51 protein-coding genes and 2 pseudogenes (1 of these 53 running past the window's edge) are annotated in these 57,671 nt (G+C 65.4%); 23 read left to right on the top strand and 30 right to left on the bottom strand.

What is annotated here, in order from left to right; translation table 11 throughout:
- Positions 1-380, top strand: a pseudogene (locus tag ABZ293_RS33455) (arylsulfatase); the annotation flags it as partial.
- Between the two features lie 421 nt (positions 381-801).
- Here the strand turns inward: ABZ293_RS33455 and ABZ293_RS33460 are convergent.
- Together ABZ293_RS33460 and ABZ293_RS33465 are read right to left on the bottom strand one after the other, a co-directional pair.
- Positions 802-2,316 carry an aldehyde dehydrogenase family protein gene (locus ABZ293_RS33460; protein ID WP_355187273.1) on the bottom strand — a complete coding sequence of 505 codons (1,515 nt, stop codon included), beginning with the start codon at positions 2,314-2,316 and terminating at the stop codon, positions 802-804.
- Positions 2,313-3,905 carry a GMC family oxidoreductase N-terminal domain-containing protein gene (locus ABZ293_RS33465; protein WP_355187275.1) on the bottom strand — a complete coding sequence of 531 codons (1,593 nt, stop codon included), beginning with the start codon at positions 3,903-3,905 and terminating at the stop codon, positions 2,313-2,315. Before ABZ293_RS33465 ends, ABZ293_RS33460 begins: the two co-directional genes overlap by 4 nt.
- A gap of 147 nt (positions 3,906-4,052) precedes the next feature.
- Here ABZ293_RS33465 and ABZ293_RS33470 point away from each other — a divergent pair, with 147 nt between their 5' ends.
- On the top strand, positions 4,053-5,078 hold the full coding sequence (locus tag ABZ293_RS33470; protein WP_355187277.1) for an AraC family transcriptional regulator: 1,026 nt from the start codon (positions 4,053-4,055) through the stop codon (positions 5,076-5,078).
- A gap of 436 nt (positions 5,079-5,514) precedes the next feature.
- On the opposite strand, the gene ABZ293_RS33475 is transcribed toward ABZ293_RS33470, so the two are convergent.
- Positions 5,515-6,090 carry a TetR/AcrR family transcriptional regulator gene (locus tag ABZ293_RS33475; RefSeq protein ID WP_355187279.1) on the bottom strand — a complete coding sequence of 192 codons (576 nt, stop codon included), beginning with the start codon at positions 6,088-6,090 and terminating at the stop codon, positions 5,515-5,517.
- 78 nt (positions 6,091-6,168) lie between these two features.
- Between ABZ293_RS33475 and ABZ293_RS33480 the strand changes: the two genes are divergently transcribed.
- Together ABZ293_RS33480 and ABZ293_RS33485 are read left to right on the top strand one after the other, a co-directional pair.
- Positions 6,169-6,783 (top strand): NAD(P)H-dependent oxidoreductase, encoded by a 615-nt coding sequence (locus tag ABZ293_RS33480; protein ID WP_355187281.1) that lies wholly within the window; start codon positions 6,169-6,171, stop codon positions 6,781-6,783.
- 484 nt (positions 6,784-7,267) lie between these two features.
- Positions 7,268-7,489 carry a hypothetical protein gene (locus ABZ293_RS33485; protein WP_355187282.1) on the top strand — a complete coding sequence of 74 codons (222 nt, stop codon included), beginning with the start codon at positions 7,268-7,270 and terminating at the stop codon, positions 7,487-7,489.
- A gap of 335 nt (positions 7,490-7,824) precedes the next feature.
- Here the strand turns inward: ABZ293_RS33485 and ABZ293_RS33490 are convergent, their stop codons facing one another.
- Positions 7,825-8,133: a hypothetical protein gene (locus tag ABZ293_RS33490; protein ID WP_355187283.1), complete on the bottom strand. Its 309-nt coding sequence runs from the start codon at positions 8,131-8,133 to the stop codon at positions 7,825-7,827.
- 1,098 nt (positions 8,134-9,231) lie between these two features.
- Positions 9,232-9,651, bottom strand: coding sequence for a hypothetical protein (locus tag ABZ293_RS33495; RefSeq protein WP_355187285.1), 420 nt, complete (start codon positions 9,649-9,651; stop codon positions 9,232-9,234).
- 525 nt (positions 9,652-10,176) lie between these two features.
- On the opposite strand from ABZ293_RS33495, the gene ABZ293_RS33500 reads away from it, so the two are divergent.
- Positions 10,177-13,398, top strand: a complete 3,222-nt coding sequence (locus ABZ293_RS33500; protein ID WP_355187412.1) for a protein kinase — start codon at positions 10,177-10,179, stop codon at positions 13,396-13,398.
- Positions 13,399-13,762: 364 nt separating this feature from the next.
- On the opposite strand, the pseudogene ABZ293_RS33505 reads toward ABZ293_RS33500, so the two are convergent.
- Positions 13,763-14,230 (bottom strand): annotated as a pseudogene (locus ABZ293_RS33505) (beta-ketoacyl synthase N-terminal-like domain-containing protein); the annotation flags it as partial.
- 510 nt (positions 14,231-14,740) lie between these two features.
- On the opposite strand from ABZ293_RS33505, the gene ABZ293_RS33510 reads away from it, so the two are divergent.
- Positions 14,741-15,223, top strand: coding sequence for a hypothetical protein (locus ABZ293_RS33510; RefSeq protein WP_355187287.1), 483 nt, complete (start codon positions 14,741-14,743; stop codon positions 15,221-15,223).
- Between the two features lie 274 nt (positions 15,224-15,497).
- Here the strand turns inward: ABZ293_RS33510 and ABZ293_RS33515 are convergent, their stop codons facing one another.
- On the bottom strand, positions 15,498-15,989 hold the full coding sequence (locus tag ABZ293_RS33515) for a hypothetical protein (RefSeq protein WP_355187289.1): 492 nt from the start codon (positions 15,987-15,989) through the stop codon (positions 15,498-15,500).
- A gap of 353 nt (positions 15,990-16,342) precedes the next feature.
- Between ABZ293_RS33515 and ABZ293_RS33520 the strand changes: the two genes are divergently transcribed.
- Complete coding sequence (locus ABZ293_RS33520; RefSeq protein WP_355187291.1) at positions 16,343-16,729, top strand: hypothetical protein; 387 nt, start codon at positions 16,343-16,345, stop codon at positions 16,727-16,729.
- Positions 16,730-17,021: 292 nt separating this feature from the next.
- Positions 17,022-17,432 (top strand): VOC family protein, encoded by a 411-nt coding sequence (locus ABZ293_RS33525; RefSeq protein WP_355187293.1) that lies wholly within the window; start codon positions 17,022-17,024, stop codon positions 17,430-17,432.
- Between the two features lie 157 nt (positions 17,433-17,589).
- Here the strand turns inward: ABZ293_RS33525 and ABZ293_RS33530 are convergent, their stop codons facing one another.
- On the bottom strand, positions 17,590-17,976 hold the full coding sequence (locus ABZ293_RS33530) for a hypothetical protein (protein ID WP_355187295.1): 387 nt from the start codon (positions 17,974-17,976) through the stop codon (positions 17,590-17,592).
- Positions 17,973-18,572 (bottom strand): MarR family transcriptional regulator, encoded by a 600-nt coding sequence (locus ABZ293_RS33535; protein WP_355187297.1) that lies wholly within the window; start codon positions 18,570-18,572, stop codon positions 17,973-17,975. The genes ABZ293_RS33530 and ABZ293_RS33535 overlap by 4 nt, the downstream gene beginning before the upstream one ends.
- 112 nt (positions 18,573-18,684) lie before the next feature.
- On the opposite strand from ABZ293_RS33535, the gene ABZ293_RS33540 reads away from it, so the two are divergent.
- Positions 18,685-19,119: an SRPBCC family protein gene (locus tag ABZ293_RS33540; protein WP_355187299.1), complete on the top strand. Its 435-nt coding sequence runs from the start codon at positions 18,685-18,687 to the stop codon at positions 19,117-19,119.
- Positions 19,120-19,267: 148 nt separating this feature from the next.
- On the opposite strand, the gene ABZ293_RS33545 is transcribed toward ABZ293_RS33540, so the two are convergent.
- The gene (locus ABZ293_RS33545; RefSeq protein WP_355187301.1) at positions 19,268-19,399 is read right to left on the bottom strand and encodes a hypothetical protein; all 132 of its coding nucleotides are present in this window, start codon (positions 19,397-19,399) and stop codon (positions 19,268-19,270) included.
- A gap of 225 nt (positions 19,400-19,624) precedes the next feature.
- On the opposite strand from ABZ293_RS33545, the gene ABZ293_RS33550 reads away from it, so the two are divergent.
- Together ABZ293_RS33550 and ABZ293_RS33555 are read left to right on the top strand one after the other, a co-directional pair.
- Positions 19,625-20,068 (top strand): hypothetical protein, encoded by a 444-nt coding sequence (locus tag ABZ293_RS33550; RefSeq protein WP_355187303.1) that lies wholly within the window; start codon positions 19,625-19,627, stop codon positions 20,066-20,068.
- A gap of 296 nt (positions 20,069-20,364) precedes the next feature.
- Entirely contained in the window at positions 20,365-20,805 is a 441-nt protein-coding gene (locus ABZ293_RS33555; protein ID WP_355187305.1) for a hypothetical protein, read from the top strand.
- A 1,136-nt stretch (positions 20,806-21,941) separates the two neighbouring features.
- Here ABZ293_RS33555 and ABZ293_RS33560 read toward each other — a convergent pair.
- The 5 genes from ABZ293_RS33560 to ABZ293_RS33580 all read right to left on the bottom strand — a co-directional run bounded on the left by ABZ293_RS33560 (position 21,942) and on the right by ABZ293_RS33580 (position 27,675).
- Complete coding sequence (locus tag ABZ293_RS33560; RefSeq protein ID WP_355187306.1) at positions 21,942-22,457, bottom strand: hypothetical protein; 516 nt, start codon at positions 22,455-22,457, stop codon at positions 21,942-21,944.
- Between the two features lie 586 nt (positions 22,458-23,043).
- Complete coding sequence (locus ABZ293_RS33565) at positions 23,044-24,228, bottom strand: ROK family protein (protein WP_355187308.1); 1,185 nt, start codon at positions 24,226-24,228, stop codon at positions 23,044-23,046.
- A 120-nt stretch (positions 24,229-24,348) separates the two neighbouring features.
- A complete protein-coding gene (gene xylA, locus ABZ293_RS33570) occupies positions 24,349-25,530 on the bottom strand; it encodes a xylose isomerase (protein WP_355187310.1) in 1,182 nt (393 codons plus the stop codon).
- Positions 25,531-25,939: 409 nt separating this feature from the next.
- The gene (locus ABZ293_RS33575; protein ID WP_355187312.1) at positions 25,940-26,797 is read right to left on the bottom strand and encodes a fumarylacetoacetate hydrolase family protein; all 858 of its coding nucleotides are present in this window, start codon (positions 26,795-26,797) and stop codon (positions 25,940-25,942) included.
- Positions 26,794-27,675, bottom strand: a complete 882-nt coding sequence (locus ABZ293_RS33580; protein WP_355187314.1) for an amidohydrolase family protein — start codon at positions 27,673-27,675, stop codon at positions 26,794-26,796. Before ABZ293_RS33580 ends, ABZ293_RS33575 begins: the two co-directional genes overlap by 4 nt.
- A 41-nt stretch (positions 27,676-27,716) precedes the next feature.
- On the opposite strand from ABZ293_RS33580, the gene ABZ293_RS33585 reads away from it, so the two are divergent.
- Positions 27,717-28,385: a FadR/GntR family transcriptional regulator gene (locus ABZ293_RS33585; protein WP_355187316.1), complete on the top strand. Its 669-nt coding sequence runs from the start codon at positions 27,717-27,719 to the stop codon at positions 28,383-28,385.
- A 22-nt stretch (positions 28,386-28,407) separates the two neighbouring features.
- Here the strand turns inward: ABZ293_RS33585 and ABZ293_RS33590 are convergent, their stop codons facing one another.
- The 5 genes from ABZ293_RS33590 to ABZ293_RS33610 form a co-directional block, all read right to left on the bottom strand.
- A complete protein-coding gene (locus tag ABZ293_RS33590; RefSeq protein WP_355187318.1) occupies positions 28,408-29,640 on the bottom strand; it encodes an aldo/keto reductase in 1,233 nt (410 codons plus the stop codon).
- 2 nt (positions 29,641-29,642) lie between these two features.
- Positions 29,643-30,668 (bottom strand): ABC transporter permease, encoded by a 1,026-nt coding sequence (locus ABZ293_RS33595; RefSeq protein WP_355187319.1) that lies wholly within the window; start codon positions 30,666-30,668, stop codon positions 29,643-29,645.
- Positions 30,665-32,143 (bottom strand): sugar ABC transporter ATP-binding protein, encoded by a 1,479-nt coding sequence (locus ABZ293_RS33600; RefSeq protein WP_355187321.1) that lies wholly within the window; start codon positions 32,141-32,143, stop codon positions 30,665-30,667. Before ABZ293_RS33600 ends, ABZ293_RS33595 begins: the two co-directional genes overlap by 4 nt.
- A gap of 73 nt (positions 32,144-32,216) precedes the next feature.
- Entirely contained in the window at positions 32,217-33,299 is a 1,083-nt protein-coding gene (locus tag ABZ293_RS33605; RefSeq protein ID WP_355187323.1) for a sugar ABC transporter substrate-binding protein, read from the bottom strand.
- Positions 33,296-34,648 (bottom strand): enolase C-terminal domain-like protein, encoded by a 1,353-nt coding sequence (locus ABZ293_RS33610; protein ID WP_355187325.1) that lies wholly within the window; start codon positions 34,646-34,648, stop codon positions 33,296-33,298. The genes ABZ293_RS33605 and ABZ293_RS33610 overlap by 4 nt, the downstream gene beginning before the upstream one ends.
- Before the next feature lie 179 nt (positions 34,649-34,827).
- Here ABZ293_RS33610 and ABZ293_RS33615 point away from each other — a divergent pair, with 179 nt between their 5' ends.
- Both ABZ293_RS33615 and ABZ293_RS33620 read left to right on the top strand, forming a co-directional pair.
- Positions 34,828-35,631, top strand: coding sequence for an SDR family oxidoreductase (locus ABZ293_RS33615; protein WP_355187327.1), 804 nt, complete (start codon positions 34,828-34,830; stop codon positions 35,629-35,631).
- The gene (locus ABZ293_RS33620) at positions 35,628-36,854 is read left to right on the top strand and encodes an alpha-hydroxy acid oxidase (protein ID WP_355187329.1); all 1,227 of its coding nucleotides are present in this window, start codon (positions 35,628-35,630) and stop codon (positions 36,852-36,854) included. Before ABZ293_RS33615 ends, ABZ293_RS33620 begins: the two co-directional genes overlap by 4 nt.
- Positions 36,855-37,287: 433 nt before the next feature.
- Here the strand turns inward: ABZ293_RS33620 and ABZ293_RS33625 are convergent, their stop codons facing one another.
- Both ABZ293_RS33625 and ABZ293_RS33630 read right to left on the bottom strand, forming a co-directional pair.
- A complete protein-coding gene (locus ABZ293_RS33625; RefSeq protein ID WP_355187331.1) occupies positions 37,288-38,709 on the bottom strand; it encodes an amidohydrolase family protein in 1,422 nt (473 codons plus the stop codon).
- A 247-nt stretch (positions 38,710-38,956) separates the two neighbouring features.
- Positions 38,957-39,214, bottom strand: coding sequence for an Atu4866 domain-containing protein (locus ABZ293_RS33630; protein WP_355187333.1), 258 nt, complete (start codon positions 39,212-39,214; stop codon positions 38,957-38,959).
- Between the two features lie 141 nt (positions 39,215-39,355).
- On the opposite strand from ABZ293_RS33630, the gene ABZ293_RS33635 reads away from it, so the two are divergent.
- On the top strand, positions 39,356-40,192 hold the full coding sequence (locus ABZ293_RS33635) for a helix-turn-helix transcriptional regulator (protein WP_355187334.1): 837 nt from the start codon (positions 39,356-39,358) through the stop codon (positions 40,190-40,192).
- Between the two features lie 282 nt (positions 40,193-40,474).
- Here the strand turns inward: ABZ293_RS33635 and ABZ293_RS33640 are convergent, their stop codons facing one another.
- Complete coding sequence (locus ABZ293_RS33640; protein ID WP_355187336.1) at positions 40,475-41,998, bottom strand: monooxygenase; 1,524 nt, start codon at positions 41,996-41,998, stop codon at positions 40,475-40,477.
- 65 nt (positions 41,999-42,063) lie between these two features.
- On the opposite strand from ABZ293_RS33640, the gene ABZ293_RS33645 reads away from it, so the two are divergent.
- Positions 42,064-42,747, top strand: a complete 684-nt coding sequence (locus ABZ293_RS33645) for a TetR/AcrR family transcriptional regulator (RefSeq protein WP_355187338.1) — start codon at positions 42,064-42,066, stop codon at positions 42,745-42,747.
- Between the two features lie 368 nt (positions 42,748-43,115).
- On the opposite strand, the gene ABZ293_RS33650 is transcribed toward ABZ293_RS33645, so the two are convergent.
- Positions 43,116-43,850 (bottom strand): MerR family transcriptional regulator, encoded by a 735-nt coding sequence (locus ABZ293_RS33650; RefSeq protein ID WP_355187340.1) that lies wholly within the window; start codon positions 43,848-43,850, stop codon positions 43,116-43,118.
- Positions 43,851-43,890: 40 nt separating this feature from the next.
- The gene (locus ABZ293_RS33655; RefSeq protein ID WP_355187342.1) at positions 43,891-45,270 is read right to left on the bottom strand and encodes a serine hydrolase domain-containing protein; all 1,380 of its coding nucleotides are present in this window, start codon (positions 45,268-45,270) and stop codon (positions 43,891-43,893) included.
- A 127-nt stretch (positions 45,271-45,397) separates the two neighbouring features.
- Here ABZ293_RS33655 and ABZ293_RS33660 point away from each other — a divergent pair, with 127 nt between their 5' ends.
- From ABZ293_RS33660 to ABZ293_RS33670, 3 genes are all read left to right on the top strand, one after another.
- Positions 45,398-45,580 (top strand): hypothetical protein, encoded by a 183-nt coding sequence (locus ABZ293_RS33660; RefSeq protein ID WP_355187344.1) that lies wholly within the window; start codon positions 45,398-45,400, stop codon positions 45,578-45,580.
- A gap of 83 nt (positions 45,581-45,663) precedes the next feature.
- Positions 45,664-46,188 carry an FAD-dependent monooxygenase gene (locus ABZ293_RS33665; RefSeq protein ID WP_355187346.1) on the top strand — a complete coding sequence of 175 codons (525 nt, stop codon included), beginning with the start codon at positions 45,664-45,666 and terminating at the stop codon, positions 46,186-46,188.
- A 284-nt stretch (positions 46,189-46,472) separates the two neighbouring features.
- On the top strand, positions 46,473-47,108 hold the full coding sequence (locus ABZ293_RS33670) for a hypothetical protein (RefSeq protein WP_355187347.1): 636 nt from the start codon (positions 46,473-46,475) through the stop codon (positions 47,106-47,108).
- 215 nt (positions 47,109-47,323) lie between these two features.
- Here ABZ293_RS33670 and ABZ293_RS33675 read toward each other — a convergent pair whose 3' ends face one another.
- The gene (locus ABZ293_RS33675) at positions 47,324-47,866 is read right to left on the bottom strand and encodes a helix-turn-helix domain-containing protein (RefSeq protein ID WP_355187349.1); all 543 of its coding nucleotides are present in this window, start codon (positions 47,864-47,866) and stop codon (positions 47,324-47,326) included.
- Positions 47,867-47,929: 63 nt separating this feature from the next.
- On the opposite strand from ABZ293_RS33675, the gene ABZ293_RS33680 reads away from it, so the two are divergent.
- Positions 47,930-48,760: an alpha/beta hydrolase gene (locus ABZ293_RS33680; protein WP_355187351.1), complete on the top strand. Its 831-nt coding sequence runs from the start codon at positions 47,930-47,932 to the stop codon at positions 48,758-48,760.
- Positions 48,761-48,776: 16 nt separating this feature from the next.
- On the top strand, positions 48,777-50,150 hold the full coding sequence (locus tag ABZ293_RS33685) for a carotenoid oxygenase family protein (RefSeq protein ID WP_355187352.1): 1,374 nt from the start codon (positions 48,777-48,779) through the stop codon (positions 50,148-50,150).
- Positions 50,151-50,169: 19 nt separating this feature from the next.
- Here ABZ293_RS33685 and ABZ293_RS33690 read toward each other — a convergent pair whose 3' ends face one another.
- The 4 genes from ABZ293_RS33690 to ABZ293_RS33705 form a co-directional block, all read right to left on the bottom strand.
- A complete protein-coding gene (locus ABZ293_RS33690; protein WP_355187354.1) occupies positions 50,170-53,412 on the bottom strand; it encodes a protein kinase in 3,243 nt (1,080 codons plus the stop codon).
- Between the two features lie 345 nt (positions 53,413-53,757).
- Entirely contained in the window at positions 53,758-54,120 is a 363-nt protein-coding gene (locus ABZ293_RS33695; protein ID WP_355187356.1) for a gamma-glutamylcyclotransferase family protein, read from the bottom strand.
- A gap of 252 nt (positions 54,121-54,372) precedes the next feature.
- Entirely contained in the window at positions 54,373-55,071 is a 699-nt protein-coding gene (locus ABZ293_RS33700; protein ID WP_355187358.1) for a M24 family metallopeptidase, read from the bottom strand.
- Between the two features lie 319 nt (positions 55,072-55,390).
- On the bottom strand, positions 55,391-55,969 hold the full coding sequence (locus ABZ293_RS33705; protein ID WP_355187360.1) for a hypothetical protein: 579 nt from the start codon (positions 55,967-55,969) through the stop codon (positions 55,391-55,393).
- 165 nt (positions 55,970-56,134) lie between these two features.
- Here ABZ293_RS33705 and ABZ293_RS33710 point away from each other — a divergent pair, with 165 nt between their 5' ends.
- Together ABZ293_RS33710 and ABZ293_RS33715 are read left to right on the top strand one after the other, a co-directional pair.
- Positions 56,135-57,379, top strand: a complete 1,245-nt coding sequence (locus ABZ293_RS33710; protein ID WP_355187362.1) for a sensor histidine kinase — start codon at positions 56,135-56,137, stop codon at positions 57,377-57,379.
- On the top strand, positions 57,372-57,671 hold the 5' end (the start) of the coding sequence (locus tag ABZ293_RS33715; RefSeq protein WP_355187364.1) for a response regulator transcription factor. It continues 408 nt past the right edge of the window; 300 of the gene's 708 nt are visible here — the first part of the coding sequence; it begins with the start codon at positions 57,372-57,374; the stop codon falls past the right edge of the window. Before ABZ293_RS33710 ends, ABZ293_RS33715 begins: the two co-directional genes overlap by 8 nt.

Genomic DNA, 57,671 nt, shown 5'->3' on the forward strand with positions numbered 1-57,671 from the left:
TGCACTACCTCTACAACTTCCTCGGCATCCAACCCGAACAGGACTTCGTCTCGGCACCGCTCACCCCCGGCAAACACACTCTCGGCATGGAATTCAACCGCGAAACCTCCGGGCAACACGGCGAATCCATAGGCACCACAACGCTCTACATCGACGGCCAACCCGTCAGCAAAGGCCCGATGCGCGCCCAACCCGCCAGATTCGGCCTCGCCGGCGAGGGACTCAGCATCGGCTACGACAGCGGCGACACCATCTCCCCGCAATACCAGAGCCCCGCCACCTTCACCGGAGGAACCATCCACAACGTCACCATCGACATCGGCAAGCAATCCTTCAACGACCTCCAAAAGGAAGCCGCGGCCGTCCTGGAAGGAAACTAGGCTCAGAACGCGATCTGCTCACACCGGGGCGGCCAATCCGGTTGCACCCCAACAGCTCTATCAGCGTCAAGGAAGTTGTAGGTCAGCGACGTACTCCAGGTTGGGATATGGGTCAGTTCCCCTTCCGGACACAACCGGTACAGCAGATCACCCGTCTACCTGTGGTTATCCAGGTGGGCGGGTGACTCTTTCGAGCCGAATCATCGCATAACCGCAGGTGGTGGCCTGTAGGGTGCAATACGGGTTCAACTGAGAGGACCCTGAAACCCATGGTCCGCAGGCCGTGCCCGTCCATGTCGACACCGTGCTGTCGCGATGGAAGGGGGGCGGCGTATTGCAGCAGTGTCGCCAGCGAAAGCGACTCGTCCTGCATGGTGCTCAGCATCGGAAAGTCGGTTCCTCTCATCGCTTTTCGGGTGCGTCAGCCGTGGCGCAGCACAGTTAGGGTGGCGAGTAGCTTGTCGATCTTGGCCGTGCGGGCGAAGGTGGTGAGTGCCAGCACCGCCGGGAAACGGCGTTTGGCGACGGATTTCGCGTAGGTGAACTCCTTGAGCCCGTCGGGTCCGTGGATGCGGCCGAAGCCGGACTCGCCGACCCCACCGAATGGCAGTTCGGGCAGGGCCGCGAATAGGTAGACCAGGTTGACGCCGGTCATGCCGGAGCGCAGTCGCCGGGCCAGCTCCTCGCCGCGTTGCCTGGAGAATACGGCCGACCCGAGGCCGTAGCGCGAGTTGTTGGCGCGTTCGACAGCCTCGTCCATGTCGCGAACCTTGTTGATCGCCAAGGTGGGTCCGAAGGTTTCCTCGGTCATGGCGAGCGAGTCCTCGTGGACGTCGGTGAGGACGGTCGGCTGTACTAGCCGGTCCCCGACCGCGTCGAGCCCACCGATCAGCGTCCGCGCGCCCCGGCGCAGCGCGTCGGAGATGTGCTCGGCCACTACATGCGGCTGGGTGGGCATCGTCATGGGGCCGAGTTGCGCCTCCGGGTCGTCGCCCGCGCGCAGACCGCGCGCCAGGTCCCGCACCTTGGTGAGGAATTCGTCGTACACACGCTCGTGCACGTAGACGCGTTCGGTGCCGATGCACGCCTGTCCGGCGTTGGACAGCCCGCCCCACACCGCCGCCTCGGCCGCCGCATCCAGGTCGGCGTCGGTGTCGACCAACAGCGCGTCCTTGCCGCCCGCCTCGATCAACACCGGGGTGAGGGTGTCGGCGCATGCGCTCATGACCTTCTTGGCGGTGGCCGTTGAGCCGGTGAAGGCGATCTTGTCCACGCCCGAACGGCACAGGGCCGCACCGGTTTCGCCGAAACCGGTTACCAGTTGCAGCACCGGGTGTTCGGGCACTACCTGCGCGAAGGCGTCCACTAGCCATGTGCCGACACCGGGGGTGAATTCGCTCGGCTTGAACACCACCGCGTTGCCCGCGGCCAACGCATACGCGATGGAGCCCATCGGGGTGAAGACCGGAAAGTTCCACGGTCCGATCACGCCGATCACGCCCAGCGGCAGGTACTCCACCGTCGCGCCGAGGTCGGCGGACATGAGGCCGGTAGGAACCTTCCTGCGGCCCAGCACCTTCGGAGCGTTGCGCGCCGCCCAGGCCAGATGGTCGAGCATCATAACGATCTCGAGCTGGGCGTCGGAGATGGGTTTACCGGTCTCGGCGTGCGAGATCTCCGCGAGCTGGGCCAGGCGGCGGGCGATCACCCCGCGCCACTTCTTCAACCGCTCGGCGCGTTCACCGAAGGCCAGTTCGGCCCACCACCGTGCAGCTTGCTGTGCGCGCGCGACGGTTTCGTTCACCTGCCCGGTCGTGACCACCGGATGTGTGCCGACCACGTCGCCAGTGGCGGGGTCGAGCGAATCGAAGGTCGCGGCGACTGCTGTACTCACGGACTCTCCTCGGATTTCCTGGGTCTGTGTCGGCGGCGTCATGCGTGGCCGCCGCGAATCAGATCGGATGCCTTCTCGCCCACCATGATCGTGGCGGCGTTGGTGTTGCCACGGGGCACGACGGGCATGATCGACGCGTCGGCGATGCGCAGCCTTTCGATCCCACGCACCCGCAGTTGTGGGTCCACCACAGCGTTCTCACTGGTGCCCATCGAGCAGGTGGACACCGGGTGGTACAGCGTCTGGGTCCAGGCACGAACATGGTCGGCCAGCTCCTCGTCCGTCGCCCCGTCGACCCGGTTCGGCAGATAGGGCTGATCCAGGAAACGCGCGAACGAACGGTCTCCTACGATCTCGAACACACGCCGCGCGCCGGCGACCACCGCCGCCATATCGGCCGGATCCTCGAAATAGGCGGGATCCATCTCCGGCTTCCACGCCGGATCCGCCGACCGCAGCCGTAATCTTCCTCGGCTGGCGACATTCACCAGAGTCACACCTGCCGTGAACATCTGGCCAACCGGCTCGCGGAATCCGTTGTCGTAGAACCCGGTCGGTGCTACATGAATCTGAATGTCCGGCGCGGCAATCCCATCGCGGGAGGCAAAGAACGCGCCGCCCTCGCCGACGTTCGAAGACAGCGGCCCGCGTCCGGTCAGTTTCCACTGCATGAGCCGGGCCGGATTGGAGAAATCAGTTAGATCCGAGGTGCCGCGTGTGCGCCAGAGGAACGGCGTCACCGGGTGGTCGTGCAGGTTCTCTCCGACCCCGGGCAGATCCACTACCACCTCGATGCCGTGCTCACGCAGGTGCGCGGCCGGTCCGATGCCCGAAAGCATCAGCAGCTGAGGCGAATTGATCGCACCACCGGACAGCACGACCTCGGCATCGGCAAAGGCGTTGCGCGTCGCACCACGCTGCCGATACGAGACCCCCATCGCCCGGGCGCCGTCCAACAGCACCTTGGTGACGAAGGCGTGCGAGCGCACGGTCAGATTCGGGCGCGACAGTGCCGGGCGCAAGTAGCCGTCCGCGGTCGACCAGCGGCGGCCGTTCTTGCAGGTCACCTGATACTGGCCCGCACCTTCCTGTTCGGCGCCGTTGAAATCGTCATTGCGTTTCAGGCCATGCGCGACCGCAGCCTCGATCCAGGAGTCGGTCAGCTCGTGGGTGAAGCGCCGGTCCTCCACGTGCAGCGGACCTGCTGTGCCATGGAATCGGTCACGCAGCCGGGTATTCGATTCGGCCCGGACGAAATACGGCAGCACGTCCTCGTAGCCCCAGCCCTCGGCTCCAAAGTCGTCACGCCAGGAGTCGAAGTCGGCCTTGTTGCCGCGAATGTAGATCATGGCGTTCATCGACGAGCAGCCGCCCAGCGCTTTCATCCGCGGCCAGAACGCGCGGCGGCCTGCCATATGCTTCTGTTCAGTGGTCTCGTAGTTCCAGTCCCACTTGGTCTTGAACAACGAGGCGAAGGCCGCCGGAATGTGGATCTCGTCGGCATCGTCGGTCCCGCCCGCCTCCAGCAGCAGCACTGACACCGATGGGTCCTCCGACAGCCGGGCGGCCACCACCGCACCGGCACTGCCTGCCCCGATGATCACATAGTCGAAGCGGTCCTTCTCGCTCAACGTTCTCCTCGCCTCCTGGCCGCTCGGTAGTGACGCCGGTCACTGCCATGTCTCCCCGAGGCTAGGGCGGACCACCAGCGAATTCCTATGTCCGGCCGGGCCGCTTTTTTGATATTTTTGGCCAGTGACCATCCCCCCGAAGTCGTCGTGACGGCACGCACTGCACTGCGCACACCCACCAGTGCGCTACTGATCACGCGGCTCGCCACGGAATACGGAGTAAGCGAGCAGGACTGTCTGCGTCGCACCGGATTGCGCGGCGACGATCTGCGCGGTGGGACACTCGTGACCGGTGCGCAGGAGATCGCTCTCATCTCCAATGTGCTGCGCGCGCTACCAGACATCGCCGGGCTCGGACTGCTGGCCGGTCTGCGCTATCACGCCACCGCGCACGGTATCTGGGGTTATGCGCTCATCGCCAGTCAGTCCTTGCGCGATGCCATCGAGGTGGGGTTGCGCTATCTGGAGCTGTCGTATTCGTTCTGCCTCATCACCGCCGTGGAATCCGCTGACGAGGTGTCGCTGGTGATCGTGCCCGAAGTAACCAATCCTGCGGTGGCCCGTTTCGTCGCCGAACGAGATATCGGCATCATCGCCACGCTGTACCGCGACATCGCCGGACCGACCGCGCGGCTGCACACCGTCCGGCTGCCCTACCCCGAGCCGGAGTCGGATGCCACCCGTCGGATAGCCGAAACTCTCTCTTGCGCAGTGCAATATGACTGCGACCACTACGCCGCGGTCTTCGACCGGAGCACCGTGGACGACCCGCTGCCGCAGGCCGACCCCCACACCGCCGACCTCGCCGCCGGACAATGCCGCGATCTCGCCGCCGCGCGCAGGGCCCTGACCGGCACCTCGGGCCAGGTGCGCGACGTCATCTTCGCCCAACCCCGCGGCCCCCTCGCCGAAGCCGAAGCAGCTGCCGCCCTGCACCTCTCCACACGCACACTACGCAGAAGGCTGGCCGCCGAGGGGCACTCCTTCCGCTCCCTCCTCGACGAGGTCCGCAGCGCACTGGCCTGCGAACTGCTCTCCGGTACCGATCTGCCCACGGCCGCCATCGCCGACCGCCTCGGCTACTCCGAATCCGCCAGCTTCACCCGCGCCTTCCGACGCTGGACCGGGACGTCGCCCCTGCGCTGGCGAAAGGCGCAACCGTCCCCGGTCTGAAAGGCCGAATCCGGTGCCACGCTGCACCGCGACAACCAGGAAGGCGATCCCCACGGCTAGCCAGCAGCACGCGGTGACGACCGACTGCTCGTAGCCGAAGAGGCTGCTGGTGATCCAGGTCGGTCCGGACAGCTCTGGCGAGGGCTTCGGCACGGCGGGCTTGGACCTCGGCTATCCACTGCGCCACCAGATGCGGGTCGGCTCCAGCTTCCAAGGCTGCCCGGTGTCGCGCCCTCGCGAAACCCATGCGCGAAGGCGACACGATCCTTGGGCAACGCAGCGTCGTGAGCGAAGACCTGTTCACCATCTTCAGCACCACCTGCGATATCTACCTGGGTGGCCACCAAGCCCGCAGTGCCTCCGACATTCGGTCACTAGTACATAGAGCCCGACGCAGTGCGCGCCGCTGGGACAGATCCGCGACACGCCAGTGACGTCAGGTCCTGCCGACCACCGCGACGATCAGCGCGGCAAGTTCACCTTTAGCTTCGTCGGGGGACAGCATTCCCGCCACCGCCGCGCGCGAAAGCGCCTCCGCAGCACCGAATATCGCCGTCATCGATGATTGCGCTAGTTCACCGGAGGCACCGAAGGGAACAAGCATCTCCCGGCATCGTTCGAAATATGCGTGTTCCGATTCACGCTTGACCTGCTCGAGCTCCGGTGAACCCTCCAGCGCTGCGAGCACACCCACCAATTCACGCCCCTGCGCCAGCGCACATCCGACGTACGAGTTGGCGATGGCGTTCGCGCGCCCATCCAGCGTCTCGGCCGTGGCCTCGCGATACTCCTCGAGCATCACCTTCTGACGGTCGTCGAATTCGCTGAAGAGCGCGGCCAACAACGCGGCGCGAGACGCAAAATGGCTGTATACGACCGGTTTTGCGACGCCTGCACGTTCGGCCAACCGGCCGAGGGTCAGCGCGTCCGCACCCTCCGCTCGCACCAGTGCCCACGACATCTCTACAAGCTGGTCGTATCTGTCGGCCCGCGACAGTCTCGTGCGTGCCATCGGCCACCTCCTTGCGTTATGTACTAATAGTAACCTACTCTCGGTACATAGACGCCCCGCTCGCCGAAGGAAACGCTCATGACCGCACTCGTCGTAGTGTCCCATTCCGATACCAACTCACTGACCCAGCATGTCGCCCGAGCTACCGCCGACGCGATCCGCGCCGCGGGTGGTGAAGTCGACATCGCCGACCTGAGCGCCGAGAACTTCGACCCGCGATTCTCCGAAGCCGATCTGGACCTATTCCGCGGCAACGGGACTGCACCCTCGGACGTGGTAGCCGAGCAGAAGCGAATCGATCATGCAGAACATCTGATTCTCGTGTTTCCGGTGTACTGGTGGTCGGTACCCGCACTACTCAAAGGCTGGATCGATCGCGTCTTCGTCAGCGGGTGGGCTTACGAATTCACCCCGGGAAGCGAAATCGTGAAGAAACTGGACCGGCTCACCGTGCACCTGATCCCCGTTGCAGGCGACGACGCGGAGAGTTTCGAACGCCACGGTGTGTACGAGGCCTTCCGAACGCAGATCCAGCGCGGCATCATCGAATACTGCGGTGCCACAGTAGGCTCGACGAACTTCGTGCACGAGTCGGACACGAAGAGCCGCGACACCCTCGCCGCAGAGATCCGTAACCTCAGCGAGAGAATCGCGGCTCGCATCGCCGGCCTGGCAAGCACAGCTGCCCGTTGACGGTCCGGCTACGACTACCCTCAGGCGACGAACGTGCCCCACGGAATTCATCGTTTGCGCGGGAAGAACGACCACTCTGTCGACTCTCACGATGGCCTGACCTCACACGCCGCACAGACGGCCTTGTCAGCGCTTATCCCGCCCCCAAAACCCGCTTATTCAGCAGTCTCCTAGTACCCGGTCCGGGGTGAGCCGGGCCCGCAGATCGCGGTCCGCGCGTACTGCTGAAGACTTCGTGTTCACGGTCGTTCGTCCCGTTCGTATCGACGGAGCAACTCGCGGATCCGAAGACAGTTTCGTACTACCGTCGGCTAAGACTGACCACAATGGCCAACATGAAGCCCGTCTTGTGCCGACGGCTCGGCATGCGGGCACTGGTGCGCCGCGCCGCGCCACAAAGATCGCTGATCCTCACCGCAGGCAGCCTGTCGGTGGATCCGGCCCGACGAAGCTTCATCCCGGTGGGCTCTCACCGCGGTTGTCGTTGACCGAACTCGAGGCGCTCGGGGTTGATGTGGCGATCTACTCCACGCCGTGCCTGTTCGCGGCGCACGCGGCGATAACCGAGGCGCTGGTGAGACTGCGCGCCGAGGATGGCCGCCTGCCCGAGGTCGGTGACAACGATGTCGGGGCGGCCTCGTCGATGGCCTTGCTGGCGGCCAACCTCTCCCGCCACACCGCCGCCGCGACCATGTCGGCACGGTGACGGGCCAGCGGCAGTGATTCGGGCGCAGCATATCGACTCGACTGCCGCGTCGCGGCGCCAATGCCGGGCGGCGATCCGGCCGAGATTTGAGGGCTCGGTGCGGAATGCCGAATGATCCGGTCACCACCGCAACGCGGGATCCTCGTGATGGGGGCGTTGCTGCAGACGGGCTGCTGCACGTCGGATTTGGTGATGGCGAGGTAGCCGACCACAGCGAGGATGAGCGCATCGGCTCACTGCGAGTTACACACTCGCACAACGAGTTTCGTGACATTCGCCACGCATCGCTCTGCATTGCGTCACCATCCTGTCGCCGGGTCCCGAGACTCAACTCATTACCCGACTTCGTGGACGACGACCTCGGCGCGCGCTTGCAGGACCATCCGCGGCACCGACATGTTCGACATGTGCCCCTGTAGTGTGATCACCGCGTGCGCCGCGGCGCGGCGGCATTCCTGAAGCAGATCTACGAACACTGGTGGAAGCAGTCCGGTCTCCGGCGGCGGTTCATGGAACACGGTACCCAGCTCGTAGCCGAGCGAGCGGGCAGCAGCCCGTAACATGTCTTCACCCGAATCCCGGTCGCGATCACCGATCAAGTCATCGCGCAAGTACCCGTAGGCCAGAGGGAGTAGTGCAGTCATCGTAGAAGCCAGTTCCGCATCGACCGGCCACCGCAGACAATCGCCTGCGCCAGCCGGATGGATATGTTCGCCGTAGCCTTGCTGGCAAAGCCGAGCTCGGCACTGGCAACACCCTTATCCAGTTGATGACCGCGACCCCGCTGGGCGTTGTTGCCCGCCTCGGTTCCACGTCGTTGTGCACCGCAAGGTCGCCGTCGTCGCTGACGGGCAGAATCGCGCGGTGGAACGCTCCTAATCGACACCTGTGCCCGCCGACACCTTTCACGGTCGTCGCATAGGTAGGCGACGCACATCGGCAAAGTACGCGACTACATACCTAGATGGGTTGGGCGGATCGCCATCGCCTGACCGAGGATTTTCACCGACACTTTGACATATCACCTCGCAGTGGCAGTGTGCTGTGGTCAGGCCGGGGTCCCGCAGCGTGCAATTCGGACACTGGTCGAAACGCCGCAGGCTGAGTCGTGGTGAAGCGATCGGCTGGTGCTGGGCCTGCGGTGTTTACTCGAGCATCGGACCGGTAGGGCTTCCATAGGCCCGCGCCAGGGTTCGTCTCATCGACGGCCCGCCCGATCGGCGACCTCGCAGCCCCGCAAGCCCTCGGACATCCCGGTCCGGGTCCCCGCTGGGCGGGGCAAGCCGCGATAGGCTCGACCGGCCTCGATCCAGAGTCGAGGACGCTCCACTCGCAGCACACTTCGGCCCCGGACCCTGCACCGGGGCCGAAGTGTGCTGCCACGACCAGCTCCGGCGAAATCCGGCGACGCGCCGCGGCTGCCTTTTCAGATCAGAGTCCGGGCCGCGCGGGGGCACCGGCGCGGGGCCTGGCCGGGTGTTTCGCCGTCAGTTCGTGGTTCGATGCCGGTTCCCTTGATGGCTTTGCGCAACACCGCCTACCCCGGCGATCTCGTAGCCGAAGAACCGCGCCGCCTCGCTGGTGGTTCGCCCACGTCGTAGGCGATATGTCGCAGGATGGCCACGACAAGGGGAAGTCCACGACGACTCAGCGGAAGTCAAACGGCATCGCGCCGGGCATTGAGAACGAATGTTGTTGCCGCTGGTCGCCATTCAGTCGATCCGATCTCAACACAATTGCATCTAAGGCATAGGGGCGGAAAGAGACCCCAAGGGGTCCCCCGCCGCCCGATACCTATCGGCGAAGGGTGGATTGCCGGTAGAGGTTATGTGCTGGGGCTGTTGCGGCAGTTGTGGCGGCGGGACCGCGCGGAGCAAGCCGAGGGTGTGTCGGTCGTGCAGCCGCCAGGTCGTCTGGTAATTGAGGGCGTGATCATGGTCGTCCTCGGCCGCGTGTGCCACGATCGCGTGCGCCCCTTGGGCCGGTGTGTGGTACCAGCTGCCGATCAACGGGCCTGTAACCACATGCACCGCTGTGGTGTCGGGGTCGAGCAGGGCATCGGTGCGTTCGTTGCTGTAGATGGCGAATATCGGTACCGCCGAGGCGTGATCGGGTGGGGTGCGGTGAGTGCTCGTGCGGCTTCCCGGGCGATGTCGAGCCACAATTCGACGCTGTCGGGCCCGTGAGCGGCGGCGCGGCACACCTCGTGCAGAGCTGCCGCCAGCGTGGCGTCGCGCCCCGAAATCGGTTGCCGGAGTGTCGGTGTAAGGGCAAGCGCGGTGATCGTGTCGTGTTCGCAATCCCAGTGCTCGCGCTGCGCCTGATCGAGTTCACCCGCGTCATGCGGCAATTGCGGACGTTCGAGGCCATTGTGCGGAACACGGCCATGCTGACGTCGGTGGCCACCGCGCCGTCTCCGGTCGTGGTCGCGATGTACCAGGGCGGCGGTGCGGGTCTCGGATATCTACACCATGGGATTGCTTCCCGGTGTTCGCGGTCGACACGGAGGAACCCGTGGATAGCCGTGCCGCATCCGTCGAATAGCTGGATGTCCGCTCGTCATGGGCGATAGGCTAGGCACCGTCGAAAGGTGAGTCGATCATGTCCGATGCTCACAGCCATACCGAGAGGATTGCGCGCGGCTGATGATCGACGACGCCGCGAATCGTACCCGCCGTGACGTGAGCATGACGGTAGCGGAGGAGTTGCGTGCGATCGGATTCGAAGACGCCGAAGAGATCGGTCGCGGCGGTTTCGGTGCGGTTTATCGCTGTCGGCAGGTGGGGTTGAATCGCACGGTTGCAGTGAAGGTCCTGACCGGGGAATTGGACGAGGAGAACCGGGCGCGGTTCGTGCGGGAACAGCGGGCGATGGGCCGGCTGACCGGGCATCCCAATATCGTCACCGTGCTGGAGGCCGGTGTTACCGGCGACGGGCGGCCCTATTTGGTGATGCCGTATTACCCCTTGGACTCGCTGGCTGCGCGGATCCGGCGGCGCGGTCCGCTTCCGGTGGATGACGTGCTGCGGATCGGGGCCGGGATCGCCGGGGCGCTCGAGAGCGCGCATCGGCTGGGCATCGTGCATCGCGATGTGAAGCCGGGCAATATTCTGTTCACCGATTACGGTGGACTTGTCCTGACCGACTTCGGGATCGCGCGCATCCCCGGCGGGTTCGAAACGGTTGCCGACATTGTGACAGCATCGCCGGCGTTCACCGCGCCGGAGGTGCTCGAGGGCCGCACGCCGACTCCCGCCGCCGATGTCTACGGGCTCGGTGCCACCTTGTTCTGCGCGCTGACCGGGCATGCTGCCTACGAGCGGCGCAGCGGTGAGCAACTGGTGGCCCTGTTTGTGCGGATCAGCCGGGGGCCGGTGCCAGACCTGCGCGATAGCGGCTGCCCAGCCGAGGTGTGCACTGTCGTGGAATCGGCGATGCACCGCGATCCCGAGCAGCGGCCCTCCGCAGCGGAGCTCGGCGAGGCTATCCGGCAAGTGCAGCAATTCTGCAGCTACCCGACTGGCGAGATGGCCCTGCGCAGCGACCCCGCCGCCGCCCGCGACCACGAGCCGAAGAACCGTCAGCCGACCTCGTCGCGAACCATAGGACGCAGCGGCAACGTGCTGCCCGAGTTGAACAGCTTCGTCAACAGGCGCGCCGAGCTGACCGAGCTCAAGCACCTGCTGACCGAGTCGAGGCTGGTGACGCTGGCCGGGATGGGCGGCGTGGGCAAGACCCGACTGGCGCTGCGGGCGGCCTCGGCTGCTCGACGCGATTTCGCCGATGGGGTGTGGACGATCGATCTGGACGACGTGCGTGATCCGTCGCTGGTGGCTCCCATCGTCGCTGCCGCGCTGGGCGTGCGGGTCGATTCGGCCCGGCCGGTCGATGACACGCTGGTCGAGTTTCTGCGATCCCGTGAAACCCTGCTCGTCGTAGACAATTGCGAGCAGGTTGCCGAGTCGATGGCAAGCCTGGCCGAGACGTTGTTGTCGGTGTGTCCGGGATTGCGGATCCTGGTCACCAGCCGCGAGCCGCTGGATATCAGCGGAGAAGCGGTGCGGCGGCTGCAGCCGCTGAGCGTTCCTGCCGCCGGCCGCGAGCCGATGCTGCGAGAGCTGTGCAAATACGATGCGGTGACGCTGTTCGCCGATCGCGCTGCGGCAGTCGTGCCCGGCTTCACGCTGACCGAGGAGAATAAGGCCGCTGTGGGCGGAATCTGTTCCCGGCTGGACGGGTTGCCACTGGCGATCGAACTCGCGGCGGCTCGGATGCGCGCCATGTCGCCGGACCAGATTCTGCTGCGGCTCACCGATCGGTTCGCGCTGCTCACCCGGGGCTACCGCACCGCGCCGACACGGCAGCAGACCTTGCGGTGGTGCATCGACTGGAGTTATCAGCTGTGCACCCCGGCTGAGCAGCTGCTGTGGGCCCGGTTGTCGGTGTTCGCCGGTGGTTTCGAACTCGACGCCGTCGAGGCGGTGTGCGGTGCCGATACCGAGGCGGCAGAGCTGCTCGATGTGCTGTCCTGGCTGGTGGACAAATCGGTTGTGATCAGGGAAGAACCCGCGGGTGCGGTCCGCTTCCGGATGCTCGACACCGTACGGGACTACGGGCAGGACAAGCTGCGCGAGGCCGGTGCGGCGGAGGATCTGCGGCGTCGGCACCGGGACTGGTACCGACGGCTGGTGCTCGATGCCGAGGCCGACTGGATCAGCGACCGGCAACTCGACTGGCTGGCCCGGCTCGACCGCGAGCAGGGCAACATCCGTGCAGTACTCGAATTCTGCATGTCCGACTCGACCGAGCAGTCAGCCGAAGCGGGGCTGCGCATCAGCGCCGCCTCCTTCGTGTTCTGGAGTTTCCGTGGCTTGTTCGGTGAAGGCCGCCGCTGGCTCGACCGCGCCCTGGCCCATCCCTGCGTACGTTCGACAACCGACCAGGTCCGGGCGCTGCACGCCAGCGTCTTCATGGCCACGCGGCAATGGGACCTCCAGACGGCAGCCACCCTGCTCGCGCAGGGGCGTGTGCTCGCCGAGCGCGATCCCACGCCCATGAATCAGGCGCTGATAGCCTATGCGGAGGGTGATCTAGCTCTCTATCTCGATGAGCCCGCGCGTGCGGTGTCGTGTATCAATCGAGCCATCGAGGTGCTGAGCTCCGACCCGCGAGGATGCCTGCACGTTACTGCGTTGCTGTTGCTCGGTGTGGCGCACGCGCAGCAGGGCGACACCGGACGGGCAGCCGAGTGCCATCAGCGGATCCTGTCCATCACCGAGGCGTGCGGCGAGTCGTTGTTCCGGTCGACCGCTCTGGGGATGACCGGGATCGCGGCGTGGCAGCAGGGTGAGAGCTCCCGCGCACAGGATTTGCTGCGGGAATCGCTGCGGCTCAACCAGCGCATGCGCAGCCTTCTCGTCGCGGCACTGGATCTCGAAGTGCTGGCGTGGATCGCGGCCGGCACCGACGACCGGCGAGCCGCCGTGCTGATGGGCGCTGCGGCAAATCTGATGCGGACCAACCCCGGCGCGGCGATCTACTTCCCGCAGATGGTCGAGGCCCACCTCGACTGCGAGCGTGTCGTGCGTCGCAGGCTCGGTGAAGTGCGCTTCGATGCGGCGTGGCGACGCGGCCAGGCAATGAGAATCAACGCCGCGGTCGTTTACGCGCTGAACGAAGAACAGTCGGTCGGCACACCACCCGCCGGCGGGACGACATTGACCAAACGTGAACGCCAGGTGGCAGACCTGGTCGCCGAAGGGCTCACCAACAAGCAGATAGCATCCCGGCTGGTGATCTCCCCGCGCACCGCAGATACCCACGTCGAGCACATCCTGGCCAAGCTCGGGTTCACCTCTCGCGCCCAGATCGCGGCGTGGATCGGGGAAGCGACCCAGCATGAGAGCTGATCGCGTGCCTGCTGCTGAGGCGCACCCGGTTCAACAGACCAAGGAGACACGCTGCATTCGGCTACTACCGTGCGTTGAGTCGGCTGACGATCATCGGCCTTCGCACCGCTGAGCACTTGCAAGGCCAGCCGCTCGCCGAAGTCAGCGCGATCGAGATCCACCACCGATTCACCTAGGACGGGCACCGCTACGAACGAGTGAGTTCATGCGGTCTGGCGGTGTTCGATATACAGCAGGACAAGGGCGGCCGTGACCGATGTCGCCGATTAGCCAGGGGCGCAGGAGTTGAGCCGGAGCCGTTACCGAGATCGACCCGCCCGATCGCCCGAACGCGAGTTCGTAAACTGTAGCTTCACGTGTGCGCCGGTCGGCTCAGCTCACCGACCCAGGCTGCGATCTGGGCGCGCGAGGTGAATCCGAGTTTGGTCCGGATGTGTTCGACGTGTGCCTCAGCGGTGCGCTGGGAAATGTGCAGCCTGGCGGCGATGGCCCTGTTGCTGGCACCGTCTTGGTTGACCGCCGAACCACGCATCACCGCCAACACCTCGTGACCGCGGCGGCGAGCGTCGGAAAGCCGCTCCAACACAACAACACCCACACCCTCTGAGAAGCTTGTGCCGTCCGCGGCTTCGGCGAAGGATTTGCATCGTCCGTCGGCCGCAAGCCCGCGTTGTCGAGAGAATTCGGCGAATGGCATCGGTGTCGCCATCACCGCTGCCGCGGACGCCAGCGCCAGGTCGGACTCGCCTGCCCGCAGCGACTGCACCCCGAGATGCAGCGCGACCAGTGACGACGAGCACGCGGTATCCACGGTGACGGCGGGCCCCTCGAGCTGCCCATGCCGCAGTGTGTGAGCAAAGCCCGAACGACCCGGTTGCTGTTGTCCGCCAAGGAGAGCGGCTGCGGAAGGCAGTGCTGCGATATGAAGCAGCTCTCGGGGAGGTGAGTGGTTGGTCGCTTCCTCTGCGGCACCTCGAAGACTATGAAGAGGGCGACGGTGCGGAAGTATCCGTCAAAATCGATCCGCGCGGCACTCGGGACCGGAACCCCGGCTGCTGATCCAGGCACGCCATGCCCTCTCATGCCGCTGGGCGAGCAGTCTGCCCGCCGAGATGGACTGCGACGCAGAGCATCCGGAAACTAGGCGATTTCCGGGTGCTGCGTTCGCGTACGCGAGAGGTGTCCGCCTCATTCGGTGTCTCCAGTAGCGATCATCATCGATCCAGCCGCACCGCCCCTTCGGCAGCGACGTATCGATATGCTCTCGCTTCGCCTCCGCGGGGCGTGGTCGGAATCACCAAAGCCCGCAACCGAACCCGGGTCCGTCTGAGATCATGACACCATGTCCCGCAGGAATGAGCCGGACGCTCGGCGCGCCGTCGAGCCAGCCTTGGAGCCGGGCGAACAACTGCTGATAATGCTCTCGGCGACGGTGTCGAACTGGGGTGACGGGGGTGGCTACTACATCCTCTCGCCTGTCGTCTCGTTGTTGCGAGTACTGAACCGGCGTCGGCGGGCACAAGCGGCGGGTCGATCGCAGGGACTACGACTTCGCCCGGCGTTCATTGTCGCGGTGACGTCCCAGCGGCTGTTGTTCTTCGCGGCCCGAAGGGGCTGGCGGCCGGGCGCACCGTGCGGCGAGCTGTCCCGCGATCGCATTACCGGCGTCATGGTTGGGAAAGCAGCGCTGGCGGGATACCCGCCCCGGGAGTTGCGTTACATCGTGGTGTGTATGTCCAGCGGGCCTGATCTGTCACTGCGGGTCGCGGCTGGATCGGCGTGGTGGCTCCGAGACGAATTCGGCGCCGCAGAAGGAAGTCGGTGACGCCGTTTCGCCGACTCCCGGACATCAAAACAAGCTGCCGCACAGTCGAACTCTTCGACCCACGAAATCATCCTGTCTATGCCGGGCGACCGACGAGTCTCGCTACGGCTCGGGAAATCCCATAGCGCCGATGTGCGGACACCAGCGGTGCCGGTCGCGCGGCGCGCTCACCGTTATCCGCTGCGTAGTCCCCATTCGTTGAAACCGCCGTAGACGCGGGCGACCCGCAACCTTGGTTGGTCGAAGCCTACGGCCTCTCCGGTATGGATCGCGATCAGCGAATCCGGCCCTCGCCACCACGTATCGGCGAGGCCGCGAACTCGGGCACGGGCTCGAAGTCGCGGGGCGGCAGCTCATCGATCGCGTCACCGCGAATTGTGGTGATCTGTCGAGCCCAAGTGGATGCGTAGTGAGCCAGCGCGACCGATTCGATCCAGCCTTCGATGCTCGCGTGCAAGGGCACCCACCGGCCTGCGTCGATGCCGAATTCACCTGCGGGACCGATCATGAACGCGTAGGCCATCGACACACGCTGCACACCCGCGTCGAACCACCCGACACGCTCGGGCTCCCCCGCGGGCATGTCGCCCCACAGCATTTTCGGCCCGCCGTCGTAGTCCGCAGACGGCGGCAGGATCAGTCCACCCCAGCCGCTGAAAATCCAGGATACGATCGACCTGCGTTGCGGGAATACCGAACTCGAGCCACTGGTCCCCCAACTGCTCGAAACTGGGCGATTCGACGCGAACACACTGCGTCGAAACAAACCACTCACCCCGACGCGTCAGCCGCTCGGCCGAATCGATGACGGGCTGCATATCCACCACGTGGCCGACAGTAGCCGACTCGCGCGAACACGCGCTCCTGCCGCCTAGCGCGCGAACCTGAACGGTCCCGTTTGTCAGCGGCCAGTTGGAATCCCCCGAGGACGGCCAGTTAGTTCGGTCAACAGGCTCCCCACTCGCGGCCGGATATACACAGCAGCAACAAACCAGCCATCACTAGTCAGTCGAGCCGAGGCCGCACCCGGTGCGCGCGTGCGGCCTTCGAAGTCCGAACTGGCGGCCCTCAAACCGCCCGACCAGCGGCATGACAGTGCGTGTCCCGCATACTCGCGAAGTGACGAATGATCAGGATCCATACATCCCTGTGCGCGAAGCTCTCTCGACTCTCCGAGGCAGCTTGTGCGAGCACCTCAACTTATCGATCACCGGGTCAGTTGACGCGATGGAGATCAGCCTGATTCCACCATGGCCCAACGATGGCCTCAATCTGTCGGTCCGCGGTATCCACTATTCCGCGGTCGATCGGACACCGCATGAGGACATCTCGTTCCTCGACTTCACGGCTACTACGCTGTTTCCGTCAGTGCCGCGGCCGCCAGGGTGCCCAGGAAGGTTCTCGGGCCCCAAACCAGCACACCCATTGCTGTGGTTACATGCCGAAGGAGAAGCGACTTTCGATATCGTCGCCGCGATCGTCATTGCCCTCAAACAGGTTGACTGAACAATCGGGCCTGTCGGCATCGAGGATGGCCTGCGCTACATCGGAACCTACCGTACTGCCGTAAGGTCAATCCGTACAGCACACAGCGGATCCTGCCTGCAGCTATCTCAGCGCAGTAGACACGCGTATGCCGATGCCATCTGCGAACCGCGCGGGAAGCGGCATTACAGCGTGTTGCTCGGCCGATTGCGCCGTCACCTTGGCCAGTTCGACAGCGCTCGAGGACATCGAACTTGTCGGCTGTGTCGCCGACGGTTGACCTGTACCGGGGTTGAGGTTGCACAGTGGCCGAATGCGGCTGAATCAGATCACGATCGGTACCACCAATCTTGGCCGGTCCGAGCAGTTCTACGGACTGCTCGGACTACAGCTGATCGTCAAGAACGACCACTACCTGCGGTTCCGATGCCCAGAGGGCGACAGCACGTTTTCGGTCGAACTGGTTGAATCCGTATCCGACGACGGGAAGGTGTCCATCTACTTCGAGTCCGATGACCTCGACGACCAATGCGCTCGGCTACGCACCGCGGGCGTGGCATTGGATAGCCCGCCCGCCGATACGTCGTGGCTATGGCGAGAAGCATGGCTGCGCGATCCCGACGGCCACCGGCTGTGCCTGTTCTACGCCGGAGACAATCGGCTCAACCCGCCATGGCGGATCTCCGACACGGTATCGAACCGATCGGCCGACGGTCGATCGTAAGCCGAATCTGAACACCCCGAAATCGGCATGATGGGGCTTTCGGTCGGCCTCAGATGGCCACGGCTGGTTGATCTTTGGAGGCGTCGCGCGGGCCGGTTCGGTCAGCGCGATCAGCGGTATTTCCGGATGGTTGTCCGTCGGTCGTCCGATGGCATCGTCACAGTGTTTGCAGACCGGCGCCGGCCATGATGGTCTGCCATGGTGAGGCATCGAAAATGAGGTTGATCGTGGTGATGCGGCCTTCGTGCAGGCGGAAGTGCTCAGCGGTGCGTTGAACACCCACCGGGGTACTGGTGTGGAGGTTGTAGATCAGCACTGCGTCGGTGCCGCTGTAGAGATCGCTGATCATTTCAATGCGGTCGATGATCTGTACGAGTTGTTCGATGCCTGCGAGATGCCCTGTGGGGCTGTCGGATTCGATGAACGGGCTACGGAAGGCGAATCGGTCGGCGAGTTGCTGTGCCGCGGTGGCGATATCGCCGCGGAAGCGGGCCTGGTGGTAGGCCTGGACAGTTTGCCGCGTGGCGGATTCCGGGGTGGTCATCGAGTTGCTTCGTCGGTGTTCTCGGTGCTGGCTGGGGGTGTTTCGGCGGAGATCAGGTAGCGCTCTATCGCCCGCTGGTTGTCGACGATCCGCAGGCACAGGTGGCGCAGCTGTGCGAGCTCGTCGGCGCTGAATCCGAAGAAGATCGCCGACATCGCCCGTTCGGTCGGCTGCTGGAAGGTCGTGAGCCAATCGTGTCCCGCGGTGGTGATCGCGACGCGCACGCTTCGTCGATCCTGTTGGTCCTGAACGCGTTCGGCCAGGCCGTTGCGTTCGAGGGTGTCGACCAGTCCGGTGACATTTCGGGAGCTCACTCCGCCGGCGCGCGCCAGATCGCCGATGCTCAGCGCGTGACCTGCTGCGGCGAGTCGACCCAGAACATCCAAGGCGCCGGTGCTCAGCCCCCGCCCACCGGCACCGCGTGCGCGCAACCGATCGACGGCTTGCCACGCCGATCGCACTGCCGCGGCAGCCTCCAGTGCGTCCGTCCCGCTGTCCGATGCCAGAACCTGCATTGCCTGTCGTACGCCGGGGTCGTAGAGCAGGCCGTTCACATCGCTGATCACCCGATCCGGGGGATTATGTACGTCATTCATTATGAAGTAATACCCTAAATTGGAGAAGGCGGCCACGCAACCACGAGCGAGGCCGTGAGGTTCGGCGGACGTTGTCGGGATTGATCACGTTCTGCCTCGAGATGAGGGAGTCATGGCCACCATCCGCCACGAAGTCGTGATCAATGCTGCGCCCCAACGCATCTGGGACGTCATACGCGATATCGGTGCTGTACACGAACGGCTGCTTCCCGGTCGCGTGGTTCGCACCAGGGTCGAAGGAGCCGAACGTTACTTGACGTTCCGCGACGGGCACGTCATTCGTGAACTGATCGTCGCTATCGACGAACAATCGCGTCGGCTGGCCTACGCAGTGACGTCCGGAGCTCGACCCCCACTGGAATACCACCACGCATCGTTCGAGGTCCGCGACGAAGGCGAACACGGACGACTGATCTGGACCACCGATGTACTGCCCGACACCGTCGCGCCCGAGATACATCCGAACCCAGCTCGGAATCGCCGAGATGAAGCAGGCGATCGAAGCCGCCGCGTCACACGGCACAGAGTCCAACTGACTGCACGGTAATGAGCGATTACTAGAGTCAACTATGGCCAGCTTGTCGGTCGGGCCGTCCGGCCGCGCACAGCCGGCCTCTGCTGGGCAGGTTGCCCGGTGAACAGCACCTCAGCCATCGAACACGATGCCGGTCAGCGCGCTGCGGGGCAGCGCCTCGTCACCGACGGCTCATGCCGAAGGCGGGAGTCGCATGGATGCCCATGCCGTATTCGTACTGCAGGCCGGCTTGCGCGATGAATCGCGCCGCGTGCGGCAGTACCGGGTGCGAACCGATCTTGCTCACGGCCATGCGGCGAATGGCACGATTGAGCCGACCGGAGGCGTTTATGACCGCCGGCCAGTTCCATGCGGCGGGTTCACCCAGTCGCTGCAAGGTTGCAGACCACAGTGTGGCGCGCTTCTGCGTGTTGTGGTTCGTATGGCTGCATCGCAGTTCCCGCGACCCGACCGCCCCGCCGTGGTAGAGCTGGATCAGACCCCAGCCTTCGCAGCAGTATCTGAAGGTGGCGTCTGCGTGCGCTCCCGCGCGCAGATCGATCCGCCGTATGACGGGATCGGGTCCCGACCCGATGACGACCAATTCCAGACGTCGGCCCCGTGGATCGTCGGGGACCTCCGTGGTGGCGCGGAACTCGCGCAGTTCGCGGTCCGGCTCCGAGAAGGACTCGAAGACACGGAACAAACCAAGGTCGAATACTGCGTCGAGGACTGCGAGCCAATCGTCGCCGACAGCGTAGAAATCGAGGTTCGGCACGATCCCAGTATCCCGGTCGGCGCAATGCGTGATGGCGGGGTTCTCCTTCACCGGCATACCCTCGTCACCACGGCGAAATCCGCCGGCACCGACCCTGGACAGGCAGTGCGCGGCAGCACGACCCGCTTGCTGGGCGCGTCGGTGGACCCGGCCGTCCCGGTCGAATCGTGCTGCGGCACGACCTTATTGGCCAGCGAGGCATAGCTGAAGCTGAGAAGCAGCTCGAACAGCGCCGATTACCGTGCGTCAAGGTGCGCTCCTTCGGCACGAGGGCGGTCACATCGCTCGTTGTGACATCGTCGGTGACGTCAGCGAGGCGCTTCGACGTCGGCGCGTATCGTGCGCAGGGTGACGGCCAGATGTGGCGTGCGGGTTTGCTGCACACAGGGCAGGATGGTCTGCGTGGCGGATCCTTTGCGACTGTGTGTCGGTGGCTACTACGACTCTGGGATACAGCGCTGGCCAGGGGCAGAACTTGTCCTGACCACCGAGGGTGTTTGTTGCTCGTCGACCAGGTCTCTCCGACTGCTGAGCAGATTGCCGAGTTCGAAACCGCGCAAGCGCAATTCGCCTGGCTCGAGGGTCGACACAACGGGATCCTGCTTTATCGATTCGGCGAAACCCCTTGGAAAAGTCTTCCCTTCAATCCGCACGAAGACACACCGCCAGGCATGAGCGCCGGCCTTCCTTCGGTCGAATCCCGACAGCATCTGGCGGTTTCGGTCGGCCTGGCCGACGTCGACCGTGCACCGGTGGTGGCCGCACGCACCATCCGATGGCCCGAACACTTCGCCAGCGCAATCAACGCAACGGTACGGAGACTGGCTCGGCAGGACTTCGACCACGCTAGCAGGATCGACGAGGCCAACTACCTATACCTGTTCGTCGGAAACGAACGACTGGCCCAGCGTGCTGGGGTGCGCTGCACAAGTACGAACTGAATCGCAGTGCGCCGACGTGTTCCGCCGTGGTTCGAGGACCGCACCACACCCACCATTCGGCGGTCAAGGATATTGCGCCCACCTCGGATGGGCGCATAGTTTGATCTCCCGTCACCCGGCGCTGGCCGGTTCGGTCAGCGCGGTTCCCGGTGCAAGACTGGATCCTCGCCCTCCCGTTCCGCGTCGTCGACGAAACCGACTGGCCGTCCGGCCAAGGATGTGGTGATGTGCCCAAGTGACCAGACGCATTTCGGCTCAACAACTATGGGATTGCATGTCGGCACAGGCCCGAGCCGAATTCGACCATCTGATGATGTCGGGTAAACCTGTTCATGCCATCCGCTCGGTCCGTGAACATCTCGGGGAACCACTTCCACATCTTCACGACTGCATGGACCTACTTGTCCTACGCGCCGACGAACTCGGCCGGCGACTCCCAGGCCGCCCCGACCCCGCACACCCAGACTGAATCAGAACCAGACCCGGCTCCTGGGCTACCGGGGCACCCTTTGCCGCACCCGCTACAGAACAGCAGGCTGTACGTCGTGTAATCGGCAATACAGCTCACTCAATCTAGCTATATCCAGCCAGCCGGAAGGACATACTGACCGACCTTCAATCCGACTGCTGGAGCTAGCCGGAGGTTAGCGGCTGCGGCCAGATATCCCTCGCGCAACTGGCCGTCAGCGGGGAGTTCCAACTGGCCGCTAACACCCGTTCGTAGCGACCTACGGGCGGACTGTTGCCGTTGGAACGTCCTCTTCTGCCGCGACCCGCGCGTTGAACAGGCGCAAATGTTGGCTAGCAGTCGATCTCGCGATCACCCGCTGCCGACGAATAGCGCGCGATCGGTCAGACGATGTGGTCGATCTGATCGGGCCATGACTTCTACCGGACGCTGTTACGGATGTAGGTCAGACGTGTGGACGGGAATTCGTTGCCTGGCACACCCGCTCACCTTCACCACGGCCCCATTCGAGCTCACCCCGCCTTCAGTGGCCACCAATCGCATATGTGTCCGGGCCGCCGCCCATTCGAGGCTCATGACACTCAACGGCAACGCACCATAATGCCGCATAGTGCGCGTTCGCTGGCGATGCGCGCTCATGCCGAATGCCGTGCATTCCGTCGGAGCGTCACAGTTCGGACCATGCGACCCCGAACCATGGTGAGGTTCGTCCAGCTAGTAGCTGGAGGTGGAAGTCGGGGCCTTCATGTGTCCGATCCTCTTCGGGATCGGTGAGTTGACTGATGGTGCAGATGTAGTCGCCGTTTGGGAGTTCGATACTGGACCCGTATATATCCTTGTCGTCGTCCACGGCGGAGTCCGCGAACTGGGCAGCCATGGTGACCGTGTCCAAATTGACGACGACCAGCTCACCGCGCGTCACGGTGATGGGGCCGGCGATTTGCCTGATGACCGGCAGCCGCGGATCTACCGGCGAATCCGAAAGGTCGATCCGCCATTGCTCCTCGCCGCCGGTTCCCCAGAGCAGCATTGTCCGCTGCCGCATCTCCGATTCGACGCGCTCGAACAGCTTCTCCAAGGTCCAGTCTTCGCCCACGAACGACGTGTACGCGTGTGGGTCGACAAGACCGAGGAATCCCGAGTCATCGGTCATTTCGTCGATCCGATGCTGAAGCTGCGCCATGCGGTAGTCCTCCCCGGATTGATCACCGAACCCTACAGGGACAATGCTCGGTCGAACACCGAGTCCACTCCAACGGCGTCCGCGAAGAAGTCGGAACAGCGTTCCCGGAAGTGCTCCGGCGCAAGGGAGGCGGCGAACGCAGTATGACCGCACAGATCCGCCAGATACCACCACCGGCGGTTTCGAATTCGCTGAAATCCATTTGCCAGACTCGGTTGCGCTGCGTTGGTGATTGTGGAACACCCTGCGCCGCAACATTGCCCACGACTTGCGGTCGGCGCGATACCCAAAAAGACAAGCACCGCAGGAACGGTGACAACGCCGAGCCACATGTGGGCCCGTGGTCGCCAGCCAGGACAGCGGCTCCACCAAATCTGGAACACGGTCGCGCTGGTGGGGCTGTGTTCTGGACGATTCGCTGAACAAGCGGACGTGCATGGCGTCAGCGCAGATGAACTCGAGATCGGAACCGCAGATGAGTCGCCAGCCGCTCACTGGCAGACCCCAGGTCTCTCCAGTCAGCCGGTTATGAAGGACCCGCCTTCCGCGCAGAGCGCCGCGATGGCGGCCTCGCAAATGGCGTCTGTCAGTCCTGTGGGGAAAGGGAAGACCTCCGGGTCAGCAGGAGTTCCGGCTCGAGACAGTAGCGGCGGGTGATGAGGGCTGCGGCGCCACTAGCGACGGCATTACGACCCAGCGGCGAGGCAGCGAGACGGATCTGGCGGTGGGCGGCGGCTAGCACGCCCGCGCCGAGTCCGGTGCGTACGCCGGGGGCGAGTTCGTCGAAGAATGCGGAGTAATTGCCGCCGAGCACGATGGTCCCAATGTCGCAGACGTTGACCAGGGATGCGAGCGCGGTGCCCAGAGCCGAGCCCGCGCAGTCGACTGCGGCGCGAGCGCGCCGGTCGCCCTCGCGCAACGCAGGCAGCAGCGAGTCCAGACCCCGCCTGCCGGCGGCGCGGAGAATGGCGTGCAGACCGGCGTATTGCTCGACGCAGCCGTGACTACCACAGGTGCAGTGGCGACCGGCGCGCTCGATGGCGACGTGCCCGAGTTCCCCGGCGAATCCACTGCCGCCACGGTAGAGGGCTCCGCCGATCACGATTCCGGCACCGATGCCGACATCACCGGAGACGTAGACGAAGTCGTCTCCGACCAGACGGTGCGGCCAAACATGGGCCAAGGCAGCCAGATTGGCTTCGTTGTCCACCGCCACCCACGGCGCTCCGAGCGCTCGGGCCAATCGGTCACCGACGCGGATTCCGGTGAGGCCTGGCACATTCGGCGCGTGCACGACCTCGCCGTCCTGCACGATTCCCGGCACGGCCAGCCCGATCCCGAGCAGGTCGCGACCGGACTCGCCCTGCACCGTACGGACGAGGTCAGCAAGCCGGTCGACCAGGTCATCGGCGCTGCTACGCCGGTTGTCGGCCTCGATGCGCTGTTCGGATTCGGTTGATCCGTCCAGCCGTTGCACGATCACGGCGACGTGGCGCACATTGATCTCCACGCCGACCGCAGCGGGAGCTCCGGCCGATATCCGCAGCGGACGCGAGGGCCTGCCACGCCCGCGGTTCACGAGCTCGTCTTCGATCAGAAGACGTTGCTGTAGCAGCGGTTCCACCAGACTGGCGATGGTGGCCTTGGTCAGTCCGGTGCGCTGGGCCAGTTCGGCCCGCGATGCCGGGCCGTCCAGCATGGCCAGCAGCAGCGACCGTAGATTCCCGCTACGGACCTGCCGCAGGTGGACGGGGCCCGTCGGCAAGGTCATCGCTCGAGATACCGCGATCGCGCGGCCCGGTATCGGTCCCACAGCGCCTGCGACGGCGGGGCATCGAAGTGCTTACACGATTGGCTAGAGGAGTCGATCCCGGCGACCAGAGTCATGCGATCACCGCGCACCGAGCAGGTGCTCCAACGCCAGCTGGTTCAGCCGAACGAATCCGTACCCGCGCTGGGCGGCCCGGTCAGCGTCGAACTCGGCCAGGGCCGGATCGGCCAGCAGATCGGCGTGGGTTTCGCCGGGCGCGAGCGTCGGGGTGCGCAGATCGGTGACCCCCGATTCCGAAATGGCTTGCTGCACTTCCGGATCGGTGCGGAAGGCCAGGGCACGCTCCTTCAGCAGCAGATAGGTCCGCATGTTGGCCGCGGCCGAATCCCACACGCCCGCAGTGTCCTCGGTGCGCGAGGGCTTGAAGTCGAAGTGCCGGGGTCCATCGTAGGCGGGGGCGCCGTCCGGGCCGCCGTTCTCCAGCAGGTCCACCAGGCTGAAGGCGTTCATCAGATCGCCGTGCCCGAATACCAGGTCCTGGTCGTATTTGACGCCGCGCTGGGCGTTGAGGTCGATGTGGAACAGCTTGCCCTGCCACAGCGCCTGAGCGATGGCGTGCGCGAAGTTCAACCCGGCCATCTGCTCGTGTCCCACTTCGGGATTGACCCCGACCAGCTCCGGATGCTCCAGCGTGGCGATGAACGCCAGCGCATGCCCGACGGTCGGCAGCAGGATGTCGCCGCGCGGCTCGTTCGGCTTGGGTTCTATGGCGAAGCGCAGGTCGTAGCCGCGGTCGTGCACGAATGCGGTGAGCAGGTTGAGGCTTTCGCGGTAGCGGTCCAGGGCCGCGCGCACATCTTTGGCGCTGTCGTACTCCGCGCCTTCGCGCCCGCCCCACAGCACGTAGGTGCGCGCGCCGAGGTCGACCGCCAGCTCCACATTGCGCAGTACCTTGCGCAGCGCGAACCGGCGCACGTCCCGGTCGTTGCTGGTGAACCCGCCGTCCTTGAACACCGGATGGGTGAACAGATTGGTCGTGACCATCGGCACGACCAGTCCGGTGTCGGACAGCGCTTTCCGCAGCCGTTCGATCTGCCGCTGTCGTTCGGCGGTGGACGCGCCGAACGGGAACAGATCGTCGTCGTGGAAGGTGAGGCCGTATGCCCCCAGCTCCGCGAGCCGGTGCACCGCGTCGACCGCGTCCAGCTCCGGTCGGGTGGCATCCCCGAAGGGGTCTCGTCCCCGCCATCCCACCGTCCACAACCCGAACGAGAACTTGTCCGCAGGTGTTGGCGTCACCATAATCGACCCTCTTTTGTTCAGGCATTGAACTAAGGTGCTTTCGAGCGTAGTCGCGACCCGTGCGAAGTGCCGGGCTGACCACTGAATTCATTGTTCGACAACGGGATTCATGGATCGGCTGCGAAGTACATCGGCCGGCTGGCCGGGAGCGTCGGGATACACACATCCGTTCTCGGTCACGTCCACCGGCGGCAGGTTCGGATACTGGTGGTGGAGAGTTGTCAGGGCCTCGGTCGGACAACTCGCGGATCGCACGCGCCGCCGCCGTCGACACCTCAGCAGAGTCGCCCTCATCGACCGCGGTCTGCCGGACCCATGTCCGCAACGTCTCGGGGTCATCCCCATCCGGCCCGCGATCGTGGTGATCGCCGCCCACGCCGCGGCGTATCGGCAGCGCACCCATCGACGATCACAGAATATCTGCCGAATCCCGGCAGGTTTGGCGCATGCGCCCGATGCCGTCGATCTCGAGATCGATCACATCGCCGGGGAGTAGGAAGGGGAAACGGCCGGAGAGGGCTACGCCTTCGGGGGTTCCGGTGTTGATGAGGTCGCCGGGTTCTAGGACCGCGTACTGGGACAGGTGCCAGACCAGATACGCGACGTCGAAGATGAGGTCGGCCGTCGAAGAGTCTTGGCGCGGTTCACCATTGACCCAGGAGCGCAGGCGCAGGTTCTTCGGGTCGAGACGATCGGCGGGGATCAGGGCGGGACCGAGGGGGTTGAAGGTCGCGCAGCACTTGCCCTTCGACCATTGGCCGCCGGATTCCTCGAGCTGGAAGCGGCGTTCGGAGACGTCGTTCGAAATGGTGTAGCCCGCAATGTGTTTCATGGCGGCGTCGGGAGAGTCCAGGTAGCTCGCCCGGCGGCTGATCACCACCGCCAGCTCGACCTCCCAGTCGGTCCGGTCGGACCCGCGCGGGATCATCACGTCGTCGTACGGCCCGACCACGGTATTGGGTGTCTTGAAGAAGACCACCGGTGTACGTGGCGGTTCCGCTCCCGATTCGGCGGCGTGCGCGGCATAGTTCATGCCGATGCACCAGACGGCCTGCGGGCGCGCGATCGGTGCGCCGATACGTTGTCCGGTGAGGTCGATGGGCGACAGCAGGCCCTGTGACAGCGCCGCCGCGGTCTTCGACATGCCGTCCGCGGCGAGGAACGCACCATCGATATCCGATGTAAGCGTGGACAGATCATAGGTTTGATCGCCGTCGAACACGACCGGTCGCTCCGCGCCGACCGCGCCGATCCGCTGCAATTTCACGCACTAGCTCCTTTATTGGTGGGTTCCGCCTGATCGGCGGACAGCCGGTATACGCGCCGCGCCGTCGTGGACAACACCTTGACGCGATCGTCCGGGGCAAGTCCGCCGAGGACCTGAACAGTGGCCCGCCAGACCTCCGCATAGGAGGCGGCGGTCAGGGTGAACGGCCAATCCCCGCCCACCATCAGCCGATCCGGCCCGAACACCGCCAGCGCGTGATCGACGTACGGCTGCCAATCGGCGGCGGTGAATCCGGGCTTGGACACCGTGGCCAGGCCGGAGATCTTCGCCACCACATTGGGTTGCTCGGCCGCGGCGGCCAGCAGATCCGCCCACGGCTGCCAGTCGCCGGACGCGATCGGCGGTTTGCCCAGATGGTCGAGAACCACTGTGAGCGTGGGGTGTTCAGCCGCCACCTCCGGCACCTGCGCCAGCAGATCGGAACGCTCGGCCACCACGTCGAAACTCAGACCGGCCTCGGCGAGCATGGCTAGGCTGTCCGAAACCTCGGCTCGCAGTAGCCAGGTCGGATCCGGGTCACGGTGGATCATGTGCCGCACTCCGACGTACTCGGGCCGCCGCAGCCGGGCGAGCTCGAAGGCGGCCCGCCTGGGTTCGTGCAGCGGCAGCCAGCCGACCACGACCGCCGGGCGCGGGGCGCGTGCCGCCGCGTCCAATAGCGCGCGATTCTCGGCCAGTGAGTCGGACGCCTGCACCAGCACCAACCCCTCGATATCGTGCTCGGGCAGCTGCGGTTCGAGGTCGTCCAGCGTATAGGTGCGATGCAAGACATCGGATGTATTTTTCAGCCAGTCGTATTCGACATGGAATTTTCCACCTCGAACGTCCCAGACATGCACATGGGCGTCTACAGTCATCGGAGGCATGTGTTCACATTCTCGAAAGTGAAGGAACCGGTTTGTCGGTCACCGACGATGCGATTGCGAAGATCAAGGCGATGATCGTCTCGGGCGATCTGACGCCCGGATCGAGGTTGCCACGTGAGGCCGATCTGGCCGCCGAGCTCGGGGTGTCGCGCAGTTCGCTGCGCGAGGCGGTGCGCGCGCTGTCGCTGGTGCGAATCCTGGACGTGCGTCAGGGCGACGGCACCTTTGTGGCGAGCCTGGAGCCGAATTCGCTGCTGGACGCCATGAGTTTCCTGCTGGAGTTCCATCAGGACGACTCCGTGCTCGACATCCTGGGCGTGCGGCGGATTCTGGAGCCCGCCGCGACCGCGCTGGCGGCGCAGCACATGACCGACGAGGAGATCACCCACCTGCGCACCCTGGTCGAGCCCGGCAGTGCGTCGGTGACCGATCTGGTCGCGCTCGACCTGAGCTTCCACGCCGCCATCGCCACTGCATCCGGCAATAAAGTCCTTGCCTCGCTGCTGGATTCGCTGTCCATGCCGACCACGCGCGCACGGATCTGGCGCGGCGTCACCGAAGAGGGCGCGTTCGAGCGCACGGTCGCGGAGCATCGCGGCATCTGCGACGCGATCGCCGCGCACGACCCGCAACTGGCGCAGGCGCGGGCGCTGGCGCATGTGGCCGGGGTGATGGAATGGCTGGGCCGGGCGGTGGAGTGAGCGGCTCATCGCGGTGCTCGATTCACCATAGCGCCCGATCCTCGAGCTCAGACCAGAGTCCTTCCGGCACAGGCAGATCGAGCATGGCAATGCTGTCATCGATCTCCGCGCGAGTACCGGACCCGAGCACGATCGCCGTGACGGCGGGATGCCGCCGCGGGAACTGCATGGCCGCCGCCCGCAGCGGCACACCGTATTTCGTGCACCGCCGCTCCAGGTCCCGCGCGCGGGTGATGACGGCGGGGTCCGCCGTGCGGTAGTCGAAGGTGGCCTGCCGCAAGGGATCCGCCAGCACGCCGCTATTGAGCACCCCAGCGACGAGCACCTGGATCCCACGTTCCGCACATTCGGGCAGCAGTTGCTGCTCGGCTCGGCGGTCCAGCAATGAGTACCGCCCGGCAATCATGACGGTGTCGATGGCCGACTCCCGCACGAACCGCAGTGCGGTCTCGACGTGGTTGACGCCGATACCGATTCCAGCGGTCAGCCCTTCGGCCCGCATCCGTTCCAGCTCCGGCAGTGCCTCGCCCAGGGCTTGGTCCATGTGCGCCTCGGGGTCGTGTACAAGCATCCGATCCACTCGATCCAGCCCGAACCGAATCAGCGATTGCTCCAGCGACAGCCGTACGCCTTTCGCCGAATAGTCCAGCCGCCGTGACCGTTTGGGCGCACCGTAGAACTCATCGGCCCCGTCGGGCGCGTCCGCGTCGTCGTACAGCAACCGCCCCACCTTGGTGGAAACCGTGAACTCCGAACGGTCTCGCTCATGCAGGAATCGGCCGAGGCGCTCTTCGCCGAGCCCGCCGCCGTAGTGCGGTGCCGTATCGAAACTCCGAATCCCGCCCGCCCACGCCGCTTCCAGCGCCTCCTGCGCGGCGTCCTCATCGACCGAACGGTACAGCCCGGCATACCCCGCACCACCGAGCACCACCTCGACGCGCGGTCGCGGGTTCAGCTCCCAGACCACCGGCAAACCGGCCTCCGGCGCCGAATAGTCGTGGGGGACATCGGTGAACTCACTCATACGAGCCTGCCAGGCGATATTCACCGGCAAACCAGCCAGTTCGGCCAGTAGCTTGTCATAGCTGTCACAGTCGATGACATGGAACAGATCCAACCCGCTGCGCCAGATGGTCCAGCCGGTCGCACCGGCGGCGCGAATGGCTGCGACGAGGTCGGCCGGTACCGCGCGATGGGCGGCCTCGTACTCGGCCTCCGCACCCGGTTTCAGCCTGGTGTGCAAGGCGATTCGCATGCTCACTCCTGCCGCCGTCCGCTGGCGATGCGAGTGATGACCAGGGCGACGAGGATGAGCGCCCCATTGATGAACTTCAGCGAATCCGCGCTCACCCCGCCGTAGGACAGCAGCTTCTGGATCAGCGTGAGAATCAGGATTCCGAAGAACGCGCCCACCACCGACCCGCGCCCGCCATTGAGTGACACACCGCCGATAACGCAGGCGGCGAACACATTGAAGATCATCCCGTCGCCCTGGCTGACCTGGACACTGGCGAACTGCCCGGAGTAGATGAGCCCACCGATCGCGGCCAGCACCCCGGCGATCACCAGCACGGCGATGACCACCCGATCGGTGCGAATACCGGCGGCTCGGGCGGCGGCTTCATTGCCGCCGACCGCGTACAGTGCCCGCCCGGCCGTGGTGTAGTTCAGCACCAGATATCCGATCACGAACAATGCCAGGGCGATGATCACGTTCGCCGGCAGGCCCAGAACTCGTGCATTGCCGAGCCATTCGACCGAGTCCGGAATCTTGGTCAGGGTGAACCCGGACGTGAGGAAGGTCAGCAACCCGCGCAGGGCGATGAGCATCGCCAGCGTCACGATGAACCCGTTGAGGCCGAAGCGCACGATCAGCAGGCCGTTGACCACACCGACCGCCGCGCCCACCAGTAGTGCGATCGGAATAGTCATCCACGGCGACGCCCAGGTGAAGGCGCCGACCTCGGTGGTGCCCATGGTCACCCAGATCGCCACCCCCGGCGCGAGGCCGAAGGTGGATTCCAGCGAGAGGTCCATCCGTCCGACCACCAGCACCAGCACCTCGGCCAGCACCAGCAGCGAAATACCGCTCATGGTGCTCAGCACATTGGTGAGATTGGCTGTCGAGACGAAGTTGGTATTGATGAAGTATCCGACCACCAGCGCCAGCAGGATCGGCGGCACCAGTAGCAGATCGCGGAATGCGCTCCAACGCACGTGGATTCGCGCCCGGCGCGGCGGGGCCGCGGTGGGCGCACCGGTTTCGGTCACGATCCGGGTCATAGCAGTCCTTCCATGGCGGTGACGAGCTCGCGATCGTTCCAGCCCTTGTCGAAGCGGGCGGTGAGCCGTCCCTGCACCAGGACCAGCACGCGGTCGGCGTCGCGCAGATCGTCGAGTTCGTCGGAGACGACGAGGATGGCGGTGCCGCGATCGGCGGCGGCGCGCACCACCGCGCGCAGAGTTTCCTTGGAGCGCACGTCGACTCCCGCGGTGGGGGTGATCAGCACCAGTACTCGCGGTTCGGTGGCCAGGGCACGGGCGAAAACTACCTTCTGCTGATTGCCGCCGGATAGTTCGGCGACGCTCTGCTGCGGGCTCTCGGTCTTGATATCGAGTTCCGCGATGGCGGTGCCCGCCAGCACATCTCGGCTGCGCCGCGACAGCAGGCCGAACGGGCCGAGCTTGTTCGGCACGGTGAGGGTGGCATTGTCGGCCACGCTCATGGACAGGATCAGCCCTTCGTCGTGACGATCGCGCGGCACGAATCCGATCCCGGCATCGCGCGCCGCCCGCACCCCGCCGCCGCGCAGCGGCCGGCCCGCCACCAGTACCGATCCGCCTGCCGCCCGGCGTAATCCGACAATGGTCTCGGCCACCTCGATGCGCCCGCTGCTGCCGCCGCCAGCCAGTCCGACGATCTCACCTGGGCGCACGTCGATATCGATCTCGTCGAATTCGCCGACACGCGTGAGCTTCTCCACCTTCAAAGCCGGTGCGCGGGCGGCATCGGGGGCCTGTCGTGGCACCGCGGTTTCCAAGTCCGTCGAATCGCCGGTCATGGCGGCGATGAGCGCAGGCTTGGCCAATTCGGCGACCGGAGCCGTGACGATATGCCGGGCATCCCGGAAAACCGTGACGTCGGAACAGATTTCGTAGGTCTCGTCGAGATGATGGGAGATGAACAGAAAGGTCACGCCCTGTTCCTGGAGGTCTCGGATCCTGGCGAACAGGCGCTTGATGGCGGGACCGTCCAGCTGTGCGGTCGGCTCGTCGAGAATGATGAACCGCGCGCCGTGCGAGAGTGAGCGCGCGATTTCCACCAGTTGCCGATGTTCCACCGACAGCTCGCGGGCGAGCGCGTCGACCGAAACCGGCACCGACCAGGTATCCAGCAGCTCCCGCGCCCGCGCCCGAAGCGTGCGCCAATTCACCAGGCGCCCACCGAAACCCTGCCGATTGACGAACAGATTCTCCGCCACCGACAGGTCGGGAATGATCGTGGAGTGCTGGTAGACGCACGCCACGCGGGTCCGCCAGGCATCCCGATCGGCGGGCGTCGGCGCCGGGTGCCCCTGGAAGCGCACCTCCCCCTCATCAGGAGCTGCGAGTCCGGTCAGAATCGACACCAGGGTCGACTTCCCGGCGCCGTTTCGCCCCACCAGCGCATGCGTGCGGCCGGCGGTGACGCGCAATCCGACGCGATCGAGCGCGATATTGCGGCCGAACCGCTTGGTCACTTCGATCGCCTCGGCCACCGGTGGAACATCCGGTTGTTGCTGTGAAACTGTCTCGGGAACTGCGGTTTTCATCGCTAGGGTGTCGATCCGTTCAGTGCCCGCGGCCCCACAGCGCGGGATCGGTGCTCGCCACGGTGTCCATATCGCCGACCTTGCCTCCGGTGCGGGTCACGACCGGCGCTGGGAGCTGATCCTCGAGCTGGCCGCCGCCGGTGTCGACAATGGTCGAGCCGTGATCGGTCGGACCGGGAGTGAACTTCTTACCGTCCACGGCCGCTTTCGCGTACATCGCGGCGTACTGCGCGTACAGATCGGCGGGTTGTGAGACGGTGGCGTCGATATCGCCCGAGTCGATGGCGTCGAGCTCAGCCTTGATGCCATCATTGGACACGATCGAAATATGACCTGGCTGACCGGCTTTCACGAGTTTGCCGGTACGCTTGAGCAATGCCAGCGTCGACTGCAGGAATGCGCCGCCGGCCTGCATGTAGATGCCGTTGATGTCTGGATCGGTGAGCAGCTTGTCCTGCAGGCCCGAGGTGGCCTTGTCGGCCTTCCACTCGGTGGGGATTTCGATCACCTTGATATTCGGGTATTTCGTCCGCATGCAGTCGGCGAACGCCTGGGAGCGGTCGCGGCCGTTGATCGAGGCCAGATCACCCTGGAATTCCACGACTTTCCCGGTGCCGTGCAGGGTTTCGCCGAGGTAGGTGCAGGCGTTCGCACCGTAGGCCCGGTTGTCGGCCCGCACCACCATGTACGCGCCGCCGCTGTCGGGGCGAGTGTCGACGCTGATCACCGGCACGTTCCTATTGGCGGCGGCGGTCAGCGCCGGTTTCGCGGCGGCAGTGTCCTGCGGCGCCATGATGATCGCCTTGACGTCCTTCGAAAGCAGTGTGTCCACATTGGATTTCAACCGGTTGGAGTCATTGTCGGAGGAGGTGTTCTCCAGCCTCACCCCGGCCGCGGCGGCCTTCGGGCCGAGATACCCGGCATAGGCGCTCCAGAAGTCGGTGTCCGAGCGCGGCTGATCCGCGCCGACGAGTACACCGTTGTCGGCGCCCTTCCCGACAGCCACGGCGGGACCGCCGCCGGAAGTCTGTTCGCGGGAACAGGCCGCCACTGCGACGACCAGTACGGCGGCTACTGCCGCGCCGATGATCCTGGTGTTCATGAGAGTTCGTGCTCCTTCGCCGAAACCTGGTGTACTGCTGAGAAAGTGGTCGGCTCCAGCCATGCCGCGCCGGTGGGAAAGGTGTAGTCGCGGAGCGAGTCCGGGAGCATCTCGGCGCTGAAACCTGGTGCGCGCGGGGTGAGATAACGTCCGCCGGCCACCCGGACCGGATCGCGGAAATGCTCGTGCAAATGGTCGACGTATTCGATGGCGCGGCCCTGCATGGTGCCGGAGATGGCGATGTAGTCGATCATTGCCAGGTGCTGCACCAGCTCGCACAGCCCGACCCCGCCGGCGTGCGGGATGACCGGAACCCCGAACTTGGCCGCCAGCAACAGGATTGCGATATTCTCATTGACACCGCCGACACGGGCGGCATCGATTTGCAGGACGTCGACCGCGCCCGCCTGCAGTAACTGTTTGAACAGGACGCGGTTCTGGCCGTGCTCGCCAGTGGAGATCGGCACCCCCGCGACCCGGCGACGAATCTCGGCGTGGCCCAGGATGTCATCGGGACTGGTGGGTTCCTCGACCCACGACAGCCCGGCCGGAGCCAGCCGCGAAATCCATTCTGCCGCTTCATCGACGCCCCAGCGTTGGTTGGCGTCGACAGCCAGGCCGATATCGGGTCCGATGGCGCGCCGCGCGAGCATGACCCGGCGCACGTCCTCGTCTGGATCGCGGCCAACCTTGATCTTGATGGTGCCGAATCCGTCGGCGACCGCTCGCTGGGCGAGGCGGGTCAGCTTGGCATCCGAGTAGCCGAGCCAACCAGCGGAGGTAGTGTACGCGGGATATCCGGTGGCCAGCAGGCGTTCGGTGCGTTCGGCACGGCCCGGTTCGGCCTCGCGCAGGATGATCAGGGCCTCGTCGGGGGTGAGGGCGTCGGTCAGGTAGCGGAAGTCCACCTGCGCCACCAGGTCTTCCGGACTCATCTCCGACGCCAACTGCCACACAGGTTTTCCCGCGCGCTTGGCGGCGAGGTCCCAGGCGGCATTGACGACCGCGCCGATCGCCATGTGCATGACGCCCTTCTCCGGGCCCAGCCAACGCAGCTGCGAATCATCGGTCAAGCTACGCGCGAAACCGCCCAGATCGCGAGTGATCTCGTCGACCGAGCGGCCCACCACCAGATGATCGAGGGCCTGGATAGCGGCCTGCTGCACCTCATTGCCGCGCCCGATGGTGAACGCGAAGCCGTGGCCGTCCGGGACCGCCGCATCGTCGGTGCGCAGGATCACGTAAGCCGCTGAATAGTCGGGGTCGGGGTTCATGGCATCCGAGCCGTCCAGTTGGGTCGACGTCGGGAACCGAATATCCAGCGTGTCCAGCGCCGTAATGAAAGCCATGCGTGATCCTCGCTGCCAGAAGTGATCTGGGTCACGACTATACATCCGATGTCTAGGAACGCAAGGGTTATTGAGCCAGGCTGTTTTCCGGCGAATAGGCCGAATGCGAGGTTCTGTTCGGCGAGTGGTGTTATCTTCCGAAGCTGTAAACATCGGATCAGTGCACGGATGAGGTCGGTATGACTTACGGGGAGTTGAACGGGCTGACGGCCGTGGTGACCGGCGGCGGATCCGGCATCGGCCGGGCGATCGCGACCGCATTCGGCCTCGCTGGTGCGCGGGTGGCCGTGCTGGATCTGCGGCCGGGCCCGCCGGTCGGACGCGATGGCCTGGCGTTGACATGCAATGTGTGCGAGGACGATTCGGTGCGCGCGGCCATCGAGACCACCGCCGACGCATTCGGCCGCCTGGACATCGTGGTCAACAATGCGGGCATCGGTGCGCAGGGAACCGTCGAGGACAATACCGACGATGATTGGCATCGCGTCTTGGACGTGAATGTGCTCGGTGCCGTGCGGGTTTCCCGCGCCGCGCTGCCTCACCTGCGCCGCTCGCCCGCCGCCGCGATCGTGAACACCTGCTCGATCGCAGCCACCACCGGCCTGCCGAACCGCGCGGCCTACAGTGCCAGCAAGGGCGCGATCCTCGCGCTGACGCGCGCCATGGCGGCCGATCACCTCTCCGAAGGAATTCGAGTCAACTGCGTGAATCCAGGCACGGTCGATACCCCCTGGGTGCAACGCCTGCTCGCCGCTGCCCCCGATCCTGCCGCGGAACTCGTTGCACTCCAAGCCCGTCAGCCGCACGGCAGGCTGGTCAGCCCCGAAGAAGTCGCGGCCGCGGTGTTGTATCTCGCCGGACCACACGCGGCTTCGACCGCCGGCGTCATGTTGGAAGTAGACGGCGGCATGCATTCACTCCGGCTGCGTGCGCCCAATGGCAGCCCGAATATCGCCGAGCAACAGGAGAATCCGATCCGGTGACCGAACGCCGCATCCCGAAATACCGCGACCTCGCGCCGTTGGTGAGGTTCGAGCGCCCCTTCGGCGGCCTCGACCACAAGCTCGCTCGCGCCCAAACCATCTGGGACCTGCGCGAGTTGGCTCGCAAACGCACACCCAAGGTCGCCTTCGACTACACGGACGGCGCCGCCGACGCCGAAATCAGCCTCCAGCGGGCCCGACAAGCGTTCCAAGACATCGAATTCCGCCCAGCCATCCTCCGCGACGTCGCCGACATCGACACCAGCACGACCATCCTCGGCAAACCCTCCCAGCTGCCCTTCGGCATCGCCCCCACCGGCTTCACCCGCATGATGCATACCGCAGGCGAAGTCGCCGGCGCCCGAGCCGCCGCCCGAGCCGGAATCCCCTTCACCCTCTCCACCATGGGCACCACAGCCATCGAAGACTTGGCCGCCGCCACCAATCCCCAGGCCCGCAACTGGTTTCAGCTCTATATGTGGAAGGATCGGGATCGCTCCCTGGCCTTGGTCGACCGCGCCGCCACGGCAGGCTTCGACACCCTGGTTGTCACAGTCGACGTCCCAGTAGCCGGCGCTCGCCTCCGCGACGCGCGCAACGGCATGACCGTCCCACCCTCGATAACCCTCACGGGCGCCCTCGACGCGATCCGAAAACCCCGCTGGTGGTTCGATTTCCTCACCACCGAACCCCTGGCCTTCGCCTCCCTGGACCGCTGGTCCGGCACCGTCGCCGACCTCCTCGACGCCATGTTCGACCCCACGGTCGACTTCGACGACCTCATCTGGATCCGCGACCGCTGGCCCGGGCGAATCCTCGTCAAAGGCGTCCAAACGGTAGACGATGCCAAACGCCTCGCCGCCTTGGACGTAGACGGCATAATCCTGTCCAACCACGGTGGCCGCCAACTGGATCGAGCCCCGGTCCCCCTACACCTCCTCCCCTCGGTGGTCCACGAGGTAGGTGACGACCTCGAAATCCACCTGGACACAGGCATAATGCACGGCGCCGATATAGTCGCCGCGCTGGCCCTGGGCGCCCAGTTCACCCTGATCGGCCGCGCCTATCTCTACGGCCTGATGGCCGGGGGCGAATCAGGCGTAGACCGCGCCATCGACATCCTCCGCACTCAGCTCACGCGCACGATGAAACTCCTGGGCGTCGGCTCCATACAAGAACTCGAACCCGCCCACGTCCGCCTGCTTTACCAGCGCCCGAGGTAATCGGCACCGCTACCCGTCTACCGACCATCGGCTCGATGTCGCCAGATCATCACCTCACCGTGCCCCGCGCTACCCGATGCATGCCCGCGATCTCCATAACCTCGATAATCTCGCCGGCGGTCGCGTCGTACCTCAGCGCGTTCTCCATGTGCATCGGCGCCGGACATGCCATTGGGGTGGCCGAGGGCGATCGCGCCGGGCGATGACGTTGTCCCAGCGGGCCAATGCCGATGGCACGGATGGGTCGATGGCAACGGCGGCGAACACTTCACTCATCCGCACCAGATCCAGATCGGCCGGCGCGATTCGGTGCAGACGTACTCCTCGGCAACAGCGTTGGAGGAGGGCTGAAGTCGCAGTCTGGAGTCAGAGCTACCTATTCACTGACCGAGCCTGGGCCGTCGGGGGATACAACGGCAGTTGGTTAGCGCACTCATTTGGATGTACTACTGATGGTTGATTTCAGCACGTGGTCGCGGGAGTCGTGTACGTGGCCGCGCAGGGTGGGCAGGTCGACGTCGAGAACATGGCTGTTCCATTTGCGCGGTTGGCCGTCGATGAGGACCGCGGTGATGTTGCGAGGGTCGCTGCCCAGGACGATGGTGCCGACGGGATCGTTGAGCGGCATGGTGTTGAGGTCTTCGGCCTGGATGACCAGCAGGTCGGCCTTCTTTCCGGCCACTAGTGATCCGGTCACGTTGTGCAGGCCGTTGGTCCGGGCGCCTTGGAGGGTGGCGAAGTCCAGGACGTCGTAGGTGCTGATGCGGGAGGGCTGCCGGCCGGTGTTGTAGGCGGCGTTGACCGCTCGCATGCGCTGGATGGCGTGCAAGGCCCGCATCTGAGTGAACATATCGCTGGCCAAGGCGACCTCGACGTCAATGCTCAGACCGGGGCGGATCCCGGCGGCCAGGGCTTCCTCGATGGCGGGGACGGCGGTCTCGAGGCCGATCTGCGCCTCGGATGTGGGGGCCAGTGACACGGTGGTGCCGGTGTCACCTATCGCCTGCCATGCGTGGCCGGTGAGGCCGGTGCTGTGGATGAGGGTGACATCGGGTCCCAGCAGGCCGTCTCGTTGCCAGTCCAGGACGGCTTGGGAAGAGGAGGCGCCGAAGACAGCGTCGATGCTCACCCCGATGCCCAGATCGTTTGCGATGCGGGCGAGGTCGGTGCCGTAGGCCAGGGCGGGGCCGGCGATCTCGTTGGTGGCTAGTGCGGCCAGGCGAAGAGTCAGCAGCTGGTCACTGCTGCTGAAGTACTGCTTTTTGAGCCGGGTGAGATCGCCGGGCCACTGTCGGTCCCAGTCGCCGAAGTGCGGGCCCATCGATGCGTGCACGCCGCGGATACCGGTGTCCAGCAGGGCCTGGATTGCGGCGTCGGAGTGCTCGCGGGAGCGGGAATTGTGGGAGAAGTCGAGCATGCAGGTGATGCCGCTGTCGATGGCGGTCAAGGCGGCCAACCGGGTGCCGACATACATGTCCTGAGGCCGGTAGACGGTGGCATAGCCGGCCAAGGTGGCCGCGACGTAGCCGGTTAGGTCGTCGACGTCGGGCATGATGCGACGTAACTGGGCCTGCCAGGCATGCCGGTGAGTGTCGACGAAGCCGGGGCACAGGATCGTGTGACGGGCATCGACGACGATGGCTTCGGCCACGTCCATACCGTGCCCCACGGCTGCGATCGTGTCGCCTTCGACGAGCAGATCGGCGTCGTCCAGGACACCCAGTGCCGGGTCCATGGTCACGATCGTGGCGCCGGTGAACAAAATGCGCCGCCGCCGGTCGGGCGACCGGCGGCGGATCTGCTCGAGCACCGCAGTGCTGGTGGTGCCGGCGACGGGGGTGTCGTAGGTACTCATGAGAAATTTCACCTTGTCGTTGCAGTGCTGCGCGCGTGCCGCTGAACCGGGACGCTGGGGGAAATGAGCAGCGGGAGCCCGCCGGTTGTGCGCGCAGGACGAGGGCATGCGCTGGGAGGGTTCCCATGTCGGGCCACCGAGTTGGCCAGATAGATACTCGAGAGCCGCGAGCGGTCGGCCGGTGAAAGGTGGCCGCTCGCCTGCCGCTGGCGTCCATCGGCGCAGGGCACCCGCATGGCGATGACTGCTACTGCTGCCGGTACAGGACGAGATGCTCGTGGTAGAGCACGCCGTCACGGATGTTGCCGGTCGCGGTGAAACCAGTGTCATCGACGTAGTCGATGTGGTTGCCGGTCACGGTGTAGCGGCCGGTGTAGGCGCTGCGTCGGCTGCCGCGGGCCTCGTCGTAGTGGCCGTCGGCCCGCAATTGCTGGCGGATGTGGCCGTCTGCGCTCACCCACATACCGATCACGTCGGTGTCGTCGTTGCTCGTCTGTCCGGTCATACCGCTGGTTCCTTTCGTCCTGGAAGCGGTCCGTTCTGCCTCGCCGAGTCTGGGCGATTCACCGATCAGCAGCCAGGACGGATCCTGCCTGGGTACAGCGCACCCGGGCAGCCGTTCGGCCTGCGCCTTAATCTGGGATCCGTGCTTGACAACGAGCTGGGACAGTTCCTGCGTGCCCGCCGGGCGAGTTTGCGGCCCGACGACGTCGGCGTGATCAGTCACGGCATGCGCAGGGTTAGCGGCCTACGCCGTGAAGAGGTCGCGGTGCTGGCCGGGATGAACGCCGACTACTACACCCGGCTGGAACAGGGCCGCGAACGCCACCCTTCGCCCCAGATCCTCGACGCGCTCAGCCAGGCAATGCGGCTGGATACCGACGCCCGAACCCACCTGTACCGGTTGGCCGGTGCCGTGCCCAGCGGCCGCACCACCACGACCACCGACCAGGTCAGCCCGGCGATGCGCCAGTTGATCGACGGCTACCCGCTGGGCGCGGCATTCGTCGTCAACCGAGCCTTGGACATCCTGGCAGCCAACACCTTGACCCAGGCCCTGTACTCCCCTTTCACCAGGGCCGACAACCTCGCCCGCATGACCTTCCTCGACCCCGCGGCCCGCCAGTTCTATACCCGATGGGGCCAGACGGCCGAAGCCACCGTGGCCAACCTGCGCCATGCCGTCGGCCTGGACCCCAACAATCCGCGGCTACGGGCCACAATCCGCATCCTCACCGAACAAAGCCCGGAATTCACCCGTCTATGGAACACCCACAACGTGCGCGGCAAGACCCACGAGGCCAAGCACTTCCTCCACCCCGACGTTGGGCCACTGGCTCTCACCTACCAAGCACTCGACATCCCCGACGCCCTGGGCCAGCAACTCGTCGTCTACCACGCCGAACCCGACAGCCCTACCGCCCAAGCCCTCAAACTGCTCGGCTCCCTGCACGCCACCCGCGATCACACACCCAACACGTAGCCATCCACCCCTTTCTCTACTTCTGCGACCCACACTCACCCTGGCAGCGTGGCACCAATGAGAATGCGAACGGCCTTCTTCGCCAGTACTTTCCGAAGTTCACCGACCTGTCCGGCTCGCTAGCTGTTTATCGGAAGTCGGCACGGGTCTCGCGCCGAGCTCAGGTCGAGATGTATGCGCCACGCGAGGAGACACGGACTCTACCGGGTTGTTCCACAGCGCCATTTACTGTGCCGAGAGAGACAGGACCGGCAGCCGCGGATCGGCTGGGGGCTCGGTGCCTCATCCGGCGGTCGAAGCCGGCGATAACGCATCCGCCGTACCGGCCCAGGCCGTGAGTGCCTCGGTTCGCTCGACAGAACGCTTCGATGGGTCGAGAGTTCTTGTGGCCCAAGCGATATGCCCGTCAGGGCGGACGAGGATTTCGGTGACGTCGTCAAGATCCGCGCGCTGTTCATGGGTCGCCGCGGTGAAGGTGCCCACCCGGTCTGCCCACCCGGTGACCTCGAAATTTGGCGCCGAGGCGAGATCGAGGAGCGCGAAACGGCCCTCGTGCAGCAGCTCGTAGACCCTCGTCGACTTCGCGTTCCGGTCGGTCATTTCGATATCCGGCATCCGCCGCCCCACCAGCACATCCGCCCCGGCGGGGGCGGGATAGACGGTGTCGAGCGCGGAGACCAGCCCGGCCAGTCGACGGTTGACCTCGCCGATCTGCAGCAGCTCATCGAGCAGAGCGCGCAATGCCGCTGCGGGACGCCGGTACTCGGCGACCAGGGTCAGCTCGGCGAGCAGCGTCTGAACTTCGGTGTTGTCGGTGACCGCCTGACCGACCGGACGGCGCTCACTGTCGTAGGTGTCCAGCAGACCTGGTGGCGCCCAGCCATTGATCTGCGCGGCCAGCTTCCAACCAAGGTTCATCGCATCCTGTAGCCCGGTGTTCAATCCCTGTCCGGCGGCCGGGAAATGGATGTGCGCGGCATCACCCGCCACCAGAACTCGACCGGCGCGGTAGCGCTCGGCCAACCGGGTCGCATTGCCGAAACGCGACAGCCATCTCGGTTGCGCTATGCCGCAATCAGTTCCACATAGATAGGTCAAGGAGTCGCGGAATTCGGCTTCGGTCACCGGCTCCGCCGACGGTGTGCGAATCCGCCGCGGATCCATCAAGACGAAACGAGTCAGCCCCGACTCCAGCGGAACCACCAGCACGCCGGACTCAGTTGCCTGCGCCAAACTTTGCGGCTCGACGACCGCGAAATCGCCGAGCATCCCGGTCAACGTCTCGTCGGTGCCAGGAAACCCGATACCCGCACCCGCCCGCACAACACTGCGGCCACCATCGCACCCCACCACGAAGCCGGCCCGCATCGAATCAGTTCCCGCCCGACCGCGCACCTCGACATCGACCCACTCCGCTTCTTGATTCAGAGCGGTGACCTCACGTCCACGCAGAATCTCGACACCCGACTCCTGCGCCCGCTCCGCCAGTAACTCCTCGGTCCGCGCCTGTGCGAGGAACAGCGTGTACGGGTGCCGGGAATCCAGCGCCGCAAACGACAATCGAGTGTCCAGACTCGCGAAATGCCAGCCGGGCAAGGTCCGTCCCTCGGCCCGGAAACGATCGGCCAGTCCGCGCTGGTCCAGCACCTCCATGCTGCGCGGATGCAACGTCAGCGCGCGGGAATTCTGCTGCGCCTCGATCCGCCGCTCGATGATCCGCACCCGTACCCCGGCGGCCGCGAGTTCGATGCCCAGCATCAGCCCGGTCGGGCCCGCACCCGTGATCAATACATCGACTTCCGACATCGAACCACCTCCACAATAATTAGTGAACAACGTTCTCGTGAACGATGTTCACTATAGTTCCGGGTATGGCTACCCTGTCAAGCGCCAACTCGGCGTCCACCACAAAGGCCTCCGGCCGCGGACGGACACCCCGACTCAACGCATCGCACACCGTCGAGGTCGCGCTGGAACTACTCGACGACATCGGCTTGGATGCCCTCACGATGCGCCGCGTCGCCGACGCCATCGACGCCCAGGCGAGCGCGCTGTATCGCTACTTCGCCACCAAGAACGACCTACTCACAGCCATGGCCGAACGCATGCTCGCTGGATGCGACGAGCCGACAGCCGCAGCCGACTGGACCGAGCAGGTTGCCGAACTCGCCCACCGCTTGCGCGCGGCCTTATTGCGCTATCGCGACGGGGCAAGGGTTTTCGCAGGCACCCACCCCACCGGCGCACACACTCTCGGCTTCACCGACACCCTCATCGGAGTGCTCCGCAGCGCGGGTTTCCCCAATGCCGATGCGGCTCGCGCCGCCCTCACCGTGGTCCACTACACCCTCGGCCACACACTGGAAGAGCAAGCCGTGAACGCCGATCCGGCCGACGCCGTCCGCTTGACCGAAGCACTCGCCTCGGGCCGATTCGAGCACCTCACCGCCGCCGAGTCGGTCCTGACCGACCCAGACTTCACGATCCACTTCGAATTCGGACTCCAGCTGCTGATCTCGGCCTTATCCGGGCAGCGGGGTCGCAGCCTCACCTGATCCCCGACGGCCCGGGTCAGCCGGATCGTACTGTGAACAGCGGCATCCGCAGCGAGAACACACCGCCACCGAACGGTGCAAGTCGCAACTTCGTGAGCTGGGAGTCCTTCGGCGGCAACAGCATCGCCGGACTGGGTCTCGAAACCTTGGTAACGAGACGCGCTCTGCAGCGAAGTACCCGTTACGAAAAGGGCGTGCGGGCTGCGGCGCGCAGTATGACTTGCGGTGCTGTGTGGCGGTGATTTCGCACTGTTGGATGGTGGCGATGACGAGGGTGTTGTAGCGGGTGAGCGTGTTCGGAGGGGTGTAAATCGGTGGAATCAGAGAGTCGACCGCCTACCTTGGTCCTTGTCGGGGAAGCGGGAATGTTACTCAACGGTTGCCCTTTTGGCGATCCGTGTTAGTTGTTCCCAAGCCGGCGAGGTGATTCCGACGGATTCGCTGACCAGGCGGGTCAGTTTCGGGTCCAGTGTCGGGGTTGTCCGGCCGGCGGCTCCGGTGCGCCTGGCGGTCTGCCACCGTCGGGTGCGGTTGGCGAGGTCCACCAGGCGTGGGTCGTCGGGTGACCAGTCGAATGCCGCGTCGTAGTCGAGGTAGATGGTCTGGAATTGCGGATCGCTGATGGCGTCGAGCTTGTCGGTGGCCCACTCCGCGGCCTGTTCGGGGGCGACCGATTGCAGCAGAATCCAGATGTCGCGTTCCATCTGTACTGCCCGTTCGCTTACCCCGAGGTGTTGCAGGCGGTCGAGGTACTCGGCAACATCGGTGGATACGAACAGGCGTTCGCCGCAACCCAGTTCGGCGATTTGCTCGCGGGTTCGGCGGATCTCCTCGGCGCGTTCGGCGAGCAGGCAGTCGATCTCGGCGATTGCAGCCGCGAACTCGTCGGAGTTCGCGGTGAGCAATTGCTTGACACGCGCCAGTGGCACGCCGGCGCGTACCAGTGTCTTGATCTTGACCAGATTGATGGCGTCTTCGGCGCGGTAGCGGCGATAGCCGGACGAGTCGCGCGCCGGCTCGGGCAGCAAGCCACGCTCGTGGTAGACGCGCACGGCCTTGATCGTCACGCCCGCATACCGCGCGAGCTGCCCGATCGTGATCATGCGCGTCTCCATTCGATGGTGTGCCACCTATCCGTGGCCGTCATCGCATCCGGGCGAAAAATCGGCCAGCGAGATCGATTCCGGTCACGGTGCCGGATTCGTCACGAGTGAAGAATCCGCGTTGTCCCTGCAGGCCGCCGTCGGTGACGATGTACTCGTCCGCGTCGCCGGGCAGCAGACCGAGGGTAGCCGGTGGCAAGTCGGGTGGCATTTCGGTGTCCGCGGCGGCACGGATCTCCGGTTTGATAGCACATCCGATCGTCAACACCGCTTCGTTGTTGTCGAGGGTGAGTCGCATCATCTCGTTCTCGTAGTGCCCCGCGATCTCTGCTGCCCGCCCCTGGTCGTAGGGCAGCGGTTCCGGGTCGGGTTCGATCACGCCGAGGTAGTGTTCGAGCACCCAGTTCACCAGGGCTCGGTTGAATGCGAGGCCCGCGTCCGGGCCCGCGTTCGACGTCACGGCGACGGCGAAGTTCCGCTCCGGCACGATGAGCAGGTCGGCGAACTGGCCGTTGCCCGACCCGCCGTGCCCGATGGTCGCGACACCGTCCACCTCGCGCAGGAACCAGCAGATGCCGAATGCGTCACCCAATGTGCTGCCGCGCAGTTCCACGGTTTGCTCCCGCATCCCGTACAGCAGTTCGATTGGCAGAATGCGCTCGCCGCCATCGGTCCGGCCGTCGCCGAGATGGAACTGCGCCCACCGCAGCAAATCCCCCACCGACGTCACGACGCCGCCACCCGGGTTGTTGGCACGGTTGTCCTTCCACTGCCGGGCCACCGCGAGCACACCGTTCGCATCGACGTTGTGGCCCACTGCAAATCGCCGGGTCATCACGTCGCTGACCGCGTAACAGCTGTGTGCCAGTCCGAGCGGTTCGAACAACAGCGACGCGACGGCCTGCTCGAAGGTCGACCCGGTGACGTTCTCGACGATTCGGCCGGCCAGGTTGAACCCCGCCTGGCTATAGGACGGCCGCGCCCCCGGTTCCGCGATCAGCGGCGACTCGGCAAGTTTCACCGCGTGCCGCGCCAACGCGTCGTCGCCTTCGCCGGTGTCGACGCCGAGCTTCCATTCCAGCCCAGCCGTATGGTTGAGCAGCCGCAAAACGGTGATCTTGTCCGCGGCTGCATCGGTGGGGGCGAATTCCGGGACATACCGCCGCACCGGTGCGTCCAACTCCACCCGGCCCTCGGCGACCAACCGCATCAACGCGGTCGCGGTGAACGTTTTACTCACCGACCCGACCACGAACATCGTGTCACGGTCCACCGGAAGCGGATTGTCCACACTCGTCACCCCATGGCACGCGAAGTCTTCTCGACCACCGGTCGACACTCCGACAGCGACACCCGGGACGCCCATTTTCTCTGCCGTGTCCGCGACGAATTCCAACAATTGCTGTGTCATCTCGTTCATGCCAATATGCTCGAACCTTGCCCCCGGGGCAAGGTCAAGCCCTTGGTCGAAACTCACCCACCGCGAGATCGAACGGGTCCGGATTCCAACGCCCCTCGAGGTGTCTTATTCTGTTCACTCCCACGAAATGCGCACCATCCTGCTCGACGAGGAACGCAAATTCGATCTGCGCTCCAGCGCGGACGAAAGGTGTTGTCTCACAGCCATTTCACCGGAACCGGTCACTAGCGACGACTACCACTACCTGCACGACACCCACGGCCTTCCCCGGGATCTCGTGGTGTACTTGAACACCGAAGCCGCGCAGTAGTTCTCACCATCTCCGGGTGACCGTGCAAGCGCGCCGCAAGCATCGCACCAGGCAGTGCAAGAGTTCTCGAAAAGCATTGATTCATGGACGAATTCGACGTGGTGATTGCGGGCGCCGGCCCGGTTGGTCTCTTCCTTGCCTGCGAGCTCGGTCTCGCGGGCTGTGCTGTCCTGGGGCTCGAGCGGGAGGCGGAACCCGGCTCCCCGTGGCGGGCGGACCCGCTCGGGATGCGGGGTCTGTCCGCCACGTCGGTCGAGGCGTTCTACCGACGCGGGATGCTGCACCCGCTGTTGAAGGCTTCGGGCGTCCACGACGATCCCGACGCGAACCTCGACGCGGACGAGCCGTCGCCCCCGCGGAGCGTGGGCCAATTCGCCGGGATAGTTCTCGATCCGGCCGAGGTCGACGTTGCCGCACTGCCGTTCCGGCTGCCCAACCCGGCAATGGACGGCGTGATGACGAACCTCGACGCAGGTCCGGACCGGAGTACTGGTCTGAGGACGGCGTGCACCCGACACCAGCTGGTCACGCCGCACTCGCGGCGGCCTGGCTGCGCCTGGTTGCACCGGCAGGAGTCCAGCCAGAAAGAAGGGTGCGAGATGGAGTGACCGGGGACCGCCGTGGGAGATGAGATCTTCGGCCTCGTTCCCGTTGCCGATCAGGGAGGCGCCACGTCCCCGTACGCCGTGGTTCGATCCGGTACCGCCCGTCGTTCCCGATTCCCCGCTGGTCACGGCTTCTCGCGAAAGCCGTTGGAGCAGAGCGGGCCTAGGTAGCATCGGACCTGGTCTCGCGCGATGTTCCCTGGTCGGCCCGGGAGCATCCACGTGAGGGGTATTTGCTGCACGTCTACTTCTTCTCCGGATCTTTCGACCATGTGAGGAGCTCGGCGATGACCAGTGTCGTACCAGCCACCAAGTGGGACCTCTCTCTCGGCACCGCGGCGGTGTTCCCCTCCCGCAACGGCATAGTCCGCCCGTTCATCCTGGTCGGCGACTCGGCCGAGGCGGCGGTCGATCCCAACGCCTTCGCCAAGGAAATCGACAGCCCAAGCCCGGACTATTCGTTCCGCGCCATGCTCAACAACGCCAGCTACGACTTGATCCTGGTGTGCCTGAGCACCAGCGACAGCCTCGACGGCAAGGCCTACGACAGCCTGCGGTCGGTGATCACACGCACAATCAACTACAGGAACGGCGGCGAACCGCTCACGGTGTGCGGTATCGGGCGTGGAGCCTTGCAACTTCGCTACCTGCTGGCCAGGACCGAGGCCGAGGGGATCGACCACCAGGCCCGGTGTTTCCTGTCCTACTACAGCACCGAGCCGAGCAAAGACGAAGCCGCCGAGCTGAACAGGGTCGGCTCGTGGCCCAGGCTGCCCCGCATGTACGAAATCGGCATAACCGGGGACAACTTCAATTACATAACCAGCGATTTCGACGACTTGATCACCGGTGCAAGGGCCAACCGCGTCCCCCTGTTCCCCGACGAACTGAGCACCAACATCCTTGAGAAAATCCATAACTAGCACCGCGCGCAACATGAAGACCGGTCAACGGCTACATCGCTGAGATCCCAACGGCCCTGCATCGCCTCGCCGAGGCAGTTGGACTTTCCGGGCCGACGCGGACCAGTCGGTGACTCCGAGGCCAACAATCGAAGTTTCAATCCGTGGCGATACCCCGGGCCCCGGAGTCCCGAAGCCGTCGGCGTGCCGGGGGCGGCGAACGTGCGATAGCACTGTCAGCTCGGCGATGCTGGTTTCTCGCCTGGGAACAGGATCGGGCTGATCAAGTACGGTCTGCGGCCCGGCCCGGGCTGGTTCGCCGCGAGGGGTGCGACGAGGTCGCGGAAGCCGGTGAGCATGGTGTCGAGCTCCTCGGGGCTGAGCCAGAGCGTGGCTTGGCGGTAGCCGACCGCGTCGGCGACGGGATCGGCGTCGGCTTGATCGAGGTAGGCGTTGAACTCGGCGATCAGGACGGCCATGGCGGCGGCGAACCCTTGGCGGTGATCGTGCGGGGTCATTGCGCTGCTTGCCTCTGGGGAGACGGTCGGGCGGTCGGGTCGCAATCGGTAGGAGCGTTCCACCGCGCCGCGCACGCGTCGCTCGTCACCGATCTCGAGCATTCCGCCCTCCATGAGCAGGCCGAGCTGGCGGTAGACGCTGGTCCGGGGCACATCGGGCATGCGGTCGCACAACTCTCCTGCGGTGCGTAATCGGCCGCCGGACATTGCGTGGATGATGCGCAATCGCACCGGGTGGAGCAGCAACTCGATCGGGTCCATACCGTAACTATCCCATATATGGTACCTTTCCCAAAGTTGGTATTGAACGGAAGGGTGACCGCGATGCGGGATGTTCCTGGGCGTCGAATGATGGTGAACGGCACCGAGATCTACTTCGAAGAGTCCGGCACCGGGGACACCTGGGTGGTGTTCGAATCCGGTGGGGGCGCCGGGCGGACGCTCTGGGATCGGGTGGTGCCGTTACTGGGGGACATCGCGCATACCGTCGCCTACGACAGGGCCGGTCGCGGCCGCAGCGGCAGCGCCGCCGAACCGCAGACCATCGACGACATGGCGGCCACCCTGGTGGCGTTGGTCCAGGCGCTCACGTCGGGGCGGGTGATCCTGGTGGGCCACAGCATGGGTGGGCTGATCGTCCGTCGCGCCGCCGAAACGCTGTCGCCAGCCGGGCTCGTCCTCATCGACCCGACACCGGAAGCCGCTCCGAACTACAACAATTGGGCGCCGACCGCCAAGAAGACCGACCGCATCCTCGCCGCGCAGCAGGCACTGAGCCACTTCCCACCGCTCATGCGGATACTGACCCGCTCCTATGGGCGAAAGTTCCCCGCCGACAGCTACGCGACCATGCTGGCCGAAGACTTCACCCCCGCCGGGCTCGCCACAACCCGGCATGAAATAGCGGCCGTCGCGGGGGCGATCGACGAATTCCGCCGCCGCCCACCAGAACCACCGAAATCCGGCGTCATCGTCATCTCGGCGATCCACGCCGCCCGCTACCAGGCTCGCAATCTCGACGTCATGCGCGAATACCAGCGCCGATACGCCGAACAGGCCTGCGGGCAATACGAGGATGCCGTCTCCGAGCACATCATCCCCGCCGAGCGACCCGAGCAAGTCGCTGCCGCGGTTCGCCGACTGGTGAACGCTTAGCATCCCGGGAGCAGTTATGGAGCAATCCGGCAAAGCCGAGGACCCGCGACACCAATCACCCGAGTTCGACAGCGAAACGCCCCTTCCGAGCTACATGGCCGGTCCCTACGCACCGATTGATGACGAGATCGATTCGATCGAATTGGAAGTGGCCGGTGCGTTGCCAGCAGAGCTGGATGGACGGTACTTCCGCAACGGGCCGAATCCGTTGCCGGGCGAGATAAGCCCGCACTGGTTCGTCGGCGACGGCATGCTGCACGGCGTGCGCCTGAGCAATGGACGGGCGCAGTGGTACCGCAACCGGTGGGTGCGCACGCTGAAGTTCGACGGGGGTTCGCCACTGCGCGAGGACGGCGACATCAATCGGGCCTACAGCACGGCCAACACGTCCATCATTCGCCACGGCGGACGGCTATTTGCTCTGGTGGAGGGCAGTTTTCCGATCGAAGTCACGCCAGCTCTGGACACCGTCGGCGCGTGCGACTTCGCGGGCGGATTGACCACCGCCATGACGGCGCATCCGAAGCAAGACCCGATCACCGGGGAATTACACTTCTTCGGCTGCGACACGCGGCCACCATTCGTCACCTACCACCGGCTTTCCGCCGCTGGCGAATTGGTGTTCAGTACCCCGGTCGATGTGCCCGGGCCAACCATGATGCACGACTTCGCGATCACCGAAAACCACGTAATCTGGCTGGATCTCCCTGTCACCCTTCAGTTCTCGGGAAAGGGCCTGCCTTTCCACTGGAGCGACGACTATGGCGCGCGCATCGGTGTGATGAGCAAGAACGGCGGCCCAGTGCGCTGGTTCGAGGTGGAACCCTGCTATGTCTTCCACGTCGGCAACGCCTATGAAGATGGCTCGGGTCGCGTCATTCTGGATGCGATTCGATACGACGCGAGAGCGTGGAACTCCACGTGGCCCGCCCTGGCGGGAGAAACCCCCTCGCCGGGTACCGGCCGCGGTCAGCAGCTCTACCGGTGGGCGCTCGACCCCGCGACTGGCCGGGTCGCCGAACAGCCGCTCGACGATCGGTCGGTGGAGTTCCCGACCGTCCACGCCCGCCACGTCAGCCGCCCGAACCGGTACCTCTACGCGGTCGACCGCGAAACCATCGTCAAGTATGACGTCGATACCGGCAAATCTACTGTGCACCAGCTCGGTTCGGGCTGGAACGCGGGTGAAGCGGTGTTCGTCCCCGCGGCCGACGCGCGCAGCGAGGACGACGGCTGGCTGATGTCCCTCGTCATCCACGACGACACGAATGTGCCCTCGCAGCTGCGGATTCTCGACGCCACCGCCGTCGAAGCCGGGCCGGTAGCCGCCGTGCGCCTGCCCCGGCGGGTGCCGATCGGATTCCACGGCAACTGGATCGCCGAGGAGTAGTTAGTCGGTGACGAAGAGTTCAGAGTTCGGGCTGTTCGGCGGCCCATGTCGCAATCTGTGCGCGCGAGGTGAACCCCAGTTTGGTCAGGATATGTTCCACGTGTCCATCGGCGGTGCGCGGTGAAATCACCAGTCGGGCCGCGATCGCCTTGTTGGTCAGGCCGCGCGCAACGAGATCGGCGACCTGGCGCTCACGCCTGGTCAGTTTTCCTCCTGAACGGAGGGGCGGCGCGGTCGCTTCGGCTCGCTCGCCGAGTGCGAAGCCCGCTGCGGCATCGAAACTCATTGCGGCGCCTTCCTGATGGGCCGCCTCGAATGCGCGCGCGCCGAGCATCTCGCGACTGCGGCGGGTGAATTCCTCGTGGTAGACGAGCATATTGGGCAGCATGGACACGGCGCTGGCGCCGATGTGGCTCAGCGTATCGGCGGCACCCAGCAGGGTAGCGGCGCGGCGGGCATGGCGCTGCTCGGTCGCGATCCAAGCCAGTGCCTCCAAACAGATGGTGGCGACGACCGGATCGGACACCAGTCGGGCCGCTCGAATTCCCTCCTGCAACAGAGGCGCGGCGCGGTCGGGCTCACCCGTTCGCCACACGGCGAATCCCAATGCCCACAGCACCCACGACCGAATCATTGTTTCACCGGCGGATTCGGTGATCGCGAGCGCCTTCTCGAGGTCCGCGAGTGCCCGCGTGGTATCGCCCTGTTGTGCATAAGCCCAGCCGAGCGAAATCCGCGCTTCCAGCTGCGATTTGAGGTCACCGGATGCCTCGTAGCTGTCAATGGCATCGGCCAGCAGGCTACTCGCACGAGCCAGATTGTCAGCACCGCCCGCGGAACAATAGTTTCCCTTGGCGTGGGCGAGCAGGGCTGCGACCAGTGGGTCCGTCGTCTGCTCGGCCAGGGCCTCGAGCTGCGCCACGTTCTCGGCTGCGGCGGGTAGGTCACCCTGCAGGACGGCCATCGTGGCGGCCCCGCAGCGAGCCTTGGCCCGACTCAGTGGCTGTGCATCGGTCGATTGGGCCAACGCGCGCTCGCACCAGCGTCGTCCCTCGCTGAGCCGTCCACGCGATGTCCAGAAGATGTAGAGGGCGTTGACGATCCGCAACGCACTTTCGCCCGACTCGGACAGGCTGAATTCCAGCGCTTTTCGCAGATTCGGCAGCTCCCGCTCCAACCGGGCAACCCACTGCAGCTGGTGCGGACCGATCCATTCCGCTTCCGCCTGGAGTGCCAACCGCTCGTACCAATCTCGATGCCGCCGAACGTATTCCGGGTACCTCCCGCTGTTCTCGGCTTGCTCGCTGGCGAATTCTTGAACGGTCTCGAGCATCCGGAAACGGATTGTGCCCTGGGTTTCCTCGCGGATCAGGATCGACTTGTCGACCAGTGCGGACAATGCGTCGAGCAAGTGCGCCTCGGTGAGGTCGGTGCCGCATACCTGCTCGGCGGCATCGAGTTCGAAACTGCCTGCGAACACCGACAGCTGAATCCAGAGCCGCTGCTCGGCCGGTGTGCACAAGTCATAGCTCCAGCCGATGCACCACCGCAGGGTCTGCTGGCGCATCGGGGCACCACGACTCCCGCGAGTCAGCAGGGCATAGCGGTTGTCGAGCCGAGTCAGGATCTGCTCGGGCGACATCGTGCGCAGCCGGGCCGCGGCCAGCTCGATCGCCAACGGAAGCCCGTCGAGTCGAGCACAGATCCCGGCCACGCTGAGCAGAGAGTCATCGGTTACCTCGAAACCCGGCACGGCCGCGGCCCCCCGTTCGGCGAACAACGTCACCGCGTCGTAGCGGGCCAACCCGCGCGGCCCGCGTTTGCTGGCCAGATCGGGGATCCCCAGTGGGGGCACCGCGAACACCGACTCCCCACCGATACCGAGCGCCTCGCGACTGGTCGCCAGAATCCGCACCTGCGGGCAGTTGCGCAGCAGTGATTCGGTCAGCGCCGCGACCGCTTCGATCATGTGCTCGCAGTTGTCCAGCACCAGCAGAAGATTGCGCGTGAACAAGAACTCCAAAAGCACCTCGAGCATCGGCCGGGCACTCTGGTTTCGCAGACCAAGGGCGGTGGCCACGACGTCGACCAATAATGTCTCATCGTGCAGATCACTCAACTCGACCAGCCGCACACCGGCGGTGAAATTTCGCTGCACCTTGTCGGCGACGCGCAGCGCGAGCCGTGTTTTGCCGACCCCGCCGATACCGGTCAGCGTCACCAGACGTGACCCCGCCAGCAGGTTCTTGACCTCGGCCACCTGGATCCGCCGGTCGACAAAGCTGGTCAGCTCGAGCGGCAGGCTTCCGGTGCGATTCCCCGCCGCGGGCACCGGCGTGACAACCGATGCCTGCTCGGCTCCTGGTTCGGTCGGCAGCGCCATCGCGTCGACCGCGAAACCTCGAGCGCGTTCCACCTGGCGCAGTTGCTCGCCCAACTCCGCGGCGGTGGGGCGGCCGCGTGGTTCGCGTGACATGGCAGCCTCGATCACCGCGCAGACATCGTCGGGAATTCCTTGCTCACGCAGATTCGGTACCGGTTGCTGCGTGATTCGCAGAAATTGCGTGACTACCTCCTCGCCGCTGCGGCGCTCGAAGGCCGCATGCCCGGTCAGCGCACAGAACAGCGTGGCTCCCAGCCCGTACACATCCGAGGCCCGGCTCGGGGCGTCGCCACCGAGGACCTCCGGTGCGGTGAACGCCGGGGACCCGGTGACCGTGCCGGTCGCGGTTTCGAATCCACCGGTGATGTGGGCGATCCCGAAATCGGTCAACGCGGGCTCACCGTAGTCGGTGAGCAGGATATTTCCCGGCTTGATATCGCGGTGCAGGACTTGTGCCCGATGCGCGGTTTCCAGCGCCCCGGCGATCTTCACCCCCAGGTGCAGCACCTCTGCCAGCGACAACGGACCGTCGCGGCGCAAGCGCGCATCCAAGGACCCGCGAGCGTGATACGGCATGACCAGGTAGGGGTGACCGCTGCTGGTTTCGCCGACCTCGAGCATGTCGACGATATTCGGGTGCCCGGTCAGCCGTCCCATCGCACGTTGCTCGCGAAAGAAACGCTCCCGATTCTCATCCAGCTCGCCGGTCAGCACCTTCACCGCGACCGTGCGCCCCACGGCCGACTGGGTGCAGCGGAACACCTCCCCGAAACCGCCCCGCCCGATCTCCTCGGCATCGGCGAAACCAGCAGCGCTCAACTCCGTGACGACCTCAATACCGACATCACGCTGCGTCTTGAACGGATCTCTCTCGACCATCGGCTACTCGTGATCTACCCACCGGGCACCAGCCAGAATATCCCGACTGGTCCCGTCGAAGCACGCCGTTCGCGCTCTCCAACGCCCTGACGTGGCACTCGGACCGCAGACCATTGTTCGCAGAATGTCGACCGCCCGGATTGCGTTCGAATGCGCTGTCATCGCCAGAAAAGTTCGCTGGGTTCGGGTGTGCGGCGCGACGCGAAGTTGACCGATGCCGGTGTGCTGCGCGAGGGCATACCCTCCGCGCGGGTCAGCTCGATACTCGCGCCCGCCATAGCGCGCCGATGGTGGGCACAGCACCGTCACCGCAGGGCAGGGCGGGCGAGAATAGCTATCGGACGCCTAGGTGGCGGCGGTACCGCCATCCTGGCCTGCCAGGACGTACACCCACGCCTGCACCCCGGAGCGCAGCGGCACCAGCATCCGGGTGTAGTCGTCGACCTCATAGGCGTCGGCGGCGGCCAGATCGTCGTCGTCGAGGGTGAAAACCGTTCCAGGAATTCCGGTTTCGTGATCGGCGGGACGCAGGACCGGATGAACGGCGCTGCCGCTGGCCTCGATCACCGCCGCATCGGTGATCACGACCTCGTCCAGCTCGTACCCGATAATCTCGTCACCGCGTCCGGCCAGTTCGCGACCGAAGACGCTGCACTGCACCTCGGGTTGGCGCAGGGTGCCGTAGGAGAACAACAGATGGATAGCCACGACACGGCAGCAAACCACACCACCGACACCCTCGGCACTGTGACGTGCCTCTCGACCGTCCACGACCTCCCCGGACCGTACGACCTCGTACCGCAGGTTACGTGGAATCGCGCCACGCGAGGAGTAGTCGGTACGCCTTGCTCGCCGCGTTCGTGCGGCGATGTCGCCGGGTTCAGCCGGTGGCGTCGTGCACGACGTCGGTGAGATACCGTCCGCCCTTGCCGTCTTGGGGCGCTGTCAGCCGCGGACGGGTCACGTTCGCACGTCCAGGAGTTGTTCGAAGAAGCCGCCGAAACCGCGGTCACGGTCGATCAAATGGATCTCCAGGATCCAGTGACACGCGCGCCCGGCAGGATCCACACGCCGCATCGGAGTATCGGACCCTGGCGCGATATAGCTGGTTACCGCAGTGCCGGAAATCTGCTTGTGCGGGAACTCCCCGACCAGATGACCCGCAATCGGGGCACTGAACTCCCAGCCAAGCGCGGTAGCGCGGTCAACGATCCAGGCATAGAGCTGCTCGCCGGTGATATCCGGATCGGCGTCGAAGAGGTCGCGCCCCTGCCGCCACAACGGCTCCAGTGCGTCACGAACAGCCAACTTGGCTGGATCGTCACCCAACACGTAAGTGCGGCCGAAGTCGGCTTCCCATTCGCCGAAGATCGGCCCGAAATCCAGAAAGCAAATGTCGTCCTCGCCGACGACACGATCCGGCGGATTCGCAGAATACGGCTCTAGAGTGTTGACACCAGCCCGGACGATACGTTTGTGCCAGAACCGACGGATTCCGAACATCTCCTCGGCGAGGTCACGGACCGCATCACTGACCGCGGATTCAGTCTGCCCCGGTGCGATGAGTCCGCGCGTGATCACCTCGTCGAACAAAGCCTCGGCTTTCGCTTCGGCATCGAGTAACGCCGACACACGGGCCAACTCCGCAATCGCATCCATGAAGCCGACAGTAGATCACCGACGAACCCGCCCACGGTGTCGCATCAGGATCCATGGGGGCGATCCTGTCGCGGTCGACGACCGAGCACCGCCGCGTCCGCGCCAACCTGCTCGACGTGCCGGGCCAACAACGGGACATCGCCGATAGCCCCCTCGCGGTGGACGAAGGTGGGAAGAGAGCCACCGAGATCCACCGGCATAGCGATCCTTTCCAGTCACGGGCGGACCGTGGCGTGCCACGTCGGCAGAACCGGCCACCTCGAGATATGGCGAGGCCAACCTTGCTTGCTCAACCGAGGTTGTGTTCAACCGGCCCGGGCTACTCGGCCGGGAGCAGCAGCAAGTTCAGCAGTCCCGCCGACGCAGCCATGATCAGCGCGCCGTCGAGGTAGTGGCAGGCCATGGCGCCCAGGTAGCTCGGGCCACCCCAGGCATTGACGGTGAAATTCGGGTCGAGGCCGCCGAGGATCTGATCCCCGATGCGCCAGGCGCCGTACACCAGCATGACCGTGGGCACGATGCCGATCAGCAGTCGCAGCGCGGCCGTCGGGTGTCGCCCAGCCGACAGCAGAGTGCGCCCGAACCGCTGTGCGGCGCGCGAGCCAACTGGCGCGAGCAGCAACAGGTCGTGCGAGCGGGTGCGGCGGCGCAGCACGACCACGGTGAGGACCACGGCGAGCACGAACAGCACGAGGTGCGGCCACCAGGCGGTGGTGCCCGCGACATGCGCCTCCCGATGCGGGGATCGGTCAGCATACGAAACGCCACCGGACACGATTCCCGCCGCGAAGGACACGGCGGCGATCGTGACCAGCGGGCCCGACAACCGCGATCGGATGCCGGGCGGGCGAACACTGTGGGATCCGGACGAGATGCGCTCAGCGCCTGGTGTATTCATGCCACCACCCTCGCGCCCAGGACCCTGCCGGGTCATCAGCTCACAGGCGGGAAGTGTCCGCCCGCCCCGGTCGGACACCTCGGGCGGGTGTCCGACCTCCGGATGACCCGTGGCTGGCCCCGAGGCCGATGTGCAGTCGTGGGCGGGGCAGCTACCGTCGGCCCTATGTCGATCACTGCATCACCGCCGACGCGGACCGCGCGGTCGTCGGCGCCACCGTGGCATCAGCGGCTCACCGTTGGCCACCGGGAGAATTTCGTGGGCCCGGACGCGATCGACATCGCGATCGCCCTTGCCTGCTTCGCGGTGTTCACCGGGCCGCTGCTGGTCGGCATGACCAGCGGGATCGGGTCGATGCCGGAGATCGCCGGATTCGGTGTCGCGGCGAGCGCGCCGTTGATCGTCCGCCGACGCTGGCCGCTGGCCGTGCTCGTCGCCGTCTCGGCCGTGCTGTGTGCGGCCGCGCTTGCCGATGTGCGTTTCACGCCGTGGGTGAGCAATACCGGTCCGGCCATCGGCGTCGCCGTGCTCACCGTCGCTGACCTTCGGCCGCGCCGGGAATCCATCATCGCCACTGTCGTCGCGATGATCGCCATGTGTGTCGCGGGGTCGATCGCGTTCCATATGTATCCGGATCAGGATCAGGACTTCGTGCAGCCGTTGATCGCCCTGCCGGCCTGGCTGATCGGCGACATGCTCCGGACCCGGCGTGCGTATCAGTGCAGTCTCGCCGACCAGGAACGGCAGCGGGCTGCCGAAGCCGAACGCCGGATCCGGGCCGAGGAACGGCTGCGGGTATCGCGCGACGTGCACGACCTGATCTCACACACCCTGAGCATGGTGGCCGTCCGATCCGGCGTCGCCCGCCTGCTGATCGACGAGAATCCGAGCGAAACACGCCGGGCGCTGAGCGCCATCGAGACAGCCAGCCGCTCGGCGCTGACCGAACTGCGGGCCGTGCTGTCGCAGATCAGGGAACCCGGGCAGCGCGACGAACCGGCCGAGCCGGGCCTGGCCGAGGTGGCGGATCTGGTGGACGGACTGCGGCACGATGGGCTGATGGTGGAATATCAGGTGCTCGGGACGCCGGTGGACTATCCGGCGCTGCTACAGACCACGGTGTACCGCATCGTGCAGGAGGCGTTGACCAATGTGGTCAAGCACGCGCGCACCGACCGTGCGTACATCGAAATCCGCCATGTGCCAGGGGAATTGGCTGTCTCGATCACCGATGACGGCCCGCGCGCCGCAACGGCCGCCGGAATCGATTCCAGCGGTTCGGGTCTGGGTCTGGAGGGCATGCGGCAGCGGGTGTCGTTGTTCGGCGGCCGGTTCGAGTCCGGGCCGCGCGCGGCGGGCGGATTCGCCGTCACCACGAGCTTCCCGATCGACCGGGACCACCGTGCCTGACACCGCGGTCCCGGTCGCGCCGGACCCGATCCGTGTCGTGATCGCCGACGATGAAGCGTTGGTGCGCGCGGGTTTCCGGGTCCTCGTCGATTCCGCGTCGGATCTCACCGTCGTCGGCGAGGCCGGCACCGGCGGCGAGGCGGTACGGCTGACGCGGGAGCTGCGACCCGATGTCGTCCTGATGGATATCCGGATGCCGGTCATGGACGGCCTGGAAGCCATGCAGCACATCGCTGCCGACAGCGCGGACGGGCCGCATGTGCTCATCGTGACCACCTTCGATCAGGACGAA

Source organism: Nocardia sp. NPDC005998 (genome assembly GCF_040614395.1).
Classification (GTDB): Bacteria; Actinomycetota; Actinomycetes; order Mycobacteriales; family Mycobacteriaceae; genus Nocardia.

Bases quoted from the DNA above. Each gene is read 5' to 3' on its own strand.
- ABZ293_RS33460 (WP_355187273.1), bottom strand. From the start codon at position 2,316: ATGACGCCGCCGACACAGACCCAGGAAATCCGAGGAGAGTCCGTGAGT.
- ABZ293_RS33475 (WP_355187279.1), bottom strand. From the start codon at position 6,090: ATGGCACGCACGAGACTGTCGCGGGCCGACAGATACGACCAGCTTGTA.
- ABZ293_RS33480 (WP_355187281.1), top strand. From the start codon at position 6,169: ATGACCGCACTCGTCGTAGTGTCCCATTCCGATACCAACTCACTGACC.
- ABZ293_RS33490 (WP_355187283.1), bottom strand. From the start codon at position 8,133: ATGACTGCACTACTCCCTCTGGCCTACGGGTACTTGCGCGATGACTTG.
- ABZ293_RS33500 (WP_355187412.1), top strand. From the start codon at position 10,177: ATGACGGTAGCGGAGGAGTTGCGTGCGATCGGATTCGAAGACGCCGAA.
- ABZ293_RS33510 (WP_355187287.1), top strand. From the start codon at position 14,741: ATGTCCCGCAGGAATGAGCCGGACGCTCGGCGCGCCGTCGAGCCAGCC.
- ABZ293_RS33525 (WP_355187293.1), top strand. From the start codon at position 17,022: ATGCGGCTGAATCAGATCACGATCGGTACCACCAATCTTGGCCGGTCC.
- ABZ293_RS33530 (WP_355187295.1), bottom strand. From the start codon at position 17,976: ATGACCACCCCGGAATCCGCCACGCGGCAAACTGTCCAGGCCTACCAC.
- ABZ293_RS33535 (WP_355187297.1), bottom strand. From the start codon at position 18,572: ATGAATGACGTACATAATCCCCCGGATCGGGTGATCAGCGATGTGAAC.
- ABZ293_RS33540 (WP_355187299.1), top strand. From the start codon at position 18,685: ATGGCCACCATCCGCCACGAAGTCGTGATCAATGCTGCGCCCCAACGC.
- ABZ293_RS33545 (WP_355187301.1), bottom strand. From the start codon at position 19,399: ATGGCCGTGAGCAAGATCGGTTCGCACCCGGTACTGCCGCACGCGGCG.
- ABZ293_RS33560 (WP_355187306.1), bottom strand. From the start codon at position 22,457: ATGGCGCAGCTTCAGCATCGGATCGACGAAATGACCGATGACTCGGGA.
- ABZ293_RS33565 (WP_355187308.1), bottom strand. From the start codon at position 24,228: ATGACCTTGCCGACGGGCCCCGTCCACCTGCGGCAGGTCCGTAGCGGG.
- xylA (WP_355187310.1), bottom strand. From the start codon at position 25,530: ATGGTGACGCCAACACCTGCGGACAAGTTCTCGTTCGGGTTGTGGACG.
- ABZ293_RS33580 (WP_355187314.1), bottom strand. From the start codon at position 27,675: ATGACTGTAGACGCCCATGTGCATGTCTGGGACGTTCGAGGTGGAAAA.
- ABZ293_RS33590 (WP_355187318.1), bottom strand. From the start codon at position 29,640: ATGCGAATCGCCTTGCACACCAGGCTGAAACCGGGTGCGGAGGCCGAG.
- ABZ293_RS33595 (WP_355187319.1), bottom strand. From the start codon at position 30,668: ATGACCCGGATCGTGACCGAAACCGGTGCGCCCACCGCGGCCCCGCCG.
- ABZ293_RS33605 (WP_355187323.1), bottom strand. From the start codon at position 33,299: ATGAACACCAGGATCATCGGCGCGGCAGTAGCCGCCGTACTGGTCGTC.
- ABZ293_RS33610 (WP_355187325.1), bottom strand. From the start codon at position 34,648: ATGGCTTTCATTACGGCGCTGGACACGCTGGATATTCGGTTCCCGACG.
- ABZ293_RS33615 (WP_355187327.1), top strand. From the start codon at position 34,828: ATGACTTACGGGGAGTTGAACGGGCTGACGGCCGTGGTGACCGGCGGC.
- ABZ293_RS33625 (WP_355187331.1), bottom strand. From the start codon at position 38,709: ATGAGTACCTACGACACCCCCGTCGCCGGCACCACCAGCACTGCGGTG.
- ABZ293_RS33630 (WP_355187333.1), bottom strand. From the start codon at position 39,214: ATGACCGGACAGACGAGCAACGACGACACCGACGTGATCGGTATGTGG.
- ABZ293_RS33640 (WP_355187336.1), bottom strand. From the start codon at position 41,998: ATGTCGGAAGTCGATGTATTGATCACGGGTGCGGGCCCGACCGGGCTG.
- ABZ293_RS33645 (WP_355187338.1), top strand. From the start codon at position 42,064: ATGGCTACCCTGTCAAGCGCCAACTCGGCGTCCACCACAAAGGCCTCC.
- ABZ293_RS33650 (WP_355187340.1), bottom strand. From the start codon at position 43,850: ATGATCACGATCGGGCAGCTCGCGCGGTATGCGGGCGTGACGATCAAG.
- ABZ293_RS33655 (WP_355187342.1), bottom strand. From the start codon at position 45,270: ATGAACGAGATGACACAGCAATTGTTGGAATTCGTCGCGGACACGGCA.
- ABZ293_RS33660 (WP_355187344.1), top strand. From the start codon at position 45,398: ATGCGCACCATCCTGCTCGACGAGGAACGCAAATTCGATCTGCGCTCC.
- ABZ293_RS33665 (WP_355187346.1), top strand. From the start codon at position 45,664: ATGGACGAATTCGACGTGGTGATTGCGGGCGCCGGCCCGGTTGGTCTC.
- ABZ293_RS33670 (WP_355187347.1), top strand. From the start codon at position 46,473: ATGACCAGTGTCGTACCAGCCACCAAGTGGGACCTCTCTCTCGGCACC.
- ABZ293_RS33675 (WP_355187349.1), bottom strand. From the start codon at position 47,866: ATGGACCCGATCGAGTTGCTGCTCCACCCGGTGCGATTGCGCATCATC.
- ABZ293_RS33680 (WP_355187351.1), top strand. From the start codon at position 47,930: ATGCGGGATGTTCCTGGGCGTCGAATGATGGTGAACGGCACCGAGATC.
- ABZ293_RS33685 (WP_355187352.1), top strand. From the start codon at position 48,777: ATGGAGCAATCCGGCAAAGCCGAGGACCCGCGACACCAATCACCCGAG.
- ABZ293_RS33690 (WP_355187354.1), bottom strand. From the start codon at position 53,412: ATGGTCGAGAGAGATCCGTTCAAGACGCAGCGTGATGTCGGTATTGAG.
- ABZ293_RS33700 (WP_355187358.1), bottom strand. From the start codon at position 55,071: ATGGATGCGATTGCGGAGTTGGCCCGTGTGTCGGCGTTACTCGATGCC.
- ABZ293_RS33705 (WP_355187360.1), bottom strand. From the start codon at position 55,969: ATGAATACACCAGGCGCTGAGCGCATCTCGTCCGGATCCCACAGTGTT.
- ABZ293_RS33710 (WP_355187362.1), top strand. From the start codon at position 56,135: ATGTCGATCACTGCATCACCGCCGACGCGGACCGCGCGGTCGTCGGCG.